The organism is Enterobacter sp. BNK-18, from assembly GCF_047456135.1.
Classification (GTDB): Bacteria; Pseudomonadota; Gammaproteobacteria; order Enterobacterales; family Enterobacteriaceae; genus Enterobacter; species Enterobacter ludwigii.
In genome coordinates this window covers 1,371,630-1,427,814 of the sequence record NZ_CP179899.1, presented here as the reverse complement: position 1 = coordinate 1,427,814, position 56,185 = coordinate 1,371,630, and the positions used below count along the sequence as shown (strand labels likewise).

Below are 56,185 nucleotides of genomic sequence, written 5' to 3'. Positions count from 1 at the left end.
TTGTCGATCCGCTCACGGCAACCGGCCCTGCGGTGCTTGAGATGTTCGATAACCCCGAACACTACAACGGCATGACGTTACCCGTTGTCGGTGAGTGTCTTTCGCCGCGTGAGATGGTGGAAACCTTCACGGAGGTCACCGGCATAAAAGCCCGGTATCGCTCAGCCTACACGCGAGAAGCACTCCTTCACCACTTCCCCGATTTCGCAGACAACGCGGCACTGGTCAGTGAAATTACCGGCATGACGGAATATGCCGTAAACTACGGCTATTACGGAAAAGACCGGGATCTTACCTGGAGCAGAACCATAAACCCTGCCACCTTAACGTGGCGTGAATTTCTGATTGCGTCTGGCTGGCAGGGGGAAAAACGAACGTTTGATTAACGCAAGCCACCGTCATTCCCGATGATGAAATGACGGTGGCCCATTCCTGGCTTACATCGCCTGGCGTAAATAGATATGCCCTTTCAGATACAGGGTGGCCTGACCGCCGATTAACACCCGGTCCCCCGCCAGCTCACAGCGTAAATCCCCGCCCCGTCGCGAGACCTGGCGCGCGTTCAGCACGGTTTTGCCCAACTTTTCGCTCCAGTAGGGAATCAACATGCTGTGAGTGGACCCCGTAACCGGATCTTCCGGTACCCCTTCTCCCGGACAGAAGAAGCGGCTGACGAAGTCATATTCATCGCCCGGTGCCGTGACGCAGACCATCTTATCCAGTGGAATCATTGCCGAGATATCCGGCGTAAGGGCCTCTACCTGCTGCTGGTTCTCCAGCACCACCATGTAGTCGCGCCCGACACGCACCTCTTTTGCCCGCTCAATGCCCAGCGCGCTCAACAGCAGCGCTGGCGGATTGTCGACGACCGCCGTCGGCCAGGCCGGGAAGTTGAGCGTCAGCCAGTCACCGCTGCGTTTTACCGTCAGCTCGCCGACGAAACGGGTGGTGAAGGTGATTTCCGTGTGTGGATAATCAAGGTATTCGAAAATGACATGCGATGCCGCCAGTGTGGCATGTCCACACAGGTTAATTTCGTCAAGGGTAGTGAACCAGCGCAGCTCGAATCCGCCGTCAGTGCGTACGAAAAAGGCCGTCTCAGACTGATTGTGCTGTTGCGCCATGTTGAGCAGCGTCTCGTCCGGCAGCCACTCTTCCAGGGGGCAAACCGCCGCTGCGTTGCCGCCAAACGCCCTGTCGCTGAAGGCATCGACCAAATAGAAATCAATTTCCTGCATTGTCTCTTCCTCTTTTGTTATGGTTATTTAGCGCAGAAAGACGGTGCCTTTCAGATAAAGCGAGGCCTGCCCGCTCATCAGCACGCGTGAACCTTTCAGTTCGCAGCGCAGATCACCGCCACGAGCCGACACCTGGCGGGCAAACATCGCTGTTTTACCCAGTTTTTCACTCCAGTAGGGAATAAGCATTGTATGCGCGGATCCGGTGACCGGATCTTCCCAGACGGCAACTCCCGGTGAGAAAAAGCGACTCACAAAATCATAATCCCCCTCTCCCCGCGCCGTCACGCTGACCTTATGTTCGCCAGGCGTCATTGCCGAGATATTCGGTGCAAGCGCCTCAACCTGCTGGCGGTTTTCCAGAACCACCACCCAGGCTCGCCCCTTACGGGCCTCAACGTAATGGCCGATCCCCAGCGCCGCAAGCATCGCCGGCGGGGGCGTCTCTTCCTGCGTCGGGCATGCCGGGAAGTCCAGCGTCATCCAGTCCCCTTCCCGGCTAACCGTCAGCTGGCCAGAGGCGGTATCAAAGTGGATACGCGGGTCAGGATAGTTGAGTTCATTAAACAGGACGTACGCGGCTGCCAGTGTGGCATGTCCGCAAAGGTTGACTTCGGTAAGGGTGGTAAACCAGCGTAACTCAATTCCCGCTTTACTGCAGACGAAAAACGCGGTTTCCGACTGATTATGCTGCTGTGCCATTCTGAGCAGTGTCTCATCAGGCAACCATGCGTCTAACGGGCACACGGCCGCCGGGTTTCCACCAAAAGAGGCATTGCTGAACGCATCTACCAGATAAAAATCAATCTCCTGCATTGTCTTACCGCCTGTTTTTGTTGTGATGTTCTTTTATATTCAATGAAAACCATGCCCCCGGCTACCGCTTTTACCAGGTGAATTTTGAGATCTGCATCACATAATGGTTGAGTTTTCGCCGGTTGACGTTTTAAGATCGTCTCCTCTTCTTTTCAGTAACGAATCTCCGACATCGCTATGACAACGAACACAGTTACCCGCAGAGTCGCGTGGCTACGCGTGGTCACGCTGGCAATTGCCGCGTTTATTTTTAATACCACAGAATTTGTTCCGGTTGGGCTGTTGTCTGACATCGCTGAAAGTTTCCAGATGGAAACCGCGCAGGTGGGCTTTATGTTGACCATCTATGCCTGGGTGGTGGCACTGATGTCACTGCCGTTTATGCTGCTGACCAGCCAGATGGAACGGCGAAAGCTGCTGATCGGGCTGTTTGCCCTGTTTATCGTCAGCCACGTCCTGTCGTTTCTGGCGTGGAACTTTACGGTGCTGGTCATCAGCCGCGTCGGTATCGCCTTTGCCCATGCCGTATTCTGGTCGATCACCGCGTCACTGGCCATCCGCCTGGCACCTGCGGGAAAACGCGCGCAGGCGCTGAGCCTGATCGCCACCGGCACGGCACTGGCTATGGTACTGGGCCTGCCGATTGGCCGTATCGTTGGGCAATACTTTGGCTGGCGAACCACGTTCTTCGCTATCGGCATGGGGGCAATGATCACCCTGGTCTGCCTGATTAAACTGCTGCCGAAGCTGCCAAGCGAACACTCCGGCTCGCTGAAAAGCCTGCCGCTGTTAATGCGTCGTCCGGCATTGCTGAGTATCTATCTGCTGACGGTCATTGTGGTCACGGCGCATTACACCGCCTACAGCTATATTGAGCCGTTCGTTCAGGCCGTGGCCGGCTTTAGCGCCAACTTTGCCACCGTTCTGCTGTTGATCCTGGGGGGCGCGGGCATTATTGGCAGTATTCTGTTTGGTAAGCTCGGCAATCAGCACGCGTCGGCGCTGGTCAGCAGCGCCATTGGTTTACTGCTGGCGTGCCTGGTGTTACTCATGCCAGCGGCGGGCAGCGAGGGTCATCTGGCCGTCCTGAGCCTGTTCTGGGGAGTGGCGATCATGATTATCGGTCTGGGTATGCAGGTGAAGGTGCTGGCCCTCGCCCCGGACGCAACGGATGTGGCGATGTCACTGTTCTCGGGGATTTTCAATCTTGGTATTGGCGCGGGCGCGCTGCTGGGAAATCAGATTAGCCTTCACGTGTCGATGTCTGCGATTGGCTATCTGGGTGCCATTCCGGCACTGGTGGCGCTCATCTGGTCCCTGCTCATCTTCCGTAAATGGCCGGTCGCACTGGAAGAACAGGCCCATCACGGGTAGACGGCAGTCAACGTAAAACGGCAACCGAAGTTGCCGTTTTGCATTACCGGGCGGGTGATTAATGGTACGTCTTAATAATCTCCAGCACGCCGTTGATAATAAACTGCACGCCCATACACACCAGTAAGAAGCCCATCAGGCGGGAAATCGCCTCAATACCGCCCTTGCCGACCCAGCGCATGATCGCGCCTGAACTGCGCAAGGATGCCCATACGATGATACCAATCAGTGCAAAAATCAGCGGGGGCGCAACCGTGATGACCCAGTCCGGAAAGGTCGAGCCATCCCGCACCGTTGATGCGGAGCTGATGATCATCGCAATCGTTCCTGGCCCCGCCGTACTGGGCATCGCCAGCGGGACAAAAGCAATATTCGCGCTGGGCTCGGTTTCCAGCTCTTCGGATTTGCTTTTGGCCTCAGGTGACTCATGCGCTTTCTGCGCAGGGAACAGCATACGGAACCCGATGAAGGCGACAATCAATCCGCCGGCAATACGCAGACCCGGGATGGAGATTCCGAAGGTGTTCATCACCAGCTGTCCGGCGTAGTAAGCCACCATCATGATGGCAAACACATAGACCGAGGCCATCATCGACTGATGGTTACGCTCGGCGCTGTTCATGTTCCCTGCCAGCCCCAGGAAGAGCGCAACCGTCGTTAGCGGGTTAGCCAACGGCAGCAATACCACCAGCCCCAGACCAATTGCTTTAATCAAATCCAACATAGTGCGTCGTTGTCCTTATCCATGTTTATCACCGCAATTATAGGGTGAAAGTGTGACGTTCAGCCATTCGCTCAACGTAACGATTATTTACGGTCATTAACGATAACCCTTCGTTATCTATTTGAATTGAAAGCATGCAAAAAAAGTTCATGAAACGTTTTAGCAATTCGTGGCATCCGCTGATCCATTCAGTTGACTTATACTTGCCTGAGCAATAATATCTGCCGTGACTAAACTACTTGCCAGGGCAACCATTGTGAAAAGCACCAGTGATCTCTTTAACGACATTATTCCGCTGGGTCGTCTTATTCATATGGTTAACCAGAAAAAAGATCGCCTGCTCAATGACTATCTGTCACCGCTGGATATCACCGCCACGCAGTTCAAAGTGCTGTGCTCCATTCGCTGCGAAGTGTGTATCACGCCGGTTGAGCTGAAAAAGGTGCTCTCTGTCGATCTGGGTGCGCTAACCCGCATGCTCGATCGTCTCGTTTGCAAAGGATGGATAGAACGAAGCCCTAACCCGAATGACAAACGCGGCGTCCTGGTGAAACTCACCAGCGATGGCGCGGCTATGTGCGAGCAATGTCATCAACTAGTAGGACAAACACTGCATCAGGAACTAACAAAAAACTTAACGGCAGATGAAGTGGCAACGCTTGAGCTTTTGCTTAAGAAAATACTGCCGTAAACAGAAAAAGAGGTATGACGATGTCCAGACGCAATACTGACGCTATTACTATTCATAGCATTTTGGACTGGATCGAAGATAACCTGGAATCGCCGCTCTCCCTTGAAAAAGTGTCAGAGCGTTCAGGTTACTCCAAATGGCACCTGCAACGGATGTTCAAAAAAGAGACCGGCCATTCATTAGGTCAATATATTCGCAGCCGCAAGCTGACGGAAATTGCCCAGAAGCTGAAAGAAAGCAATGAGCCGATCCTTTATCTGGCGGAACGTTACGGTTTTGAATCACAGCAAACCCTGACGCGTACGTTTAAGAACTACTTCGACGTGCCGCCTCACAAATACCGTATTACCAGCGTGCCGGGTGAATCCCGATACCTGTATCCACTAAAACATTGTAGTTAATCATCGCCTGTAAAGACGTAACCGAGGAAATCATGAAAGTTACAGCCTCCGCCGCCCTCGCCTTGCTGGTGCTGTTTTCCAGCCAGACCTTCGCGGAGCAAACCCCTCGTGCAACGCAGCAAAATAATCGTGACACGATGATTTTGCCGTCAGCACATGACCAGTCACCTTATGACTTCAACCACATGGGTGCTGGTAGTGACAAATCCGACGAGTTAGGCGTGCCTTATTATAATCAGCACAGCTTCTGATTCGTTTTTGCCCCGCGGATGCGGGGCTTTTTTTATGCCTATCCTCTTGCCCGCGTTACCCGACGCACGCGCAAACCAAACACGTTGATGTACAGCCCGGCCATGATCAGCACGGCCCCCAGCAGCTGCAGCGCACTCAGCTTTTCATCGAGCAACAGCGCGGCGCTGGCCAACCCTACCACCGGCACCAGCAGGGATAACGGCGCCACGCGCCAGGTTTCGTAGCGACCCAGCAGCGATCCCCAGATCCCGTAACCAATAATGGTGGCCACAAATGCCAGGTAGATCAGCGATAAAATGGTGGTGAGATCGATTTCCACCAGGCTTTTCAGCATCACGTCCGGCCCATCAAAAATGAGCGCCGCAACCATAAACGGAACAATGGGGATCAAGGCGCTCCAGACCACCAGCGACATCACCTTCGGGCGCGCCTCATGCTGCATAATCAGCTTGTTGAAGATATTCCCGCAGGCCCAGCTCAGCCCCGCTGCCAGCGTTAACATAAAGCCCAGTAACGCCACGTGCTGCCCGTTCAGGCTGGCTTCTATCAGCACCAGCACGCCGAACACCGCAAGGGTGATCCCCGCCAGCTGTTTACCCTGCAGACGCTCGCCAAAGACAAACGCCCCGAGAATGATGGTAAAGAACGCCTGAGCCTGTAACACCAGAGAAGCCAGACCGGCGGGCATCCCGAACTTAATGGCGCAGAACAGAAACGCGAACTGGCCAAAGCTGATGGTCAGGCCGTATCCCAGTAAGAGTCTGAACGGAATTTTCGGGCGCGCGACAAAGAAGAGCGCCGGGAAGGCCACCAGCAGAAAACGCAAACCGGCCAGCATGAGTGGGGGCATGTTATGCAACCCAAGCTTGATGACCACAAAATTCAGACCCCATACGATGACCACCAGCAACGCCAGCAGCCCGTCTTTTCGCGTCATACTCTGCCCCTGAATGATTAAATTTTTGTAAACACTTCAAGGTAACGAAAAAAACATGCCACGAGAAGATCATTATTTCTGGCAGTCAACTGAAGCACTTACGGATAAATTAGGTGCTATACAAGCCCCTTATGTCGTGATACTCCTGATATATACCTAAAATAATACACGTTGCAGGATGGCGGCGAGCAAGCGCGGCCAGAATCTCTGCGGCTCAAAAAAAACAAACGCAATTGTCAGGCAGGAATATGAAACCATCACTCAGGCGCTCAACCGCAGCGCTGCTGGCGTCGTCGTTATTATTAACCATTGGTCGTGGGGCAACGCTGCCGTTTATGACCATCTATCTCACGCGTGTATTTAATATGAGCGTTGAGAATATTGGTTATGCCCTGACCATTGCGCTTACCGTCGGTGTGGTATTCAGTATGGGGTTTGGCATCCTCGCCGATAAGTTTGATAAAAAGCGCTACATGCTGATTTCTATCGTCGCCTTTATTGCCGGGTTTGTTGCTATCCCGCTGGTGGATAACGTCACGCTGGTGGTGCTCTTCTTTTCCCTGATTAACTGCGCCTATTCGGTATTTTCAACGGTGCTGAAGGCCTGGTTTGCCGATGTGCTGACCTCGAGCCAAAAAGCGCGCGTTTTCTCGCTAAACTATAGCTTCCTGAACATTGGCTGGACGATCGGGCCGCCGGTGGGCACCTTACTGGTGATGTACAGCCTGCAGCTGCCGTTCTGGCTGGCCGCTTTTTGTGCCGCACTGCCGCTCGGTTTTATCCATTTCTTCGTGCAAAAAAGCGTTGCGCTCGATGCCACCGAAGAGAAAATGCCGTGGCAACCGTCAGTACTGCTTAAAGACCGCGCCCTCTTCTGGTACACCCTTTCCGGCCTGCTGGCGTCGTATGTGGGCGGGTCATTCGCCAGCTGTATTTCGCAGTACGTGCTGGCTGCGAATGCCGACAGCAACTTTGCGCAAAACGTGGTCGCCGTGGTGCTGCCGGTGAATGCTGCGGTGGTCGTCACCCTGCAATACGTTATCGGTCGCAAGATCTCCGCCACCAATATACGTCCGCTGATGACGGTGGGAACACTCTTCTTCGTCCTGGGTCTGGGCGGTTTTATGCTCTCCGGGGAAAACCTGGTCTACTGGGGTATTGCGGCAGCGGTGTTTACGCTGGGTGAGATTATCTATGCACCTGGCGAATATATGCTGATCGACAATATTGCCCCGCCGGGTATGAAAGCGAGTTACTTCTCTGCCCAGGCGCTGGGCTGGCTTGGGGCGGCGGCAAACCCGATGATCACCGGTATTATCCTTACCAACCTGCCGCACTGGTCACTGTTTGCGATCATGATGGTTGCCATCGTGATTGCCTGGCTGATGATTTTGCGTGGAATGAGCGTGAAGGCGTGGTGCGAAATGCCGAAAGTGGCTTAAGTCCTCAACGCCGGGCGGCATGACGCCCACCCGGCATCAGGCAGGCCATTAATGGTGCAGCATCTCGTCGACCACCTGCTGTTTGTACATTTCGTTCGGGTAGTACGTCGGCCAGTTATCCATCTCTTTTAGCAGCGCCTCGTGGGAGGTGTTGCCCATAAAGATATGGAAATGGGAAGAGGCTTTTGGGGCGATGGTATGGTCGCTGAACTGGACAAACTTCGGCGCCTTGCTGTCCGGATCTTTACACTCGAACAGATAGCGAACCCCTTTCTTACCTGATGCATAAGTCAGGATCTTATAGCCGCTGTAATCATACTGGCAGCGACCGATAGCCTTACCTTTGTGGAATTCCATCACGTTGTTTTCGATGCCGATAGCCTCAACGTCCGTCGCATACCCTGTGCGATAGTAGGCTTTCACCTCGTCGAAGGATTTTTTGTCCTTCTGCGCTTTCTGTTTAAAAACCGGATCCAGCGCGCCATCGAGCAAAAACGGATAGACGGATTGCCATGTCCCATCCCAGTCAGACAGCTTTCTGTCTTTGACGTCTTTATCCTCAAAGACGCCGTTCGCCGCCTTCTGTTCCGCTTCCGTCATCTGATGTCCATGCGAATGGGCAAACAGCTGACCACTTACCAGCAGCGCCCCCAGAGTCATTGCAAATTTGCCAATATGTGCAGCCAAAACAAACTCCTCACTCCGTTTTATAAGAATGAGGATGTTATAATATAACATTTCAAATCGCAACCAGTCCGCGAACGCCCTCTTGTTCCATTGTATCGCCCCGTCCACGCTGAATGATGGTCCCGCGCGACATCAGCAGATAGCTGTCGGCAAGCTCAGCGGCGAAATCGTAAAACTGCTCTACGAGCAGGATTGCCATATCCCCTCTGTCCGCCAGCTTGCGGATCACCAGGCCTATCTCTTTGATCACCGACGGCTGAATACCTTCCGTGGGTTCATCGAGGATTAACAGCTGTGGCCGGCTCGCCAGGGCGCGACCAATCGCCAGCTGTTGCTGCTGACCGCCGGAGAGATCGCCTCCACGACGATGCTTCATCTCTTTAAGCACCGGGAACAACTGCCAGATATCCTCCGGGACGCGCTTTGCGTCGCGGGCGGGGAAGCGTGACAGCCCGAGCAATAGATTCTCCTCGACCGTTAAGCGTGGAAAAATCTCACGCCCCTGCGGAACATAGGCCACACCCGACTGCACGCGCTGGTGCGGCTTGCTGTGGGTGATTTTTTTTCCCTGCCAGATAATGTCTCCTGTTTTTACCGGGATCAGGCCCATCAGACACTTGAGCAGCGTGGTTTTCCCCACCCCGTTGCGCCCCAGCAGGCAGGTCACTTCACCGGTCGCCGCTTCAAAACTGACCCCGCGCAGAATATGACTGCCGCCGTAATACTGATTCAGTTCGTTCACCTGTAACATGACGGCTCCTTAGCGTCCCAGATAGACTTCTATGACCTGCTCATTCGCCTGTACCTGGCGAAGTGACCCTTCCGCCAGCACGCGTCCCTGGTGCAGCACCGTCACGTGGTCGGCAATGGTTTCGACAAAGCCCATATCGTGCTCGACCACCATCAGGGAGTGTTTGCCCGCAAGGGTTCTGAACAGCTCAGCCGTATAGTCGGTCTCCGCGTCGGTCATTCCGGCTGCCGGTTCATCCAGCAACAGCAGATGCGGGTCCTGCACCAGCAGCATGCCAATCTCCAGAAACTGCTTTTGCCCGTGCGAAAGCAGCCCGGCGCGGCGATTGCGCTCGCCGCCAAGCCGTAGCAAGAGCAGCATCTCGTCAATACGGTCCCGCTGCTCGCCGTTGAGTCTGGCCCGCAGGCTCGCCCAGACGGATTTGTCGGTTTTCATCGCAATCTCAAGGTTTTCCCACACCGTGAGCGCTTCAAAGACCGTGGGCTTCTGGAACTTACGTCCGATGCCCTGGCGGGCAATCTCGGCGGGTTCAAGCGCCGTCAGGTCGATGGACTGATCGTACAGCGCTCTGCCGCTTTTAGGCCGCGTTTTGCCGGTAATCACGTCCATTAATGTCGTTTTTCCCGCACCGTTGGGGCCAATCACGCAGCGCAATTCACCCACGCCAATGTTCAGTGAGAGGTCCGTCAGCGCCTGAAAACCATCGAAATTCACGTTGATGGCTTCAAGCTGCAGTACCGGATCGGTCTGGTCGCGATAGCGATCCCCGGGTAACTGACGGGTAAATAATCCTTCGGCTGGCTGCATTAGTGTTCTCCCTTACGAAACAGACCGTAGACACCGCGTGGTAAAAACAGCGTCACGGCGATGAATATCAGCCCCAGAAACAGCTGCCAGTATTCCGGCAGGGCAACGGTAAAGACGCTCTTCGCACCGTTCACCAGCGCCGCGCCTATTACCGGGCCGACCAGCGTGCCGCGCCCCCCCAGCGCAACCCAGATGGCCGCTTCAATTGAGTTGGTTGGCGACATTTCACCCGGGTTGATAATGCCCACCTGCGGCACATACAGTGCGCCAGCCAGACCGCAGAGTACGGCTGAAAGTGTCCACACCAGCAGCTTGAAACCGCGGGGATCGTACCCGCAAAACGTCAGGCGGTTTTCGGCGTCACGCACCGCGGTCAGAATGCGACCGAACTTACTTTTCGCCAGTGCGAAGCCTGTGCCCAGCGCTATCAGCAACAGCATCACGGTAGCCAGAAACAGCGCGATACGGGTGGTGGTCGCGGTGATAGAAAACCCAAGCAGCGTGGTAAAACCGGTAAAACCGTTATTCCCGCCAAAGCCGGTTTCATTGCGAAAGAACAGCAACATCCCCGCGTACGTCAGCGCCTGGGTCATGATCGAAAAATAGACCCCTTTGATTTTTGAGCGAAAGGCAAACCAGCCAAACACCAGCGCCAGCAGCCCCGGCACCATCACAATTAATACCAGTGCCCAGACAAAGTGCTGCGTCCCCCACCAGAACCATGGCAGTTCGCTCCAGGAGAGAAACGACATAAACGCGGGCAGCCCGTCACCCGCTGCCTGGCGCATCAGGTACATGCCCATCGCATAGCCGCCCAGCGCGAAGAAGATACCGTGGCCCAGGGAGAGCATTCCGGCATAGCCCCACACCAGATCGAGCGCCACGGCGACAATGGCATAGCAGAGGATCTTACCCGTGAGCGTGAGCATCCAGGTCGAAATCGCCAGCGGATGCGTCGCGGGCAGTAAGGCGAAAAACGGTAAAATCAGCAGGCAGGCCACGATCAGGCTACCGGCTATCTGCGTCGTGCGTGGCGCTTTGCGCGCCAGCGTTAAGGTAAGCGGCTGGCTCATCAGTCAGTAACCCTCCCTTTCAGTGCGAATAACCCCTGCGGACGTTTCTGAATAAACAGAATAATCGCCACCAGGATCAGGATTTTGCCCAATACCGCCCCCATTTGCGGTTCGAGAATTTTATTAAAGATCCCCAGCCCAAACGCCGCGGCCACGCTACCTGCCAGTTGACCCACCCCGCCAAGCACCACCACGAGGAACGAGTCGATGATGTAACCCTGGCCCAGTTCAGGCCCAACGTTGCCTAACTGCGATAACGCCACGCCCCCCAGACCCGCAATCCCCGAGCCAAGCCCAAAGGCCAGCATATCGACACGACCTGTCGGTACCCCGCAGCAGGCCGCCATACTGCGATTTTGCGTTACTGCGCGCACGTTCAGACCAAGACGGGTTTTGTTCAGAATGAGCCACGTGAAGAACAGCACCAGCAGCACAAAACCCAGTACCACAATGCGGTTCCACGGCAGCGTCAGATTGGCAAACACCTGCACGCCACCGGACAGCCATGCCGGGTTTGCCACCTCCAGGTTCTGGGCGCCAAACGTCATGCGTACCAGCTGAATAATCATCAGGCTGATACCCCATGTCGCCAGCAGCGTTTCCAGCGGTCGGCCATACAAATGACGAATAACGGTACGCTCAAGCACCATCCCGATGCTGGCGGTCACAATAAACGCCACCGGCAGCGCAACGATCGGGTAGAGCGCCAGCCACTGTGGGGCGAAGCCGGCCATCACCTGCTGAACCATCCAGGTGGCGTACGCGCCCAGCATCAGCATCTCCCCGTGAGCCATGTTAATCACCCCCAGCAGGCCGTAGGTAATTGCCAGCCCCAGCGCGGCGAGCAACAGTACCGACCCCAGCGAGAGCCCCATAAACGCCTGACCAAGCAGATCGCCCCACATCAGGCGATGCTCAATCTGTTTCAGACTTTCGGCAGCGGCAGCACGCACGCCGGCATCCGGCTCCGATCCTGCCTGCGTATACGGCATCAGCCGGGACTGAACGTCCGGATCGTCTGATTGCCCTAACAGCGCCACAGCGTTCAGGCGTACCGCAGCCTGCGGGCTTGCCAGCTGGAGGTTCGCCAGCGCCAGCTTCAGCGACTGACGGACCACATCATCCGTTTCGCTGCTCACCCGTTTTTGCAGGAAATCGAGCATTTCAGGCTGTGCATCCCGCTGGAGTTGACGGGCTGCCGTACGCCTTTCCGCGACACTGTCACTCACGAGTTGATGGGTTGCCATTGCCGTCGCCACCAGATTGCGCAGCCGGTTGGTCAGACGCACGGCTTTGGTTTGGCCTGCTGCGGCTTTTGTTTCACCCAGGGGAACCATTGCCCCCTGGCGTTGTGCAAACGCATGTTTCTGGCTGTCGGTGTAGAGACTTTCACTCTGCAGCGCCTGGAGCAGCGGCAACCGTGCCGCCTCCGGCGCGGTTGCCCACTGCGTCAACAGTTCTGCCTGCTGGCTGCGACTGGCGGCCACGAATTGGTCGGCATCCGATGCCTGCACCATCCCTGGCAGCAGTCCGGTAAGCCACACAATAGCGATGATCGTGCGTATGGCGTTCATGACTTTTCTCCCTGCGGTGATAACTTAGTTGCTGGCGGTTTTCATCGGCTGATCGGGCTTTTTGTCATTACCGGCAATGAAGGGACTCCACGGCTGGGCGCGCACCGGCTGTTCCGTCTGCCAGACCACATTAAACTGGCCGTTACCTTCAATTTCGCCAATCATGACCGGCTTATGCAGATGGTGGTTGGTGGCATCCATGGTGAGCGTAAAGCCTGAAGGTGCCTTGAAGGACTGACCGGCCATTGCCGCCCGAACTTTATCGACGTCGGTGGTACCTGCTTTTTCAACCGCCTGCGCCCACATGTGGATCCCGACGTAGGTGGCTTCCATCGGGTCGTTGGTGACCACGGTGTCGGCGTTCGGCAATTTGTGTGCCCTGGCATACACTTTGTAATCCGCCACAAACGCCTGGTTGGTCGGGTTATCAACGGACTCAAAGTAGTTCCACGCCGCCAGGTTGCCCACCAGCGGTTTGGTGTCGATCCCGCGCAGCTCCTCTTCTCCCACGGAGAAGGCCACAACCGGAACATCGGTAGCTTTCAGGCCCTGGTTAGCCAGCTCTTTATAGAACGGAACGTTGGAGTCGCCGTTGATGGTGGAGACCACCGCGGTTTTCCCCCCGGCAGAGAATTTTTTGATACTGGAAACGATTGTCTGGTAATCGCTGTGACCAAACGGGGTGTATACCTCTTCAATGTCTTTGTCTTCCACCCCTTTCGAATGCAGGAAAGCACGCAAGATTTTGTTCGTGGTGCGGGGATAAACGTAGTCGGTGCCTAACAGGAAGAAGCGTTTCGCGCTGCCTCCGTCTTCACTCATCAGGTACTCCACCGCCGGGATAGCCTGCTGGTTTGGCGCGGCACCGGTATAGAAGACGTTAGGTGACATCTCTTCACCCTCATACTGCACCGGGTAGAACAGCAGTCCGTTCAGCTCCTCAAACACCGGCAGCACCGATTTACGCGACACCGACGTCCAGCAACCAAACACCACTGCCACTTTGTCCTGGCTCAGCAGCTGGCGCGCTTTTTCAGCAAACAGCGGCCAGTTCGAGGCCGGGTCAACCACTACCGGTTCCAGCTTCTTACCCAGCACGCCCCCTTTGGCGTTGATCTCATCGATGGTCATCAGCGCAACATCTTTAAGCGGCGTTTCAGAAATCGCCATCGTGCCGGAAAGGGAATGCATGATCCCCACCTTGATGGTATCGGCCGCCTGAACGCCAAAACTCATCCCCATAGCTACGACAGACGCGGACAATGCGAAGGCTTTTAATAAGGTACGACGGTGCATATTTTCACTCCTGAAAAAGAAAGCTGTGCAAAGGCGTCCGTTACGGCGTGGACGCAGAAAATAAAAACGTCAGCTTAGAGAGAGCAAAAAGAATGCCAGGATGGATAAAGCGCTATGACAGGAGAGGTAACGAAGGATGTAAAAAGAACGACTCAGAATGGTACAGCGCTGCACTTTTATAATGCAGCGCTGTGGCGGAAGGTTTACCAGACTTCGCTGGCGATCTGCGTCACCAGGCGGACTTTGTCCCACTGCTGGGTTTCACTCAGGCTGTTGCCCTCTTCGGTAGAGGCAAATCCGCACTGCGGGCTCAGGCAAATCTGCTCTTTAGCCACGTATTTCGCCGCCTCCTCCAGACGCGCCTTCACCCCTTCAGGGTTCTCCAGCTCGCCATTTTTAGTGGTGATAAGACCGAGCACCACCTGCTGCTTGCCCGGGCGAACAAAACGCAGTGGTGCAAAATCACCGCTCCGGTCATTGTCGTACTCAAGGAAAAAGGCATCCACGTTGACCGTCCCGAACAGCACTTCAGCCACCGGCTCATAGCCCCCTTCGGAAATCCAGGTTGAACGGAAGTTGCCGCGACAGACATGCAGCCCGATGGTGAGATCGTCCGGCTTGCCCTCCAGAGCCTTATTCAGAACGCGGGCATATATACGCGCCAGCTCGTCGGCATCGTCACCACGTTCCTGGATCTGACGACGTTGTTCGTCCGAACAGAGATAGGCCCAGACGGTGTCATCCAGTTGCAGATAACGGCAGCCCGCGTCGTAAAACGCCCGGATCGCGTCCCGCCAGGTGTTCGCCAGATCGTCAAAATAGTCCTTCAGATCCGGGTAGACCGTCGCATCAATGTCTTTGCGCCCACCGCGGAAATGCAGCACGCTCGGGCTGGGAATGGTCATCTTCGGCTGAGCATTGCCGCTAATGCTTTTCAGGTAGCGGAAATCCTCCAGCATCGGGTGATCGCCAAAGCCCAGTTTGCCGGTCACGCGCACGCCGTGCGCTTTGGTCTGTACACCGTTGAACTGAATACCCTGCTGAGAATCGTAACGCTCAACACCCTGCAGACCGTCGAAGAAATCAAAGTGCCACCAGGCACGACGAAATTCACCGTCGGTCACCACATGCAAGCCACAGGCGCACTGCTGCTCGACAACATGGCGGATCGCCTCATCCTCAACCGCACGAAGCTGCCCGGCATCAATTTCGCCGCTGGCGAATTTCAGGCGAGCCTGTTTGATGGCATCCGGACGTAAAAAGCTGCCAACTACATCGGCGCGGTATGGGGCATGGTGTCGTTGCATGGAAATCTCCTCTATCTGCCGACAATAATTGCCTGCAGTGATAATTCATTAGTTGAATCTTTAGACTTCTGGATGTCTAAATGTCCAAAAAAGATGTCATACCTGCCGCCAGCCGGCAAACGAGAAAATTTCACGGGTGTTGAAAAAAATTCATCTTCACAGTGCGGACAGCGATTCCTGGCTCGCAAACTCAAACTTTTCATCTTCCCAGCCGGTGATCCCACCGAGCATAATTTTCACCGGCAGCCCCAGACGCGCCAGCTTCAGCGCGGCTCTGTCCGCACCGTTGCAGTGAGGCCCGGCGCAATAGACCACAAACAGCGTGCCGTCAGGCCACTGGGCCATGCGTTCGGCGGTGATCTGACGCCACGGCATATGTAGCGCACCGGGAACGTGACGGCGGGCGAACTGCTGCGGGCTCCCGACGACGTGCAGCAGGACGAAATCCTGTTCATGATTCGTGATGGCATGATGCACATCGGCGCAATCGGTCTCGACGCTCAGGCGGCGCAGAAAATGGGTAACGGCTTCCTGGGGTTCAGCAGCCGGAAATTCAGTAACATAACTCATGATCCTTCCTCATCTTTGGCGTTTGTGTTAACACTACTCTATCCACAAATTCAGCCCGTGAATGCGCTCGCTTATGCCAGAAAACAGCAAAAAGATGACAAACTTAAGACAGATTTCCCGCCCTCAGGTCATTGTGCTGGCGTATGACGGTTTGTGTACCTTTGAGTTTGGCGTCGCAGTAGAAATCTTTGGTCTGCCGCGTCCGGAGCTGGGAGACGGATGGTATCGTTTTGCCGTGGCGGGCGTAGACAGCGGTGAACTTCGGGCGACCGGCGGGATTCGCCTCATCACCGACGGCGATTTAACCCTGCTTGAGACGGCCGACCTGATCGTTGTGCCCGGCTGGCGAGGACTGGATTCACCGGTTCCGCCCGCGCTCTGCGCGGCATTACGTAAGGCCAATGCGCGGGGATGCCAGCTTTTGTCGATCTGTTCCGGCGTGTTTGTTCTTGCCGCTGCCGGGCTGCTGGATGGGCGTAAAGCCACAACGCACTGGCGCTATATTGAGGCGCTTAAGGCCCGTTACCCGGCCATCGAGGTGGTTGAAGATGTACTTTATCAGGACGACGGCGACATTCTTACCTCGGCGGGCAGCGCGGCAGGTATCGATTTATGCCTGCACGTAGTCCGGCGGGATTATGGGATGGAAATCGCCAACACCGTAGCGCGTCGTCTGGTCATTCCCCCGCACCGGGATGGCTCGCAGCCGCAGCAGCTAAGCCGCCCGGTGGCGCAACTGCGCGAAAGTCAACGTCTCGGTCAGCTGTTTGATTTTCTGCACACCCATCTTGCCGTATCGCACAGCGTTGATTCACTGGCGCGTCGGGTCGGCATGAGTCAACGCACCTTTCTGCGCCGCTTTCAGGATGCGACAGGCACCACGCCCGCGCGCTGGCTGCTCAATGAGCGCCTGCTGAGGGCAAAAGATTATCTGGAAAGCAGTCGTTTAAGTATCGACAGCATCGCGGAGCAGACCGGATTCGGTCAGGCATCGACCCTGCGTCACCATTTTCGGCAGCAGTTCGCCCTTTCACCGGCCCAGTATCGCAAACACTATTCGCGTCCTGCCCGCTAGTGGCCGGATTGCAGACAAAAAAAACCGCCATAATATGGCGGTAAATGCTTGCATGGATAGATTTGTATTTTGGTCTCTACGTCCCGACACTCCATGGCCGGGCAGCGGATCTCTTACAAACTAACATCCATAGTCTCAATGAAAGGTAAACAGCCTGATTAACCCGCTTTGGTATTGATTTGCAAATAACGCATCAGACCCTGCTCCGCGCTCTGTTTTGCATCATCATTGATGGCTTCCAGATAAAACGAACGCGACACACCATACGGTGCTTTTTCAGACGGATAAACCGCGAACTCGAATGTTTTACCTCTTGCCTGATTGGTGCAGCCTAATTGCCAGCGCTGGTCATCAATTCTGGTGCTATTACAGGCCACGCGTCCGTAATCGCTGGTTAAATATGACCCAACACGCGCTTTCGCGGACTGAATATATTCTGGTTCGTCATTACTAATAGAGTAAATACCTGCACCCGCCCCAACAGCAACCACCAGCAGCGCAAGCGCTATCATTTTTTTCATTTAACAAGACCCATTCCTTAGCCAGAGTTTAACCATTATATAGGATTTATCCTTAAAGCTAGTGGCTAATTACGTACCAGAATTGGCGGTTAACAAACTTGATGCTAATTTTAGGAAAAGTCTCATCACAGCTGTCGCCGCACAGAATTTGACACTCTCTTTGCGCTAATTTGAATTTTTGAATAATTTCCCGAAGAAATTATTGGCATGATAGTCCCGCGATGGCATTCAACGGTGAAATAATGATGAGAAAAGGGTTAACGCTGATATTGCTGGTGTGTGGATTATTTTCAGGTCAGCTCATGGCAGGACATAAAGGCCATGAATATGTGTGGGTAAAGAATGTGGAACATCAGCTCCGCCATGAAGCGGATAGCGATGAATTACGCAGCGTTGCAGAAGAGTCAGCGGAAGGTTTGCGCGAACACCACCTGTGGCAGAAATCGCGCAAACCAGACACGCACTTTCGGTAATTAATTACCCTTACGCTTCGGCAGGGTTTTCATTAAATCGTCCGGGCTCACGGAGGCCACAACGCTACCCGGTGACGGCATTTTGAAAATATGATTTTTCATCTTGCCAATCACATGCATTTCGCACGGACGGCAGTCAAATTTCAGGGTCAGCACTTCGTCGCCATTCACCAGCTGCATCGGTGTGGCCTTCCAGCTTTTAATATTCCCTTTCGCCTGTTTCGGGCAGAGGTTGAAGGCGAAGCGCAGACAGTGCTTGGTGATCATCACCGGCACATCGCCCTTCTCTTCATGCGCTTCATAGGCTGCGTCAATCAGCTGTACGCCGTGACGGTGATAGAATTCACGCGCTTTGTGGTTATATACGTTCGCCAGGAAGGACAAGTGCGTGTCAGGGTAAACCGGCGCAGGAACGGTTTCGGCCTTGCGGCTGCCGCGTGGATAGTTAGCCAGGCGGGCGGCATCCAGCATTTCTGCCGTCTCGCGGCGGAACTGATTCAGCTGGCTGTTCGGAACAAACAGGGCATCCGGCAGGTTAACGTCGATATGACGCGCGTAGTAAAGGGTCTGCCCCAGCTTCGCCACGCCATCCTTCAGGTTATTAAGGGCTTTTTCCGCGTTGTTTGCCACCTCGAACAGACCATCAAGCGTATGCGTCACGCTGATACCGTCTTCACAGGTCATGGTCAGGATCAGCTGCTCTTCCCAGCCGCCCAGTTCAATGTCCACCGCGATACGACGTTCGCTCGAGGTTTTCAGTAGCGCCTGCTGCCAGTTGTGGTCAAGGTTACGGTTCAGTGCCGCGTTAGGGCGCGCTTTGTAGAGATCCGCAGGCATCTCGTTTGGCCATACGCGATAGCGATTTTCACCGGTTTTTTCCACCGTATTCGCACGGAAGCCCACCACTTCACGCTTGATCATTACGTTCAGGCCATCGCCGTTGGCCAGCGGCTCGGTCACTTCCACGTCGAGGTGATCTTTTGCCACTTTCAGCACTTCACCCACCGGTAAACCGATAAACTTCGGTGAATCAAACGCACCGATATCCCCTTTACGGGCATTCACAAAGTAGTCAGTGCTGCCGCGGTGGAAAGTTTTGTCCGTTGACGGAATAAAGAAATGCTCGGTACGACCGGCCGACGCACGCGCCAGGTCACCGCGATCTTCAATGATGGCATCCAGCATCTGACGATAGTGAGCGGTGATGTTCTTCACGTAGCTCATGTCTTTATAACGCCCTTCAATCTTGAAGGAGCGCACGCCAGCGTCAATCAGCGCACCCAGGTTGGCGGTCTGATCGTTATCTTTCATCGAGAGCAGGTGTTTTTCGAACGCCACAACGCGGCCCTGATCGTCTTTCAGGGTATACGGCAGACGACATGCCTGAGAGCAGTCGCCGCGGTTGGCGCTGCGCCCCGTCTGGGCGTGGGAAATATTGCACTGACCAGAATAGGCGACGCACAGCGCGCCGTGGATAAAGAATTCAATGGTTGCGTCGGTCGCCTGGTGAATATCGCGGATCTGGTTCAGGTTCAGCTCACGCGCCAGCACGATCTGGGAAAAACCCACATCAGAAAGAAACTTCGCCTTCTCTACCGTGCGGATATCGCACTGGGTACTGGCGTGCAGTTCAATGGGGGGAATATCCAGCTCCAGCACGCCCATATCCTGCACAATCAGGGCATCGACGCCGGTCTGGTAGAGATCGGTAATTAAACGTTGCGCAGGCTCCAGCTCATCATCATGCAGAATGGTGTTCAGGGTCACGAACACTTTCGCCCCAAAGCGATGGGCGAACGGCACCAGTTCAGCAATATCGCTCAGGCTGTTGCTGGCGTTATGGCGGGCACCAAAGCCAGGTCCACCAATGTAGACGGCATCAGCACCATGAAGGATCGCTTCACGGGCGATGGAGGCGTCGCGGGCCGGGCTTAAGAGTTCGAGATGATGGGATTGCAGGCGCATACTTCGTCGTTATCCGTTATGGTCAAAATGGCGGCTATTGTAGTCAGAAGTATGCGGCAGCGAAACAGTTTTGCGTCGCTTCAGCGGGGATAATGGATCAGGGAGTGAAAATGCGCCGGCCGGTCGCTGCTGTTGCGATAGGCGTGCGGTTTATCCCCGGCAAAACGCACCCCCGAATCGGCAGTAATGGTCTGCCACTCGCCATCAATGTTCATCTCCAGTTCGCCGCTGATCACCACCACGTGTTCAATCACGCCCGCCTCGTGGGGCGTGGATTCGCTCAGGGCACCGGCAGCGAGGGTTATCGAAAAGTGGTCGAATTTTAGCGTCTCATCCCACGGGAATAACGGTTTCACCACCATCGCCTGCTGTTCCGGGTCGAATACCGCCTGCCTGTCAGCTGCCGGCGTGATGAAGGCAGAAAAAGGGATGTTCAGCCCCGTGGCGATTTTCCACAACGTGGATACCGTCGGGCTGGATTCATTGCGCTCGATTTGCCCGAGCATGGCCTTTGAAACGCCGGTCTCTTCCGCCAGTCTGGCGAGGCTCCAGCCACGCGCCTGACGCTCGGTTTTCAGTGTGTAAGCAAGATGTTGTGTGATGTCCATGTTCCCTCCTGATGCGACCGATCATACCACTTGTACGCTATAACGCACAGTGTTACCTTAGGGCGGACGTTATAACGCACAACGGAGTTTTTATGCGCCCTTCATCCTCACTCTTTCCTGCCGTTCTCGCCGGTTTTGTCGCCGTTCTGGTGGGATATGCCAGTTCCGCCGCCATTATTTGGCAAGCCGCTGCTGCCGCAGGCGCAAACGCGCAGCAGATCGCCGGCTGGATGACGGCCCTGGGGATAGGTATGGGGGTCAGCACGCTGGCGCTTTCCTGGTGGTATAAAGCCCCGGTGCTTACCGCCTGGTCCACCCCCGGCGCGGCGCTGTTAGCCACCAGTCTGCATGGGGTAACGCTTGCCGAGACCATCGGGATTTTCATCTTTGCCAACGCGCTCATTCTGCTGTGCGGCGTAACCGGGTTGTTTGCTCGCCTGATGAAGCTTATCCCGCATTCCCTTGCCGCTGCTATGCTCGCCGGGGTGCTGCTCAGGTTTGGACTGCAGGCGTTCAGCAATCTTGAGGGACATTTTTTACTGTGCGGCAGCATGCTGGCGGCATGGCTGTTCGCCAAAGCGCTGGCCCCTCGCTACGCCATTGTCGCCACGTTGCTGGTGGGCAGTATGGTGGCCTGGGCGGGAGGTGACGTTGTCACAAAAGAGTTAACCCTTTTCGTGGTGATGCCCACGTTTATCGCACCGACCTTTACGTTAACCAGTCTGATAAGCATTGGCGTGCCCTTTTTCCTGGTCACCATGGCGTCCCAGAATGCGCCGGGCTTCGCCACGATGCAGGCTTCTGGCTATCCTCTGGCCGTATCACAGCTGATGATCGTCACCGGAGGGCTGGCCCTGGTGTTATCCCCGCTCGGCGTCTTTTCCATCTGTATCGCCGCGATCACCGCTGCGATTTGCCAGAGCCCGGATGCGCACCCGGATGCCAGCAAACGCTGGCTTGCCGCCGTGGCCGCAGGCGGGTTTTATCTGCTGGCGGGCATTTTTGGCGGATCCATTTCCGGGCTGATGGCCTCCCTTCCCCTGAGCTGGATCCAGATGCTCGCCGGCCTGGCGCTACTGGGCACCATCAGCGGGAGCTTGTATCAGGCACTGAACAACGAAACGGAGCGCGACGCGGCAATTGTCACCTTTCTGATGACCGCCAGCGGCGTCACGATCCTGGGTATTGGCTCTGCGTTCTGGGGGCTGGTGCTGGGCGGCGTATGTTATACGGTTTTTTCACACCTTCGCCGCGCGTAGCTGCGAGGGCGTTACGCCCATCATGCTGCGAAAGCGGTTACTGAAATGGCTGGCGGAGTTAAACCCGCAGGCCAGCGCGATATCCGTGAGCGGTGTGGTTGTGTGCTGCACCAGCGCTTTGGCTTTCTCCATCCGACGCTGCATCACGTACTGATGCGGTGCCAGCCCCATGGACTGACGGAACATCCTGGCGAAATGATACTCGCTCAGCGCGGCCTGTTCGGCCAGTTCCGCCAGCGTTAGCGGCTGGGAAAGGTTCTCTTCGATAAACGCCAGCACGTTACGCAGCACAAACGGTGACAACCCGCCGGTCACCACCGGCAGTTTCCACTGCACGCTGGAGTAATTCTGTAACAGATGAGTCATCAACAGCGTAGACGCGGTACTCAGGGTGAGCTGGTTAGCTTTTTGCTGCCAGTCGCAGCCGAGCAAAAACTGACGGTAAAGCGCGGTAATTTTCGGGTCGCTGCCGAAAATCTTTTCATCCAGCGTCAGGGACAGCGGACGCTTGTCCCAGATTTTTTCCCCGACATCACGCAGATGCTCATCGGTGCAGTAGAGATGGACAAACGACAGGTCATCGCGAATATCCCACGTCGATTCACTCTCTTTTGGCATCAGACAGAAACGGTCCGGGCCGCCGCCGTTTTTCCAGCCGCCCGGCGTTTTTTGATAGCTCTCATAACCGTCCGCCACGTACAGGCTGAGGGTATGGTGATTACTTTTTACGGTTATCGTGTCGTGCTTGTTGTACCAGGCTGCCAGTTGAATACCGGAATTCAGCGCAACGGTTTCCCGCAGCACGGCGTTCTGCTGGCGTAGCGTTTCAAAGGTATCGTAAGCGCGAGACATAGCTATTAACGGGTGAGTAATCAGACTCTCAGTCTATGAAGTGTTGCGCCACGATGCCAGATCTGCAGCCACAAAAAAGCGCAAGAATATGCAAGTCCACCGCAAATCGGTGAAAGCAATGTCATGCCACTCGCGCCAGACTGCACTTTTCAGTATGTGAGAAGAGAGCAACAATGAACGCATTACTCTATGGACTGGTGGTGGTGATATGGGGAACAACCTGGATTGCCATTTTCCTGCAACAGGGGCCAGTCGCAGCCCCGGTGTCAATTTTCTGGCGCTTTGCCGTGGCCTGCGCCACGATCATGATCGTCTTAATTGCCCTGCGTCGGCTTCGTAAGCTGGCCTTGCGGGATCATCTCTTTTGCATGCTGCAGGGATGCTGCGTTTTTTGCTTCAACTTCTGGTGTTTTTATACCGCCGCCGCGCACATTAATACCGGGCTGGAGTCGGTGATTTTCTCGATGGCCGTACTGTATAACGCCATCAACAGCTTTATTTTCTTCGGTCAACGCCCACCCGCACGCTTCTGGACGGCGGCGGCCCTGGGGCTTATCGGGATCATCACCCTCTTCTGGGACGACCTGCTGGCGAGCGGCTGGAGTGCCTCCCTGCTGACGGGGATTGGCCTTTCAGCACTGGGGACCTACGGGTTCTCGCTGGGCAATATGATCAGCATGCGCCACCAGCGAAAAGGGCTGGAGACCATGACCACCAACGCCTGGGCGATGTTTTACGGTACGGTCATTATGGGCTGCATTGCCCTGTTCCGGGGTGACAGTTTCATCCCCGAATGGACGGTGAGTTACATTGGCGCGCTGCTTTATCTCGCCATTTTTGGTTCGGTCATCGCTTTTGGTGCCTACTTCACGCTGGTGGGACGCATTGGCCCGGGCAAAGCGGCATACAGTACGCTGCTCTTCCCGCTGGTGGCGCTGTCTATCTCCACGGTATATGAAGGTTACGTGTGGCATCTCAATGGCATCATTGGATTACTGCTGATTCTGGGCGGGAATATGGTGATGTTTACGAAACCGGAAACCTGGTTCAGACGTTTGCGTATGGCATAAAAAAAGGCCTGCATTGCTGCAGGCCGTTTTGATTATTTCGCGGTTTTCTTAACATCAAACATGGTGGCATCCGTCGCCATGTCATCCACAACCTGTTTTAACGTTGCGAAGCCCATTGGCGTGTTTTCGTTCGCCAGCTCTTTACCTTCGCCTTTACGCACGACCTTCATGACCGGCTTATTCGTCGCCGAATCAATCAGCTCGCCTTCGAAGAAGAGATGGGTATCCATGGTGCGGTGCCCCGTTGCCATCTGCGTACCTGCAACCACTAACGCGACGGGCACTACTTCATAGAACTGCAGACCTTCTTTCTGTGAACTCACACCGGTAATCGCACCGCGGAAAATCAGGCTGTGTTTACCTGGCGTCGTAACAACAGGTTTACGCTGGCTGATTGCCGCTTTCATTTTGGTGTTGGTATAAGCCAGAAGCTCATCAAGCGTTTTTTGACCAATTTGGGTCGTTGGTTTTGGCGCTGGATAATAGGTGATTGGCGTCCATAAAATACTGTCGTAATTTGCCTCGTTATACGACGGGTCGACCCAACGCAGCGTCGGTTTACCCGTTGCGGACGTTGTTTGCTGCAATCCAGAATAATCTTTTAAAAAGCCTGAATATTGTTCGGGGGCGGCGACTTTAGACGAACAGCCCGCTAACGCCAACAGACCAGAAAGCACTGCAACTTTAAAAAAAGTGTGAGTACGCATGATGGTATTCCATGTTATCTGCAAGTATGCATTTGAAGTTATAGCAAAAGTCTGGCGGGTTTGTTGTGACAAAAAATGATGTAAGCAGCACAAATTGCGAAAAGATTGCCCGACTGAACGCCGGGCAGAGAAAAACTACTGATTAATATCAACCTGCCAGAACAAATGCTTGCCAAACGGATCGATTTCATAGCCCGTGACTTCCTTGCGCACCGGTTCAAAAATCGTCGAATGGGCAATCATTACTGCCGGCATCTGGTCATGCATCATCTGCTGGGCCTCTTTATACAGCGCCACGCGTTTATCATGATCGGTTATCGATTTCGCTTCAGCGATAATTTTATCAAATGGTTTGTAGCACCATTTGGCGGAATTAGATCCACCGTTAGCCGAAGTACAGGTAAATAACGGACCAAAGAAGTTATCCGGGTCGCCGGTTGCGGTGGTCCAGCCCATCAGCGCGGCCTGATGTTCACCGCCCTTCACCCGCTTAAGATACTCGCCCCATTCATAGGTGACGATTTTGGTCTGGACGCCAACCTTCGCCCAGTCGGCCTGAATCATCTCCGCCATCCGTTTTGCGTTCGGATTGTAGGGGCGCTGAACCGGCATCGCCCATAAATCGATGCTGATGCCGTTTGCAAAACCAGCCTCCTTCAACAACGCTTTCGCTTTCTCCGGATCGTAGTCGTAATCCTTCAGTTCGCTGTCGGCGCTCCAGACGCCCGGTGGCAGCAGGTTTTTCGCCGCCGTACCGGTGCCATGGAATACCGCGTCAATGATGGCCGGCTTATTGATGGCCATTGCCAGCGCCTGGCGGACCTTCACGTTATCCAGCGGAGGTTTTTGCGTATTGAAGGCCAGAAAGCCGGTATTCAGCCCGGCTTTACTCATCAGATTAATGTCTTTGTTAGCCTTCATGCGCGGCAGGTCCGCCGGGTTTGGAAACGGCATCACCTGACATTCGTTCTTCTCGATTTTGGCAAAACGCACCGAGGCATCGGGCGTGATGCTAAACACCAGCCGATCCAGCTTCGATTTGCCCTGCCAGTACTCCGGAAACGCAGTGAACAGGATGCGCGAATCTTTCTGGTACTGCGCCAGCTTAAACGGCCCGGTGCCAATCGGGTCCATATCCACCTTCTCCGGCGTGCCGGCTTTCAGCATCGCGTCGGCATACTCCGCCGACAGGATCGAGGCGAAATACCACGCCAGATCGGCGACAAACGGCGCTTCCGGATGGGCGAGCGTAAAGCGCACGGTGTGCTCATCGACTTTATCAATGGCCGTGATCAGGCTACCGAACTCAAGGCTCTCGAAGTTGGAATAGCTGCCGTTAGAGACGTTGTGATAGGGATGATTTACATCCTTCTGGCGCATAAACGAGAAAATCACGTCGTCGGCGTTAAAGTCGCGCGTCGGCCTGAACGATTTATTACTCTGGAATTTCACCCCTTTACGCAGATGGAAGGTATAAACCTTGCCGTCCTCGCTCACCTCCCAGCGTTCCGCCAGGCTCGGGACCAGTTCCGTTGTACCCGCCCTGAAATCGACCAGCCGGTTATAGACCGGCACGGCACTGGCATCCACGCTGGTTCCCGACGTGTATAACTGAGGATTAAAATTTTCCGGCGATCCTTCAGAGCAATACACCAGCGTTTTTGCCGCGACGGTGGAACTGACCGTGAGCGCAGCAAATGCCAGCGTTAACATTGTGAGTTTGCTTTTCATCATTTATTCCTGTCTTTTTAATTCGACGGCTAATTAATTCTTTTGCCATTTCATAAATATCATTAAAGTGATGTAGCAAACACCTGAAAAATAAATACAGAAGGAATCACTATGGGCTCGGCACTCTCCAGACAATTAACGCACCGCTTCTTCCGCTATCTCGCCATCACCAGCCAGAGCGATCCCAGAGTGAACACCCTTCCCTCTACGCCGGGTCAGCACGACATGGCGCGTGAGCTAGCCCAGGAGCTGGCGCAGCTGGGTTTAGACGATATTGTGATTGATGAATACGCGACGGTTACTGCGGTTAAAAAAGGTAATGTTGCCGGAGCGCCACGCATCGGTTTTATTACCCACATTGATACCGTCGATGTCGGTTTATCACCGGATATTCATCCACAGATATTAAAATTTACGGGTGAAGACCTCTGTTTGAATAAAGAGAAATCAATCTGGTTACGCGTAAAAGAGCATCCGGAAATTCTGGCTTACCCGGGTGAAGAGATTATTTTCAGCGACGGGACCAGCGTATTAGGCGCAGATAATAAAGCCGCCGTCACCGTGGTCATGACGCTGCTGGAAAACCTGACGCCAGAACACCAGCATGGCGACATTGTGGTCGCGTTTGTGCCGGATGAGGAGATCGGCCTGTGTGGCGCGAAGGCGCTGGATCTAAACCGTTTTGACGTTGATTTTGCCTGGACCATCGACTGCTGTGAGCTGGGTGAGATTGTTTACGAGAACTTCAACGCCGCGGCGGCAGAGATTCGCTTTACCGGCGTAACGGCTCACCCCATGTCCGCCAAAGGCGTGCTGGTTAACCCACTGCTGATGGCGACAGACTTCATCAGCCATTTTGACCGCCAGCAAACCCCGGAATGCACCGAGGGGCGTGAAGGCTATATCTGGTTTAACGGCATTCAGGCGGGGCAAAACGAGGCCGTCTTAAAAGCGAATATCCGTGATTTCGATAAAGCACAGTTTGCCGCCCGCAAGCAGCAGATTGCCGATGTCGCGGCGTTGATTGCCGGGCAGCATCCTACGGCAAAGGTGGAATATCGCATTGAAGATACCTACAGCAATATCAGCAATGCGATTGGTGAGGATCGTCGCGCTATCGACCTGATGTTTGAGGCCATGGAATCCCTTGGGATCACGCCCAAACCGACGCCAATGCGCGGCGGTACTGACGGCGCAGCGCTCTCGGCAAAAGGCCTGCTCACGCCAAACTTCTTCACCGGCGCGCATAACTTCCACTCGAAGTTTGAGTTTTTGCCGCTGTCGTCGTTCGAGGCCTCATACAACACGGCCCTGCAGCTCTGCCTGCTGGCCGCCCGTTAAGCGGGCTTGCGCGCCAGCAGCGTGGCAAAACGCAGTTTGATGCGGTTACCGTTCTCGTCGGTGCGGTGCAGTTCGCCCACCTCTTCGTTGTACTTGAGCAACGCCCAGCCCTCGTAGTAGTTGCTCAGTTCACCGCTTTTGAACGCAAACGGGAAGCCGACGGTGCACGGGTAATCCGCCGTGTCCATCGCGGCAACAATCAGGTTATAACCGCCGGGTCTGGTGCAGCGCTGCATATTGCCGATCAGGCCCGGAATGGTTTTCGCTTCCAGGAACATCAGCACCACGGTAGAGAGAATAAAATCGTATTCGCCCTCAAAGCTCAGCTTGTTCAGATCTTTGATTGCCGTCTGCAGGTTTACGATGCCTTCTTCCGCTTTGATACGCTCAATATTATCGATACTCAGGGGATTTTTATCCCACGCGGTCACGTCGTAACCGTTGGCTGCCAGATAGAGGCTGTTACGCCCGTTACCACAGCCCAGATCCAGCGTTTTACCCGGTTTCACAATGCCCGCACTGTACAGCACTTCTGAGTGCGTACGGGTTAAGCCATATTTATCTGTGAAGTAATTTTCATCAACAGCCATTATTTTTCCTCAGATTGCATAAGCAGCGCTTTATCAGTGCGCACCAGAAGTTTGCCCTGTATCAGCAAGATAAACGTTCGTACCAGCAGCATCCCGATGATGACATTGGTAAAGATAAACAGTGGGACGGCAATGGCGTGAAAAAAGCCCGACGGACTGCTCTGCCCAAGATGAAGCCCCGTGGTGGCCAGGGCCGACACGCCAAACGAGAAGCTCCAGAACGAGGCGTTAAACGGCTGGGATAAATACCATGGCATCAGCCGTAACATAAACAGCAGTTGCAACAGGCCGTAGCCGAACAGCATTTTGGCGAATGTATCCGCCTCACCACCATTGACGCTAAACCAGGCGCTGCAGGCCACCAGCGCGGGGGCCAGCTGAATACCCAGCGAGGTTCGCAGCGCGGAAGGCAACTCCCCGGCGCTACGAAGTCGTTGCAAAATCACCGGCTCAAGGCTGAGCCAGGAAAAAACGCCCGCCCCGAGAAACACCAGCCCGGCATCGTTAAACCCCAGCGCGCCGCACGCCATGGCGCTGATAAAGTTGTTTGCCACCGTGGGCAGGTATAACCCCGGCGTGGTGGCCTCTTGCGGATGGTTACCGCGCCATAATCCGGCGCTTTGCCAGGCAGCATAAGCCAGCTGTATCACCACCCCGACGCTAAATAACACCAGTGACACCGGACGCAGCCAGGGCACAAAACCGATGGCGACCAGCATCGTTGTGGCGGGAAAAAGGCTGACAAAACTGCTCATCACCGGGTGGCGCATCTCGGCCAGCACACTTCGCGGGAAACGGATCGCCCGGGCGATAAACGCCACCGTCAGCAAAAACCAAATCACAATTGCAAGGGCCACCAGGCTCTCACCCGGCCAGCGCGTTACGGGCCAGAGCGTGCTGGCGTATCGCCAGGCGAACCCCATCCCAATGATGCCAAGCACCATACCGAAGTAACCCGCGGGCAGGTTAAGCACTTGTTGAGCGTTGTTATTTTTATTCATTAATTTGAATTTTTAAAATGTATTTTAAATGCCATTTTAAGGGGTTTCCGCGACGGATGCCAGCACTACGAAACACCGAAAGTTTGCTACGTTTAGTGGAGACGCTTACCCGAGGCTCCATGATGAAAAAGTACAGGCTCAGCGAGGACACCCGCCTCTGGCAATGGAAAAACGGCGAGACAACGCACACGACGTCGTTACGACAGATTATTGCCACGGCGAATTTTAACGACATCGTGAGCGGCACGAAAGGCGGCTGGGTTGAAGATGAGAGCGCCCTCGCGCACGAAGGCGACTGCTGGATCTACGATGAAAACAGCGTCGTCTTTGCCGGTGCGACGGTGTCCGGCAACGCGCGCCTTACCCTGCCTTGCATCGTCAGTCATGACGCGCAGATTGGCGACAACTGCTGGCTGGACGGCGCAGAGGTCAGTCACGGCGCGCGCATAAGTGACAACGTCACGATACAGCAATCCTGCGTACGCGGCGAATGCCATATTTTCGGCGAGGCGCGGGTGCTTCATAACAGCGTGGTGATTGCTGCCAAAGGGCTTACGCCGGACCATGAGCAGATCCTGAAAATTTATGACAAGGCGACGGTGAGCCAGTCACGCATTGTGCATCAGGCGCAAATCTACGGCGAGGCAATGGTTAATTATGCCTTCGTTGAACACCGGGCGGAAGTTTTCGACAGCGCCATCCTCGAAGGCAACGATCTCAATAACGTCTGGGTATGTGACTGCGCAAAAGTGTACGGTAACGCCCGCGTCATTGCCGGTTTTGACGACGATGCCATCCCTACCGTCCGCTACAGCTCTCAGGTGGCTGAAAACGCGGTGGTGGAAGGAAATTGTGTCATTAAACACCACGTCCTGATTGGCGGTCAGGCCTGGCTGCGCGGCGGCCCTATCCTGCTTGACGATAAGGTCGTGATCCAGGGACGGGCGCGCATCAGCGGCGATGTGCTTATTGAGCATCGGGTTGAAATCACCGACGATGCGGTGATTGAGGCTTTTGCCGGTGAGAACATCCACCTGCGCGGAGAAAAGGTGATTAACGGCGACCAGCGCATCACCCGTACGCCTCTGTTGGGGGCGTTATAGCGGATAAATTTTGCCGTAGAGATTCACATCATCAAAATTGCCATTCAGGAACTCTGCTTCCCGCAGGCACCCCTCCAGCGTAAAACCGTTGCGCAGGGCAACGTTGTTGCTGGGTTTATTCGCCACCCGACACTTAATGACAAAACGGCGGATCTCGCCTCGCTCGACGTAATAGCGCATAAATGCCTGCAGCGCCTGCGACAGAATGCCCTGTCCCTGATGCGCCTCGTCCAGCCAGTAACCGATGTATCCGGCTTTGTTGGCGGGTTCAATCGCATTAAACGACAGCACGCCGACCATGTCCTCATCCTTGAAAATCAGAAACATTTTGGCGTAGCCGCGCTGGTGCAGCATCTGATTACTCAGCACATTACGACGGGTGTCATCTTCGGTGCCCACATGCTGCGCCCAGTCAAAGGCGGTTTGCAGCCAGGCTTTGTTTCTGATGACCATGTTGTGCAGATCGGCGGTATAGCGCTCTTCGACGGCGCGAAGCTCGAGATGGTCAGTCACCGGGATTATTTCAGATTCAGTGGCGGTCATGGTCCCTTCCCGTCACCCTCTCCCCGCCGGGGAGAGGGAATAAATGGTCAACGCATGATGCGATCGTCAACGTAGTTACGTTTGTCCGGCGCAGGCGGGAAATACTGATACAGCCAGGTCTCACTGATCGCATCCCCCTGACAGCGCAGGAACAGGCGCATATCCACCGGTTCGGTCGAATCCGAGGTAGGATACCAGTCGAACAGAATGCGATAGCCGTCAAACGGCTCAACGTAGAGGATCTCAACCTGCTTCGCTTCACCGCTGGAGAGGGTAATGACCGGCTCAATGCCTTTTGGCGCGGCAGCTTTCAGATCGCCCCCGACGAAGTCGATAGCAAAGCGACGGGCCCACACTTTCGGGTAGTTTTCGCCCGGCGCCCAGCCTTCCGGGAACCCACCCATACCGGTGCGGGTCGCGAAGACATTCGCCAGTGGGGAACGGACCGGCGGCATGGCGCTCCAGTAAAGACGGTATTTAAAGTCCAGCTCATCGCCCGCTTTCACCGGTTTTTCTGGCTGCCAGAAGCAGACCACGTTATCCAGTGTTTCACCCGTTGTCGGGATCTCCATCAGGCCAACCGCACCTTTACCCCAGTCGTTACGCGGCTCCACCCAGAGGCCTGGGCGTTTGTTATACCAGCCCATGACGTCCTGATAATGCGAGAAATCGCGATCGAGCTGGAGCAAGCCGAACCCTTTCGGGTTTTTGTCCACAAACGCATTGAACTGCAGCTTCTGCGGGTTGTTCAGCGGACGGCAAATCCACTCCCCGTTACCGCGCCACATGGCGAGACGGTCGGAGTCATGAATTTGCGGGTGGATGGTATCGCACATGCGGCGTTCGTTTGTACCGCAGCTGAACATACTGGTCATCGGCGCAATGCCGAGCTGTTTAATGTCTTTACGCGCATAGAGATGGTTTTCCACCTCCATGATCACCTGGCTCTTCTCGCAGTGGATCACGAACTTATATGCACCGGTGATGCTTGGGCTGTCCAGCAGCGTATAGACGGTGAAGGTAGTGTCGCCCGGTTTGACGGTTTCAAACCAGAACGCGGTGAAGTCTGGGAACTCTTCCGGCGTGTCGGTAAAGGTATCCACCGCCAGACCCCGCGCGGAAAGACCATACTGATAGGTATCATCAACCGCACGGAAATAGCTCGCCCCCAGGAATGAGACGATATCGCGACGCGCCAGTTCCGGTGCCTTGAAGGCACGGAAACCGGCAAACCCAAGATCGCTTTGCCCTTCCAGCTGCTTCGTATCAACACCGGTTTCACCGTAGCTGAACAGCTCAGGACGGAAGTGGATTTCGCGCGCCTGTGACGTTGACTGATCCAGCGAGAACATGCGCACGCGGCGACGGAAACCCATGCCCATATGGAAGAACTGCACGTCCAGCTGACGGCCTTCAATGTTATTCCACAGTGACTGTTTTTCATCGTAACGGATGGCGTTATAGGCCTGCGGCGTCATGGTCGCCAGCGTGTCCGGTAACGGTCGCGGTGCTCCGCCCCACGGGGTTTTCGCCAGGTCATGGGCCATGGATTGCAGTACGGAGAAGTCAAAACGACGGCTCTGACCGTCAGCAATGTCAGAGTCAGCAGCGTAAGCCGCTTTGGAAAACAGGGAAGCAAGGCCAGTTGTGCCGCTCAGGGCTGCCATTGCCAGCGAGCCTTTTAGAAAACGTCTGCGATTCATGCCTGGAAAAACGTCCTTATGGTCGTGTGAATGTGTTTCGCACTCGGCGAAATGACGGCAAGAAAGAACGCACAGCCTAAACAAAAATGGTTAAGAATCCAATTGTTGGGCGGCGATTATCTGTACAAAGTGCGAAATATTTTCTGTCGACCAGAACGACCCGAAAAAGGTGTAAAGAAAGGTATAAAGACGTGTATAAAAATGCCCCGGCTGGACATCGTCAGTCGGGGCAAATGAGGCGGTTATTTTACGCTGACATCGATACCTGGGAAGTACTTATCAGCGAGTTTAGCGATCGTGCCATCGGCACGCACTTTATCAATTGCGGCATCAAGTTGCTTTTTGGTGGCCTCGTCCCCTTTACGCAACCCAAAGCCGATCCCACTGCCGAGGATAGTGTCGTCCGACACCGGTTTGCCGATAAAGCCAAACCCTTTCCCCTGCGGCTTGCTGAGGAAACCTGCCTGCCCGGCCGCGGACATGACCAGCGAGGCGTCGATACGGCCATTCAGCAGATCGCCCCAGGCCATATTCTGATCTTTATAAGACACCACGGTGACACCCTGCTTTTCCCAGTGCTCTTTCGCGTAGGTTTCCTGAATAGAGCCCTGCAGGACACCGATGGTTTTGCCCTTAAGCCCCGCGGGCGTTGCCTCTACCGCGGTACCGGCCTTGCCAACGAGCTGCGACGGGATGCGGTAAATCGGTTGGGTAAAATCAATACTTTTACGTCGCTGTTCGGTGATGTTCATCGCCGAGTTAATGGCATCAAATTTCTTCGCCACCAGGCCCGGTATTAACGCATCAAAAGAGGTTTCAACCCAGGTGCATTTCAGCGCTGCGGCTTTGCAGATGGCATTGCCCAGCTCAACGTCAAACCCTTCCAGTTCGCCGGCAGCATTTCGGCTTTCAAACGGCGGATATTCCGCCTCCAGCCCGTACCGCAGTTCGGTAGCCGCGAATGACGAAAACGTACACAGCAATCCCATGCCGACAACTAACGCGCGTAATTTCATCTCCAACTCCTTAGCGTGGTTTAACCCGACACAGGGCCTGGGCACCTGCCCGTAACGTCGCCTCATCTTTCGCAAAAGAGAGACGAATCAATTTATTATCCGTACCATCCGCATAAAACGCCGACAGCGGAATGGTGGCCACTCCATACTCAACGATCAGCCGTTTCACCAGTTCACTGTCGCGCTCATCGCTGAACTGGCTGTAGTCGGCCAGCAGGAAAAACGAACCGGCGCTCGGCAAGAGTCTGAACGGTGATGCTTCCAGCAAACTTTGCAGCAGATCGCGTTTGCGCTGATAAAACGCCGCCAGCGACAGCCAGGTTTGCGGGTCAATCATGTGCTCTGCAAACGCATGCTGCATTGGCGTATCAGCAGAAAACATCAGAAATTGATGGACTTTACAAATCTCATCCATCAGTACCGCCGGAGCAACACAGTAACCCACGCGCCAGCCGGTCACGTGATAGGTTTTTCCGAAGGAAGAGATAATGACGCTACGCTCCGCCAGCTGCGGATGTGTCGCCATACCGTGGTGCGGTTCACCATCAAAGACGACGTGTTCGTACACTTCGTCAGACAAAATAATGATATCGGTATTGCGGGTCACCGCCACCAGCTGCTGAAGGTCCTCTGCCGAGAAGACCTGCCCGCTCGGGTTGTGCGGGGTATTGATGATAATCATGCGTGTACGCGGGGTGATCGTCGCACGGACTTCATCCCAGTTGACGGCAAAATCCGGCACCGTCAGTTTAATGGCAACCGGCGTGGCCCCCTGCAGGCGAACAATCGGGGCGTAACTGTCAAACGACGGTTCAAAGTAGATCACTTCGTCGCCCGGGTGCACCAGCCCGCTGATCGCCGAATAGAGTCCTTCACTGGCACTGGCGGTGACCAGCACTTCGCTGGCCGGGTCATAGTGCGTGCCGTAGAGGGTGGCAATTTTATCCGCAATACGCTCTTTAAGCGGCTGCAGGCCGGTCATTGCCGCGTACTGGTTGTGCCCTGCCTCCATCGCCCGGGTCACCCCGGCGACCAGTTTAGGATCGCAGGAAAAATTGGGTGCACCCTGAGAAAGATTGATGGCGTTATGCCGGGCGGAGAGCTGGCCGATAACGGTAAAAATCGTGGTCCCCACATCGGGTAATTTGGAACGGGTGTGCACCGGAGTGTGTAACGTCATCCTCTTTCCTTTCTCATGATGAATACATAACTATTCAAACAACAAGTCGGTTGTCGGGACAATCGAATTGTTGTCATAATAGCCATGAGAAAAACGCATACCTGAGGTGTTTAATGTCGCGCCGTTCGCTCCCGCTTAATGCCATCGACGCCTTTTTAGTCACCGCGCGTCATCTGAATCTGACCCATGCCGCAACAGAGCTCTGTCTGACGCAGGGAGCCGTAAGTCGCAAAATCGCCACCCTTGAAGCGTGGTTCGGCTTTCCGCTGTTCGAGCGCCATGCGCGCGGCCTGCGCCTCTCCCCACAGGGCAGCGCCCTGCTTCCGGAATTGCAATCCACTTTTGAAACGCTGCTGACCCTGGCCGATCGGGCCCGTACCCAGCAAACCGTGATCCGACTCAAAGCACCCACCTGCGCCATGCGCTGGCTGGTGCCTCGTCTGCTGGAGGTGGAGCGTGAGCAGCCGGATCTGCAGATCGCATTGACCACTACCACCGACCATAACGTCAATTTCAAAACGGAATCTTACGACGCGGCCATTGTATTTGGCACCCATATGAGCGCGGGCGATCTGCTGTTTGAAGAGGCGTTAACCCCGGTAATGAGCCCCCTGCGAGCAGGTTGCGAACTGGGCGCGTTAACCTTCCTTCACCCGACACGGGATAAGACAGACTGGTCATTGTGGCTGGCGAAGCAGGAAGGCCCGGGGGTAGTTATGCACAAAAATCAACACTTCGACACGATGGACCTTGCCATCACGGCCGCCATTCAGGGGCTGGGGGTGGCCATTGCTGACGAAACGCTGGTGGAAGAAGATGTCCGCGCCGGAAGGCTGGCGCGGCCTTTTGAGAGCAGCATTAAAACGGGAGCGAGCTACAGACTGGTTCTGCGCGAATCGCCTGGCCAGGAAAATGGGCTGGCGGCGTTTCGCGCCTGCCTGCTCAGTCGAGGCTCACATGGTGTTTCATGACGCGCTTAAAGAGGCTCATGCGCGCGCGCATAAAGCGGTTTTCAAGCCTGAAACCTGCATGTTTATTCACGCCGATACGTAGCAGCACGTCCCTTCCTTTTCGACAGGCCGGCCAGTGCGTCGGGCCAGGAAGACTTTCCCGGTGACCGGCGTCACGCGCAAAGCTCACCCAATAATCTGCAACCTGCGCAGCGAATTGCCGGTCTCGCGCATTAACGTAGTGGCAGGAAGGCTCAATCTCACCAAGGGTGTCAAACACGTACGGCACCTCATTACCGTGCCAGGCACCGTTGATATAGGTTGCGTGCTCTGCTTCCGCCACATAGTCGAACCAGTAACGCCAGCACAAGCCGCCCACGCGCTGCTGGGCCTGCATCACCACATATCCCATGCTGGTAAAAGCCATATCCCGGCACACCTGCCTGCCAAGCTCCACATCCCCTTTCACCCCCGGATAGAGCAGTTTGATCAGCCCCAGTCCAAAGCGACGTTCACGGCGAAGCTTCTGGATCTGACCGGCGAGATCGATACCAAATACCGCCATCACGCTGGCTTCGTCACTGTTCGACCCGATCATCACCGGAACAGGATGCTGACGCGCGGCAAAGAACACATCGAGCATTGATTCCGGCAGAACACAGTCTCCGACGATGGGGGCCGGGGCGATGTTCAGCGGCGCGGCCAGCGGCCAGAACGCTTCGGGTGGAATGGCACGTAACTGTTCTGCTGACGCCTCCTCAAGGCCGAAATGCGCCGCCAGCGCTTCCCCTTTTTGCAGGGCCTGTTCCCGCGGCGTATCCGGCAGGGTGTATCCGCTTTGCACAATCGCCTTGTGGAAGAGTCCCTTCGCCAGCGGAGACGCCAGCAGCGACAGCACGCTGCGCGCGCCGGCGGATTCGCCAAACAGGGTGACGTTGTCAGGATCGCTACCGAAAGCGGCAATATTCTCCCGAACCCATTCAAGGGCAGCGATCTGATCCAGCAGCGCAAAGTTATGCACCACCCGGTCTTCTTCTCCCTCCAGCGCAGGATGGGCAAAAAAGCCAAGGTGACCAAGACGGTAATTGATCGTCACAACCACCACGCCGCGCGTTGCCAGCGCCTTACCGTTATAGGGCGGCAGGCCACCCGCGCCAATGGTAAACCCCCCGCCGTGTAGCCAGACCATGACGGGAAGCGGCGTCGGGCGCTCGACGGGTGACCAGACGTTAAGATACAGACAATCTTCTGAAAACCTGCCGGGGTCGCCACCGCCTAACGCCTGGCAATACTCACTGTTCTGCCAGCTTGAGGGCGAAAAAGCGGTGGCCAGACGCAGCCCCTCCCAGCGTTCAGGCGGCCGTGGCGAACGCCAGCGCCAGTTGCCAACGGGAGGCGCCGCATAGGGAATACCACACCAGAGATGAACGTTTTCATCCGTTAAACCAGACAGTGCGCCCTGGCGCGTTTCAATCACAGGGGCGGAGGGATTTTGCATAACAACCTTCTGTTTCCATCACACCCCAGAAGAGTAACGATTTCAGAGCAAACCGCAACGCTGTTTGCTGCGGATTTCAGCCTCCTGATAGAGCATGAACTCATCGTACACTGGGCAACCCAGCGCCGCTTCGAACGCGTCGCGACTGGCGTTACCGTGGCTACGCGCCTGGGTTTCATTGCCCAGATTCGACTGGAAAATCCCTGCGGCACTGACCGGGAGGAAATCTTCATAGGTGATCGGCTGAGCGACAACCCACCCGCGCTCAATTAACGGCTGTGGATCGTCTCCCGGACGAAACGCATGTCGATGCGCTTCCCCGGATGGCGTCAGGCGATAGCGGAAATAGGCGAGTTCCTGACGGCGCATCAACAATTCGCTGTCCGGGAAGGCGCTGAAGATCTCGCGCAAATGGAGCTGGTGCGTCATGTTGTCTTTACCGGTACCGGCCTCTGCAAGCAGGCTGTCATAAAGCGCACGACCTTTTGGCGTCAGCGCCACGCCGCGCTGTTCAATTTCGCCAAAGCGCGCGGTATGCGTTCCTGTATGCTCCCCGGCAAACAGCACCGGCTCTTCAAGCGCTTTAAAGCTGGTCTGGCGCAGTAATACAGGAACCTCGCGGCGCGGTGGTCCTTCAATCAGAATTTTGGGTTCAATCCCGTACTTCGGCATCAGCTCCTGCACCCGGTCAATATCCAGCGTACGTGGCGTGAGGTGGTTGATATGGCACCCCGGAAAACAGACCACATCCGCAATCAGTCGGTGCTCGTTATGCAATGCCAGATAGGTCTCCTGGTCGACCGTCGCATGACGATGCCAGCGGAAGGTTTCTAACGCCTCCTGTACAAACGCCTGCGCCTGCGCATCCGTAAAGTGCCCTTCTGCCTCATGCAGCGCGATAAGCTCCAGACAACGCGGGGTAAAGATATTGCGGTGAGACAGGATCTTCGCGGCACGCTCACGCAGGACGACGTTGTCAATCAATTCGAGGCGCAGCAGCGAGGTAAAGATACGAAACGGATTTCGGCACAGCGCCGCATCATCGACCGGGCGAAACGCCGTGGAGTGGACGGGCACGCCCGCCTGAGAGAGGTCGTAATAGCTGACCGGGTACATGCCCATAATGGCAAACATACGACGCAAGGTCGAAAGCTCTTGCGCGGTACCCACGCGGATCGCCCCGTGACGCTCCACATTCAGGCGCGCCAGTTCATCCGCGTTCGCCAGTTGTTCATGTAATAGTGGGTTATTTTCCAGAACCGCCAGGTTTACGTCCGCAACCAGGTCGAGCAAGGTGCCGTACTGCGGAACTTCCTGCTGGTACATCGCCGACATAGCCTGCGAAAAGTGTTCCCGAATATCATCAGCCGTGATGGTGTTCGCCATGATGTCATGCCTCCAGTGAATATTACCTGGAGTGTAGAGAAACCCTTTCCCTCTGGGGGGAAGAATTTCCGATTTGTGATCTTAAGACAGGAGTGGTTAAAGCGTGTGCTGGCCTGCCCTGACACCCATATGACCTGGCAGATTCACCTTCTCTAAATGTAGATTCACCTTCTCTAAATAAAGCGCTTTCTGATTAAATTGTATTATTAATAACCTCATCGCTTAACCATTAAGAGGTAATTAATAGCATTATCTTAAGAGGTAATATCTCATTAAAAACAAATATCAGCGGCATATATCTTATTTCGTTAATGCAACAAGCGTACTCCCATTTTTTTCCTTGAGATTAATCTGTAATTTTTAGACTGCCGCACGCGCTTCAGGCATAAACAATGCAAGAAAAACAGTTATCCTCTGCGGCTCGCGGATTAACTCCATGAAGACAGACAGTTAACCGCAAGCCGTCCAGGATATATTCATATTAAACGAAGCGTTAACCATCAGAAATAAACCAGCAACGAAGCGATGGTTTACAAAACATATTTGACGAATATGAAACACCGACTAAAGTTATTACTCGAACGACGAGTGATACGGAATATTTTCGTATCTTAACTGACATAACCAATATATGAGGTTTAATATGGCAGAGCATCGTGGTGGTTCCGGTAATTTCTCACAAGACCGTGAAAAAGCATCAGAAGCTGGACGTAAAGGTGGCCAGCACAGCGGCGGTAATTTTAAAAACGATCCGCAACGCGCATCTGAAGCAGGTAAGAAAGGAGGAGAAAACAGCCACGGTGGTGGCCGTAAAAACTCCTGACCTGATGTAAATCTCTTTTATTTAAAACAGAGAGCATGCTGCGGGCCTCCAGGCTCGCAGTACCCCTTCTTTATTTTACCGGAGCGTAATGATGAATATGAAAAGTGTCGAAGATGTGTTTATTCACCTCCTGTCCGATACCTACAGCGCTGAGAAGCAGCTGACCCGCGCGCTCGGCAAACTGGCTCGTGCTGCCTCCAGTGAAAAACTGAGCGCAGCCTTTAGTGCACACCTTGAAGAGACGCAGGGACAGATTGAGCGTATCGACCAGATTATCGAGCAAGAATCTGGTCTTAAGCTCAAGCGTATGAAGTGCGTAGCAATGGAAGGCCTGATTGAAGAGGCCAATGAGGTCATCGAGAGCACCGATAAAAATGAGGTGCGTGACGCCGCATTAATTGCCGCAGCACAAAAAGTGGAGCATTACGAAATTGCCAGTTACGGTACCCTCGCCACATTAGCAGAACAACTGGGCTATAAAAAAGCCGTTAAACTTCTGGCCGAAACGCTGGAAGAAGAGAAAGAAACCGATCTTAAACTTACCGACCTGGCCGTAGGCAATATTAACCAAAAAGCGCAAAAATGACGCTATAGCAAAGGTTAAATAAAATGAGCATCAGTCCCAGGACTATTAAACGGTGCCATTTAACGGCAGCAATAATATGGTTCCTACTCGCTATCCCTTCCGTTTTATGGTGGAAGAGCAGCGTGCTATGGGTCATTATCATCAGTATCTACGCCAATATTGTCGGCCATTTATCTGGCTACAGTGCTGCGCGTGCCGATCAGGCCGCTGAGAGTGAGACCAAATAAGCGACATCATAATGAGGACATTATAATGAATCACGTAGAACACTACCATGACTGGCTACGCGATGCCCATGCGATGGAAAAGCAAGCCGAATCTATGCTGGAATCCATGGCCAGCCGTATCGATAATTATCCCGATGTTCGCGCCAGAATTGAGCAGCATATTAGTGAAACAAAGCGACAAATTACCTTACTGGAAGAGATCCTCGACCGTAATGATATTTCTCGTTCGGTTTTAAAAGATTCGATGAGTAAAATGGCGGCGCTCGGACAATCCATTGGCGGGATGTTCCCCTCTGATGAGATCGTCAAAGGGTCTATCAGCGGCTATGTTTTCGAACAGTTTGAAATAGCCTGCTACACCTCCCTGCTGGCCGCGGCCAAAAAAGCGGGCGACATGGCTTCCGTGCCCGCCATCGAAAGTATCCTGGCGGAAGAGCGCGAGATGGCCGACTGGCTGATTCGCCACATTCCACAGACCACCGAACAGTTCCTGCTGCGTTCAGACGCATCCGGTGTCGAAGCAAAAAAATAACCTCAGGAGAGAAGACATGTTTCGACACGTCAAACAATTACAATATACGGTTCGGGTTGCCGAACCGAATCCCGGCCTTGCCAATTTATTACTGGAACAATTCGGCGGTCCTCAGGGCGAGCTGGCCGCCGCCTGCCGTTACTTTACTCAGGGGTTGAGTGATGACGACCCGGGTCGTAAAGATATGCTGATGGATATCGCGACCGAAGAGTTAAGCCACCTTGAAATTATCGGTACCCTGGTGGGTATGCTTAATAAAGGGGCTAAAGGCGCACTGGCGGAGGGGGTAGAAAATGAAGCCGAGCTGTATCGGTCCATGACCGAAAACGGCAACGACAGCCATATCACCTCCCTGCTTTACGGTGGCGGTACTCCGTTGACCAACTCCGCCGGGGTGCCGTGGACGGCGGCTTATGTCGACACCATTGGCGAGCCGACCGCCGATCTGCGCTCAAATGTGGCTGCCGAGGCCCGAGCGAAGATCATTTATGAACGGCTGATTAACGTCACGGACGATCCGGGCGTGAAGGATGCGCTGGCGTTTCTGATGACGCGTGAGGCGGCGCATCAGCTCTCCTTTGAGAAGGCGCTTCAGTCCATTCGTAATAATTTCCCTCCGGGAAAACTGCCGCCAATCGAGGAATACACCAACAAGTACTACAATATGTCTGAAGGTGGAGAGGTTCGCGGAAGCTGGAACAGCGATAAACATTTCGACTACGTTGAATCCCCCCAACCTGCCGTTGACGGCGGTGACGGGAGTGCAAGCGTGACGCTGACGACCGAACAGGCCACGCTGGTCAAAGCGATGTCGGCCCGCACGAAGTCCGATCCACATTCCGACCCGCTGACCGGTGCCGAACTGGGTGCCGGGAAGAAAAAACCGTAACCGATTTTGCCAGGCAGCCCCGGACTGCCTGGCAATCCTCGTGCGCAACAGTTCCAGAGGTACGGACCATGTTCGAACTCGACGCATTTCACCTCGCCAGAATCCAGTTCGCTTTTACCGTCTCGTTTCATATTCTTTTCCCGGCGATCACCATCGGTCTTGCCAGCTATCTGGTGGTGCTCGAAGGGATGTGGCTTCGCACCAAAAATGAGGTGTGGCGCTCGCTGTACCATTTCTGGCTAAAGATATTTGCCGTTAACTTCGGTATGGGGGTCGTTTCCGGTCTGGTCATGGCCTATCAGTTCGGCACTAACTGGAGCGGATTCTCACAGTTTGCCGGCAGTATCACCGGCCCTCTCCTGACCTATGAAGTCTTAACCGCCTTCTTCCTCGAAGCCGGATTTCTTGGCGTGATGCTGTTCGGCTGGAACAAGGTCGGCCCGGGCCTGCACTTCTTCTCGACCTGTATGGTCGCGCTGGGTACGCTGATGTCCACCTTCTGGATCCTCGCCTCCAACAGCTGGATGCACACGCCCCAGGGGTTCAGTATTCAGAACGGTCAGGTCATTCCAGAGGACTGGCTGTCCATCATTTTTAACCCCTCCTTCCCTTACCGTCTCATTCACATGGCTATCGCCGCGTTCCTGAGCAGTGCGCTGTTTGTGGGGGCGTCGGGCGCATGGCATCTGCTGCGCGGCAACGACACGCCCGCGATACGCACCATGTTTTCCATGGCAATGTGGATGGCCCTGCTGGTCGCGCCCATTCAGGCCATCGTCGGTGATATGCATGGCCTGAATACCCTCGAACACCAGCCGGCCAAAATTGCCGCCATCGAAGGTCACTGGGAGAACCCGCCAGGCGAAGCGACACCGCTGCTGCTCTTTGGCCTGCCGGATATGGAGCAGGAGCGCACCCGCTACGCGCTGGAAATTCCTGCCCTTGGCAGTCTGATTCTGACCCACAGCCTGGATAAACAGGTCCCGGCACTGAAAGACTTCCCGAAAGAAGATCGCCCGAACTCACCGATTGTTTTCTGGTCATTCCGCATTATGGTCGGCATGGGTCTGCTGATGATCACGCTGGGTCTGGTCAGCGTCTGGCTACGCTATCGCCATCGACTCTACCAGTCGCGGCCCTTCCACTGGTTCGCGCTGTGCATGGGACCGGCGGGGCTACTGGCGCTGCTGGCCGGCTGGGTCACCACCGAAGTGGGGCGTCAGCCGTGGGTGGTGTATGGCTATCTGCGCACGATCGACGCGGTCTCGCTGCACAGCACGCTGCAGATGAGCATTAGCCTGCTGGCCTTCTTTGTGGTCTATTCGTCGGTGTTTGGCGTGGGCTACGTCTACCTGATTCGGCTTATCAAGAAAGGTCCGCAGCCCGTTGATACCTTGACGTCAAATACCTCGGGCACCCCTGCCCGTCCGCTGTCTGCCGCTGAGTCTGTTCCGGAACAGGAGAGAAACTGATGGGCGTCGATATCTCAGTTATCTGGTTTGCCATCATCGTGTTCGCCACGCTGATGTATATCATCATGGATGGCTTTGATTTGGGCATCGGGCTGCTTTTTAACTTCGTGGGCGATGCCAGAGAGCGTGACGTAATGGTCAACAGCGTAGCGCCGGTGTGGGACGGCAACGAGACCTGGCTGGTGCTCGGCGGTGCGGGGTTATTCGGCGCGTTTCCGCTGGCCTATGCGGTGATTATCGATGCGCTGACCATCCCTCTTACCGCCATGTTAATTGGCCTTATCTTTCGCGGCGTGGCCTTTGAGTTCCGCTTTAAGGCAACGCCTTCGCACCGCAAATTCTGGGACTACGCCTTCGCCGGCGGCTCTTTGCTTGCCACCTTCAGCCAGGGGGTGGTGGTGGGAGCAGTGATTAACGGCTTTGACGTTGAGGGCCGGCGTTTTGTCGGCTCCGCCCTTGACTGGTTAACGCCCTTCAATCTTTTCTGCGGCATCGGGCTGGTAGTGGCCTACACCCTGCTCGGTACCACGTGGCTTATCATGAAAAGTGAAGGCGCGTTGCAAAACCGCATGCGTGAACTGACCCGGCACGTGCTGCTGGCGCTGGTGGTGGTGATCGCGGTGGTGAGTATCTGGACGCCGCTCGGCTGGCAGTACGTTGCCGACCGCTGGTTTACCTTCCCCAACTTCATCTGGTTCCTGCCGGTTCCCCTGCTGGTAGGCGTATTTAGCCTGTGGATCTGGCGACTGACGCGCAACCCGGCCAGCCACTCGCGTCCCTTCCTGCTGACCCTTGGGCTGATCTTCCTCGGATTTAGCGGTCTGGGAATTAGCCTGTGGCCTAACATTATTCCGCCGCGCATTACCCTGTGGGAGGCTGCGGCACCACCGGCCAGCCAGCTGTTTATGCTGGTCGGAACGTTACTGATTATTCCGGTGATTCTGGTGTACACCGCCTGGAGCTACTACGTTTTCCGGGGCAAAGTTTCCGACACGGAAGGTTATCACTGAGGTGAACTATGGCAGACTGGCATACCCGAGCCATTATTTATCAGATTGATACTGCACTCTTTTATGATTTAAACGGCGATGGCTGCGGGGACATCGCCGGGATTGGCGCAAAATTGCGCTACATTCGCCGCATGGGGGCGACGGTTATCTGGATCACCCCTTTCTACCTCACCCCGTTTCTGGATGAAGGCTACGACGTCAGCGACCATCTGCAGGTTGATCCTCGCTTCGGAAAGCTGGCCGACATTATCGCCTTTATTGAACAGGCCCGGGAGCTGGGTATGCAGGTCATTATTGAGCTGTTGATTCAGCACACCTCGGACGCCCATCCCTGGTTTCAGCAGGCTCGCCGCAACCCAACTTCACCTTTTCGTGACTATTACATCTGGTCGGATAATAACGAGGACGATACCTCCCCGATGTTTCCCGGCGTGGAAGAGAGCGTCTGGACATGGGATGACGAGGCCGGGCAATACTACCGACATATGTTCTATCACCACGAGCCCGACCTGAATCTGAGCTGCCCCGCGCTGCTCAACGAGATCGAAAATATTATCCTCTTCTGGCTCAAGCTCGGGGTGTCGGGATTTCGCCTCGATGCCGCAACGCACCTGACCGCGCAGGCAGGCGGCGGTGACGAGAAAAAGGGGTTATGGATCCTGGAGCATATGCGCCGCCTTATTGAAGCACGTAATCCGGAAGCGATCCTGCTCGGTGAGGTGGACGTCGACGTGGAGGCGTATAAAGACTATTTCGGCGAAAATAACCGTCTGAATCTGGTGCTGAATTTCTGGCTCAATAAGTATTTCTACGTCAGCCTTGCCAGGAAAAGCGCCCGACCGCTGCGCAATGCTATAAAGAAGATGATTGTCCCGCCTGACTCGTGCTGCTTTGCCAACTGGCTGCGCAACCACGATGAGTTAGATCTGGAAGGGATTGGTAAAAAAGAGAAACAGATTGTGGTCGACACCTTCGCCCCTGACGAAGAGATGAACGTCTACCAGCGCGGGATACGACGCCGTCTGGCACCGATGTTAAAGGGCGATCAAAAACGGCTGGCGTTCTGCCACGCGGTGCTCTTCTCACTCCCGGGCGTGCCGGTCATGCGCTACGGCGATGAGATTGGCATGGGTGATGATCTGACGCTGGAAGAGCGCTATGCCGTGCGTACGCCAATGCAGTGGGCGGGGTCAGAAGGCGGTGGCTTTTCAGCAGCGGATCCTGAGCGGTTTATCGCCCCGATCATCGATTGCGGTCCCTGGCGTTATCAGAAAATCAACGTGGCCGATTCCCTGCTGCACCGCAATTCCCTGCTGCACCGGATCATCGACATGGCCAATACGCGCTCTGAATTTCCGGAGATTGCTGTCGCACCGTTTCGTCTCATCAATATTGATGATGACGCGGTGCTGGGCATTTATTACGAGGCCGAAGCGCGCAGTATCCTGACTTTCGTTAACTTTAGCGACAAGCCGGTCCAGTTTACCGCCCGCGGGATCCGTCACGCCACCTGGACCGCCTGCCTGGCGGATAAACGCTATGACGACGCGCTTATCTGTGGCAAAACCGTCCAGCTTACCCTCAGCGGCTACGGCTATCGCTGGTTCTGGACTAACCGTAGCGCGCTGCGCTGATTACCTTTTACGCCGGGTCATGAGCCGCGTCAGCACAACGCCCGCCACCGCGAGGGAGCCTAACAGGACTTTCCCGGGCATACCTGACGTGATCGCCGTGGCGCGGTTTTTCGCTTCCGGGGTAAAACGCCCATGGATTTTGTGCAGGTCGTTGACCGGCTGGTCGAGATAATCCTGGCGATCCCGGTCATTCAGATCGTCAGTCATCTGACCTTCCCAGGCCTTCTTCACCATCAGCCGGTCCAGGAAACCCGGGAAGAGGAATTGTCCGACGATCGACTGAATGGTACTGCTGCCCACCCACAGTTCGCGCACCGGTTTTTGCGCGACCTTAAAAATCGCGCTAGCGGCAACTTCAGGCTCAAACACTGGCGGAACCGGACGCATAGCCCAGGCGAATTTGTTTCTTGCCCAGTCAAACTGCGGTGTATTCAGCCCCGGCATCTGCACCATTGAAAGCTGCACCCGGCTGTTCTCATGCATCAGTTCCGTGCGCACCGCATCGGTGAATCCCCGAATCGCCGCTTTGGCGCCGCAGTAGGCCGATTGTAACGGGATCGAGCGGTAGGCCAGCGCGGACCCGACCTGAATAATCACGCCGCGATCGCGTGGCACCATCAATTCTAGCGCGGCGCGGGTTCCGTTTACGAAGCCAAGATAGGTCACGTCAGTGACGCGGCGAAATTCATCCGGCGTCAGGGTACGAAACGGTGCCAGCACAGCACCCATCGCATTGTTAACCCACACATCAATCGCACCGAGGCGATATTCAATCTCGTTTGCCGCGTCCACCACCGCCTGGCTGTCGGCGACATCCGCCTGTACCGCACAGGCTTTGACGCCAAATCGCGTTAACTCCTCCTGGGTCGAGTGCAGGCTTGTCTCATCGCGGGCAATAATGCCCACATCGTAGCCTGCCTTTGCGAAGTGCAGCGCCGTTGCCTTTCCCACACCCGCCGTACCGCCGGTAATGACAATCACAGCCATAGAACCTCCGCGTAAATTTACTCGTTATCCCAGCCGGATAATCTGGTCACTAATTCAGACAATGAATACTGCACCGCCTTCTCAACCACATCCTGGCAGTCGCCGGAAAACAGGACGGTACGGGTTTCCGTGTGTCCGCGAAGGTTCCAGGCGAAGCAAACGGTCCCTGCCGCCGTGCCATCGTCGCCCCCTTCTGGCCCGGCATAACCGCTGATGGCAATACTGACATCCGCCTGGGCAATCTCCAGAATCCGGGCGGCCATTTCGGTTACCGTCTGTTCACTCACGGCCGTATACCGTTCAAGGGTCTCAGGACGCACGCCCAGAATGCGCTCTTTCGCGCCGTCACTGAACACGACCAGGCCGACATCATAAAATTCGGCCGTGTTCTCTTCAGCACAAAGGGCGACGGAGAGTTTTCCGCCGGTGCAGGATTCTGCCGTGGTTAAGCGAAGCCCTAGATCTGTCAATTTGCTCGCCACTTTTTTGGTCAGTTCGGCGACGGTATAATTGTTATCATGGTGAAGGTTGCTCATTTCGTGGCCTCTTACTTCTCAAAAGGAATGATTGAAATATGACCATTGCGCTCAAGAATGGCATATTTAATTTCACTCAGCTGCGTAACACCATTATTCTGGCGTGCCGATACCAGAATATCATCACAGGAAACGTCGACTTTTTTGAGTTTATCTGCTAACGGCACGCCGTTCTCAACCAATATCACCGGAGTACCATCAAGAATATTTTCTACCGGTGAGAAATATTTTTTCATTACCCCAAAGATAATATCCACTACCACCAGCGTGGTAATGGTAATCATTGCGCCGGTGACCGAAAAATCTTCCCCGAGCAGCGCCTGTTGCGTCGCCTCACTGATAATTAACAGGAGAATCAGATCAAAGCTGGTCATCTGCAGCAAAGCGCGCCGCCCGGCAACTTTAAATACCACGACGAGGAACAGATAAATAGCCAGCGCACGAAAGACCATATCCATATCAGCCTCCTACGGGTAAATTAATTGCCAGAAAGGGATTTCCGGCTCGTTGTTTATGCGAACGACATTGTCCCATTTACCTGCGCGTGCAGGGGTCGTGAAAAGTAAGACAGAGAAGTTGTCGGACATTTTCAGGTTGTTATAAACAAAAAAGAGCGTATTCCCGCGACTGAACATGCTGTCCGGTTGCGGCCAAACGCTTCCTGGCTCGTAAACATCGTTGCTCTCGCTGGTCACACTCAGGGTGTATTTCCCTTCTGTTCTGACCGGGAATGAAAGGTGGATCTTCGACTCCGTCTGGCGTCGGCCAAAGCGCTCGTAGTTGATGGTCAGCGACTTTGCCGAGTTTGTTCTTTGCGTATCACTCACCACTCCGCTTGAAAAGAAGCCCGCTATCGCCGCAACGATAATGGCCAGCAGGACAATAAAACCCACCTGACGAAATCCATATTCAAACGTCAGCAATCGGTAATTCTCATCTATCCCAGGTAGCTTATCACTTTGACGCTTCATGGCGGCTATCACCGTTTCGCTTATTAACCGATATTTTTGATTTCAAAAGCGAATGTTTTTAAGACTTATCACATTTGCCACATAAAGGAATAGCAACAATACTTAATAAGTCAAGACACACAAAATGAAGGATATCAGATGAAATTATCGCTTATTTCCGCTTTTTTGATATTTCTGGTACCGACCGCATGGGCAGATAATAACGGCGGGTTACAAAAAGGTGAAGCACCGCCACCGCCGCACGCACTGGATAGCGGTTATCGTGGAACCGATGATGCACGAATTATGACCATCGATCATGCAAAAGAAATGCATGATGGTGCGACTATTTCATTACGCGGAAACCTTATTGACGGTAGCGGCGATAAGTTTGTATTCCAGGATAAAACCGGAAAAATAGACGTTATTATTCCCCAGGCAGTATTCGACGGCAGAACAGTAAAACCCGATCAGATGATCAGTATCAACGGATCGCTTGATAAGAAATCATCGCCGCCTGTCGTGCGCGTCGATCATTTGCAGAAATAATTCAGCGAAGCGTTAACGCTGCAACTATCCATCAAATCTCACCCCTTGGCTTAAGGAGTCAGCTATGAGTGATACTACACAACGTCAGAACGCTTACCCGCAACCCCCTTTCCCGGAGCAACCGCAAACGCCGCCGGGACTGGCATCAGAAATGCAACCCGTACCCGACCACGGGGAAACGAGCTATAAAGGGCATGGCCGCCTTGCCGGCAAGAAAGCATTGATCACCGGAGGCGACTCCGGTATTGGTCGCGCAGTCGCGATCGCTTACGCCCGTGAAGGGGCTGACGTCGCAATCAATTATCTGCCTGAAGAAGAGAAAGACGCGGTTGACGTCATTGAGCTTATCAAAGCGGAAGGACGCATTGCCGTCGCGCTGCCGGGTGACATCCGTGATGAGACGTTCTGCCAGAAGCTGGTAGAAGAGGCGGTGGCCAAACTGGGGGGACTGGACATTCTGGTGAATAACGCCGGTCGTCAGCAATACCGTGAATCCCTTGAAGAGCTTACCACGGAAGATTTTGACGCGACCTTCAAAACCAATGTCTATGCGCCTTTCTGGATAACCAAAGCGGCGCTGCGCCATCTGAAACCGTCGGCCTCTATCATTAATACCTCCTCGGTCCAGGCGGTTAAGCCCAGCCCTGTGCTGCTGGATTATGCCCAGACAAAAGCCTGTCTGGCGGTATTCACCAAATCCTTAGCGAAACAGCTTGGTCCAAAAGGAATACGCGTCAACGCGGTTGCCCCGGGTCCTTACTGGACGGTGCTGCAATCCAGCGGCGGCCAGCCGATGGAAAAAGTGAAAGAGTTTGGCGGTGATACCCCGCTGGGGCGTCCGGGTCAACCTGTTGAAATCGCACCGCTCTATGTCACGCTGGCCTCGGATGAATGTTCATTTACCTCCGGTCAGGTATGGTGCTCTGACGGCGGTGATGGCGTGATTTAACCCGGCTATATACTGACGTAACGCTCTCAATATGCTCGAAAAGAACAAGGACGTTCTTCCTCTCCCCCCTGCCAAAAAACATGTTGTAACTCAAACAGATCAAATGTTAAAAATATTTTGCTATCAAGTTATCAAAATTAAACAACTTAGCTTGTCACCCGCATCGCTCTGTTTTTAACATCGCCTATGGAAAAAAATGGTCTGTTCAGTCAGCGCATACGCTTGCGCCATTTGCATACATTTGTGGCCGTCGCTCAACAGGGAACGCTGGGGCGAGCGGCTGAAACTCTCAACCTAAGCCAGCCTGCGCTCTCCAAAACGCTGAACGAGCTGGAACAACTCACCGGAACCCGTCTCTTCGACCGCGGTCGGCTGGGGGCACAACTCACCCTCGTGGGTGAACAATTCCTAACGCACGCCGTCAAGGTTCTCGATGCGCTGAATACTGCCGGACAGTCGCTCAACCGCAAAGAGGAGCACGCCACGGAGATTGTGCGCGTGGGTGCCCTGCCAACGGCGGCACTCGGCATTCTGCCTCCGGTCATTGGGCAGTTCCACAAACATCAGCGGCATACCACTATTCAGGTTGCCACCATGAATAACACCATGCTGCTCGCCGGGCTAAAATCCGGCGAACTGGATCTCGGTATCGGGCGCATGTCCGACCCCGAGCTTATGGGCGGGCTTAACTACGAGCTGTTATTCCTGGAATCCCTGAAGCTGGTCGTGCGTCCCGGTCACCCCCTGCTGCAGGATACGGTGACGTTAAGCCGCGTAATGGAGTGGCCGGTGGTAGTATCCCCAAAAGGCACCGTTCCGCGTCAGAACGCCGAGACACTGCTGCAGATGCAGGGCTGCTCACTGCCTTCAGGTTGCATCGAAACGCTGTCGGCCTCGCTTTCGCGCCAGCTTACGGTGGATTATGACTACGTCTGGTTCGTTCCCTCCGGCGCGGTGAAAGATGATCTCCGCCAGGGCTCGCTTACCGCACTGCCGGTGACGTCGCCAGGTGCGGGCGAACCTATCGGTATATTAACCCGCGTGGATACCCCGCTCTCCCCGGGTGCGCAGACGCTGCTCAGCGCCATCCGCAAATCCATGCCTGCCTGAGACGCCTTTACAACCTCAACCACTAACCCGTCCTGTCGACGGGTTTTTTGTTTCTGTGGTCAAAAAATGCGAAATCATCCATTAACAATTGCGTAAAACAATTTAACAGTTTTATCATAGCCGCGAATTCACCAAATGGTTCGCATGCTATTTGTTAAACAGGAATTCAACCGCACATGATGCGGATAAACCGTATAAAACCTCATCCCCCTCCGCGATTATTACCCAATTGGTACATATTCGGCACCGTTCCGCAACGCGGGGGATTTAAAGGAGACAGAAATGGCATTTGGCAGCGCGCCACGTGGGATACCCCGTATCCTGCAGTGGCTCCTTGCCGGACTGATGACGCTCATCGGTCTGGCTGTTGGCGGCTTAGGTTTAAAGCTTGTTACCGTAGGCGGAAGTGGGTACTTCCTGATCATGGGCGTGGCGATGGTGATTGCCGCCGTCCTGATTTTCATCAACCGCGCCAGCGGGATCGTCCTCTATGGCATCGCGTTTATCGCCTCGCTGTTCTGGGCCGTCAGCGATGCCGGATGGGATTTCTGGCCGCTCTTCTCGCGCCTCTTTACGTTTGCCGTGCTGGCCTTCCTCTGTGCCATCGTCTGGCCGTTTATGCGCGCAGCAAACCACAACGCCCCGAACAAAGCACCGGCGTTTGGCGTCGCGGCCGTTCTGGCGGTCGTGATGCTGGTGAGCCTCGGCTGGATGTTCAAGCCGCAAACGCTGGTGGCGGCGAATGAGCCGGTACCGGTAAAACCGGTCGCACCGGGTCAGGAGCAGAAAAACTGGGCGCACTGGGGCAATACCACCCACGGTGACCGCTTCGCCGCCCTCGATCAAATTAACAAACAAAACGTGAACGATCTGAAGGTGGCCTGGGTTGCCCACACGGGGGATATTCCTCAGAGCAACGGCTCCGGTGCGGAAGATCAGAACACACCATTGCAAATTGGCGACACGCTGTATGTCTGTACGCCGTACAGTAAACTCCTGGCGCTGGACGTCGACTCCGGTAAAGAAAAATGGCGTTACGACGCGAAAGCCTCGGCACCGAACTGGCAGCGTTGCCGCGGTCTGGGCTATTTTGAAGATCACAGCAGCGTGACAACGTCACAGACAGATGCACAGCCTGCGGCATGCCCTCGTCGTCTGTTCCTGCCGACCACCGATGCGCGACTGATAGCCATCAATGCAGATAACGGCAAGGTCTGTGAAGACTTTGGCGATCGTGGCACCGTTGACCTGAGCATCGGGATGGGGGAAATCAAACCGGGTTACTATCAGCAGACCTCCACGCCACTGGTCGCGGGGAATGTGGTGGTGGTCGGCGGTCGTATCGCGGATAACTTCTCCACTGGCGAACCGCCGGGCGTCGTGCGTGCATATGACGTTCATACCGGTAAGCTGGCATGGGCATGGGATCCGGGTAATCCGCAACTGACCGGCCTTCCACCGGAAGGACAGACCTATACACGCGGCACGCCGAACGTCTGGTCTGCCATGTCTTACGATGCAAAACTGAACCTGATCTATCTGCCAACCGGCAACGCCACGCCAGATTTCTGGGCGGGTGAGCGTACGGCGCTGGATGACAAGTACAGCTCCTCCATCGTGGCGGTGGACGCCGCCACCGGTCAGGTGCGCTGGCATTTCCAGACCACCCACCACGACCTGTGGGACTTTGATCTCCCTTCCCAGCCGCTGCTGTACGATTTACCCGACGGTAAAGGTGGCACCACGCCGGTGCTGGTGCAGACCAGCAAGCAGGGCATGATCTTTATGCTCAACCGCGAAACCGGCAAGCCCGTGGCGAAAGTGGAAGAGCGCCCGGTACCGGCCGGTAACGTTGAAGGTGAACGTTACTCCCCGACCCAACCGTACTCTGTTGGCATGCCGATGATTGGCAACCAGACGCTGACCGAATCGGATATGTGGGGGGCGACACCAGTCGACCTGCTGCTGTGCCGCATTCAGTTTAAAGAGATGCGTCACCAGGGCGTCTTCACCCCACCGGGTCTCGACCGTTCCCTGCAGTTCCCGGGCTCCCTCGGCGGGATGAACTGGGGCAGCGTCTCAATCGACCCGAACAACAGCCTGATGTTCGTTAACGATATGCGCCTGGGACTGGCAAACTACATGGTACCGCGTGCCAACGTGGCGAAAAACGCCAGCGGCATCGAGATGGGTATTGTGCCTATGGACGGTACACCGTTCGGAGCTATGCGTGAACGCTTCCTGTCGCCGTTGGGCATTCCGTGTCAGAAGCCACCGTTTGGCACTATGTCAGCCGTTGACCTGAAATCAGGCAAGCTGGTGTGGCAGGTTCCGGTCGGTACGGTGGAAGATACTGGCCCGCTTGGCATTCGTATGCATATGCCGATCCCAATCGGTATGCCGACCCTGGGCGCGTCCCTCGCTACCCAGTCCGGTTTGCTGTTCTTTGCCGGCACCCAGGATTTCTACCTGCGCGCGTTTGATACCGCCACCGGGAAAGAGATCTGGAAAGACCGTCTGCCGGTCGGTAGCCAGTCCGGACCGATGACTTATGTTTCACCGAAAACCGGTAAACAGTACATCATCATCAACGCGGGGGGTGCCCGTCAGTCGCCGGATCGCGGTGATTACGTGATTGCCTACGCGCTACCGGACAAGCAGTAACGCCATAAAAAAGGGACCTGACGGTCCCTTTTTTTCACCCGTTTACCCCGGACGACTCAGAACGTTTCCCAGTTATCACCCGACACCGCAGGCGCAGGACGTAAAGGTGCGTTTTTCACCGCTGGCGCAGACGAGACTGAACGGCCAGGCTTTGCGCCACTCAGACGAAATGCCCCGACTGCCTCGGTCAGACGCGCGCCCTGTTCTTCCAGGGAGGCCGCCGCCGCAGAGGCTTCTTCCACCAGCGAGGCGTTCTGCTGCGTCACTTTGTCCATCTCCGAAATCGCCTGGCTGACCTGCTCGATACCGCGGCTCTGTTCGTCGGAGGCGGCGGCAATTTCCAGCATAATATCGGTAACGCGTTTCACCGCATCGACGATGTCGTTCATGGTGTTGCCCGCGGCGACCACTTCACCGGAACCCTGATCGATCAGGGAAACCGACTCGTTGATCAGGCTTTCAATCTCTTTCGCGGCATTTGCACTTCGGCTCGCCAGGGTACGCACTTCGCTCGCCACCACCGCAAAGCCGCGTCCTTGTTCACCCGCACGCGCTGCTTCTACTGCCGCATTGAGCGCCAGGATATTGGTCTGGAACGCAATGCTGTTAATTACCGCAGTAATCTCAGAGATCTTCTTCGAACTGGTGGAGATATTGCTCATCGTTTTCACCACGCCGGAGACCATCTGGCCGCCACGGCTGGCTTTACCGGAGGCATCTTCCGCCAGCTTGCTGGCATGGTGCGCGTTATCGGCATTTTGTTTCACCGTCGCGGTCAGCTGTTCCATACTTGCGGCAGTCTGCTCAATGGCGGCCGCCTGCTGTTCGGTACGGGATGAGAGATCGGTGTTGCCAGCCGAGATTTCACTGGTTCCGCGATAGATCTCTTCCGCCCCCTGGCGTACGGTGCCAACCGTGGTCTCCAGCGAGTGCTGCATGGTTTGCAGGTCGCGCGTCAGTCGGCCAATTTCGCTGCGCCCGGCGACATCATCCGGCATCGTCAGGTCGCCTTTCGCAATGTTCTCGATTCGCGTGGCAGCACGCTGAAGCGGATTGATGACCGTGCGGCGCAGCACGATAAAGGTCAGCGCGGTCAACACCAGCGCCAGGGCAAACGCCCCGACCATAAACATCAGGCCCAGCTGCGTGCGGCTGTGCGCCTGCGCCGTCAGGGCATTGGCCCGGTCGGTACGGATCTTAATCGCCTTCAGCAGGACGGCGTTATAGGCGTCATCCAGCGGGCGGGCGGATTCGTTTTCATGGTTAATGATCGCTTCAAACATGCCGTTTTTGGCAAATTTAACCATCGGCTGAAGGCCCGCGATATAGGCGTCAAAGCGTGTTTTCAGTTCGGCATCCAGCGCTTCATCCTCCGCCGTACGAACGGGGCGGTTCATGTACGCGTTAAAGCCATCCTGAGACTGCTTAATACGTTTTTCCGCCTCGCTGATGTTCTGCTTCATTGCATCCATCTCGGCGATACGGCTGGCCGCGCCAGCGTGGATCATATTGATACGCGCGGTGCGAAGATGGTTAGAACTGTTCGACAGCCCCATACGCACCTGAATTTCTGATGTGACATCCTGCTGATCGGCGTCTGCCTGCAGCAGGAAATAGCCCGCCAGACCTGAGCTCAAGGCGAACAGCAAAATAATGCCACCGAGAATGGAGGAAAACAGCGGAACCAGCCTGATATGATGCAAAAAGCTCAGCGTGCGCTGCGCCTGCATCGTTGTTGTGTTGTCCATGACCGTCGACTCTCTTGTAGGTAAGATGCGTAAAAACACGCCTGTAAAATAGTCATCGGCACGGCTGGAGATTAGCTTACGGCTAAAAGCGCAAGTCAGGTCACACTTTAGAGAAGATTATGCAGGAAACGCCAGCGGCAAAAAAACCGCTGGCAGAAGAGTTACTTGTCGCCGAAGTGAATCACGGTACGGATGGACTTACCTTCGTGCATCAAATCGAACGCGTCGTTGATTTGCTCCAGCGGCAGGCGATGGGTAATGAACGGGTCGAGCTGAATTTTCCCGACCATTGCATCTTCCACCATGCCCGGAAGCTGGGTGCGCCCTTTCACGCCGCCAAACGCTGAACCACGCCACACACGGCCGGTCACCAGCTGGAATGGACGGGTTTTGATCTCCTGGCCCGCACCGGCAACGCCAATGATGATGCTCTCACCCCAGCCTTTGTGGCAGCATTCAAGCGCGGAGCGCATCACGTTAACGTTACCGATACATTCGAAGCTGAAGTCAACGCCGCCATCGGTCATCTCAACGATCACATCCTGAACCGGCTTATCGTAGTCTTTCGGGTTCACGAAATCAGTGGCACCCATTTCGCCTGCCAGTGTGAATTTCTCCGGGTTAGTATCGACAGCGATAATACGACCCGCCTTCGCCTGCACCGCCCCCTGGATTACCGCCAGACCGATACCGCCCAGACCGAACACCGCAACGGTGTCGCCCTCTTTCACTTTTGCGGTGTTATGCACCGCGCCAATCCCGGTGGTCACGCCGCAGCCCAGCAGGCAAACCTTATCCAGCGGCGCCTGTGGGTTCACTTTCGCCAGCGAAATTTCCGCGCACACGGTGTATTCGCTGAAGGTACTGGTGCCCATGTAGTGATAGATCGGCTCACCGTTATAGGAGAAGCGAGTGGTACCGTCTGGCATCAGACCTTTACCCTGAGTAGCGCGAACCGCCTGGCAGAGGTTAGTTTTGCCGGATTTACAGAACTTACACTCACCACA

The 56,185-nt window shown here is 55.1% G+C and carries 57 protein-coding genes (2 of these 57 only partly in view); 25 read left to right on the top strand and 32 right to left on the bottom strand.

The features are described 5' to 3' along the window. A protein-coding gene (locus tag ACMGG3_RS06815) for an NmrA/HSCARG family protein (RefSeq protein ID WP_063858452.1) crosses the window boundary here: on the top strand, positions 1-386 show its 3' portion. It extends 577 nt beyond the left edge of the window; 386 of the gene's 963 nt are visible here — the last part of the coding sequence; the start codon falls outside the window, past its left edge; its stop codon occupies positions 384-386. Positions 387-437: 51 nt separating this feature from the next. Here ACMGG3_RS06815 and ACMGG3_RS06810 read toward each other — a convergent pair whose 3' ends face one another. Further along, entirely contained in the window at positions 438-1,238 is an 801-nt protein-coding gene (locus ACMGG3_RS06810; RefSeq protein WP_032681016.1) for a PhzF family phenazine biosynthesis protein, read from the bottom strand. A 27-nt stretch (positions 1,239-1,265) separates the two neighbouring features. Beyond that, entirely contained in the window at positions 1,266-2,054 is a 789-nt protein-coding gene (locus ACMGG3_RS06805) for a PhzF family phenazine biosynthesis protein (protein ID WP_025204207.1), read from the bottom strand. Between the two features lie 177 nt (positions 2,055-2,231). On the opposite strand from ACMGG3_RS06805, the gene ACMGG3_RS06800 reads away from it, so the two are divergent. Next, a complete protein-coding gene (locus ACMGG3_RS06800) occupies positions 2,232-3,428 on the top strand; it encodes a sugar transporter (RefSeq protein ID WP_414149720.1) in 1,197 nt (398 codons plus the stop codon). 58 nt (positions 3,429-3,486) lie between these two features. Here the strand turns inward: ACMGG3_RS06800 and ACMGG3_RS06795 are convergent, their stop codons facing one another. Then, on the bottom strand, positions 3,487-4,152 hold the full coding sequence (locus ACMGG3_RS06795) for a MarC family NAAT transporter (RefSeq protein ID WP_014170045.1): 666 nt from the start codon (positions 4,150-4,152) through the stop codon (positions 3,487-3,489). 256 nt (positions 4,153-4,408) lie between these two features. Here ACMGG3_RS06795 and marR point away from each other — a divergent pair, with 256 nt between their 5' ends. From marR to marB, 3 genes are read left to right on the top strand one after another with little or no spacing between them, the layout of a single operon-like run. Next, positions 4,409-4,843: a multiple antibiotic resistance transcriptional regulator MarR gene (gene marR / locus ACMGG3_RS06790; protein ID WP_020884159.1), complete on the top strand. Its 435-nt coding sequence runs from the start codon at positions 4,409-4,411 to the stop codon at positions 4,841-4,843. Positions 4,844-4,863: 20 nt separating this feature from the next. Next, positions 4,864-5,244, top strand: coding sequence for an MDR efflux pump AcrAB transcriptional activator MarA (gene marA / locus ACMGG3_RS06785; RefSeq protein ID WP_008502237.1), 381 nt, complete (start codon positions 4,864-4,866; stop codon positions 5,242-5,244). A 32-nt stretch (positions 5,245-5,276) separates the two neighbouring features. Beyond that, complete coding sequence (gene marB / locus ACMGG3_RS06780; protein WP_014170042.1) at positions 5,277-5,495, top strand: multiple antibiotic resistance protein MarB; 219 nt, start codon at positions 5,277-5,279, stop codon at positions 5,493-5,495. 38 nt (positions 5,496-5,533) lie between these two features. Here marB and eamA read toward each other — a convergent pair whose 3' ends face one another. Then, complete coding sequence (eamA, locus tag ACMGG3_RS06775) at positions 5,534-6,433, bottom strand: O-acetylserine/cysteine exporter (RefSeq protein WP_020884160.1); 900 nt, start codon at positions 6,431-6,433, stop codon at positions 5,534-5,536. Positions 6,434-6,636: 203 nt separating this feature from the next. Here eamA and ydeE point away from each other — a divergent pair, with 203 nt between their 5' ends. After that, positions 6,637-7,875 (top strand): efflux MFS transporter YdeE, encoded by a 1,239-nt coding sequence (gene ydeE / locus ACMGG3_RS06770; protein ID WP_162269664.1) that lies wholly within the window; start codon positions 6,637-6,639, stop codon positions 7,873-7,875. Positions 7,876-7,923: 48 nt separating this feature from the next. Here ydeE and zinT read toward each other — a convergent pair whose 3' ends face one another. The 8 genes from zinT to ACMGG3_RS06730 form a co-directional block, all read right to left on the bottom strand. Continuing rightward, positions 7,924-8,562 carry a metal-binding protein ZinT gene (gene zinT / locus ACMGG3_RS06765; protein WP_025204211.1) on the bottom strand — a complete coding sequence of 213 codons (639 nt, stop codon included), beginning with the start codon at positions 8,560-8,562 and terminating at the stop codon, positions 7,924-7,926. Positions 8,563-8,614: 52 nt separating this feature from the next. Further along, positions 8,615-9,313, bottom strand: a complete 699-nt coding sequence (urtE, locus tag ACMGG3_RS06760) for an urea ABC transporter ATP-binding subunit UrtE (protein ID WP_014170038.1) — start codon at positions 9,311-9,313, stop codon at positions 8,615-8,617. 9 nt (positions 9,314-9,322) lie between these two features. After that, positions 9,323-10,120, bottom strand: a complete 798-nt coding sequence (urtD, locus tag ACMGG3_RS06755) for an urea ABC transporter ATP-binding protein UrtD (RefSeq protein ID WP_014170037.1) — start codon at positions 10,118-10,120, stop codon at positions 9,323-9,325. Then, positions 10,120-11,193, bottom strand: coding sequence for an urea ABC transporter permease subunit UrtC (gene urtC, locus ACMGG3_RS06750; protein ID WP_044858652.1), 1,074 nt, complete (start codon positions 11,191-11,193; stop codon positions 10,120-10,122). The genes urtD and urtC overlap by 1 nt, the downstream gene beginning before the upstream one ends. Next, complete coding sequence (gene urtB / locus ACMGG3_RS06745) at positions 11,193-12,767, bottom strand: urea ABC transporter permease subunit UrtB (protein ID WP_196355596.1); 1,575 nt, start codon at positions 12,765-12,767, stop codon at positions 11,193-11,195. The genes urtC and urtB overlap by 1 nt, the downstream gene beginning before the upstream one ends. Before the next feature lie 24 nt (positions 12,768-12,791). Next, positions 12,792-14,063 (bottom strand): urea ABC transporter substrate-binding protein, encoded by a 1,272-nt coding sequence (gene urtA / locus ACMGG3_RS06740; RefSeq protein ID WP_394245704.1) that lies wholly within the window; start codon positions 14,061-14,063, stop codon positions 12,792-12,794. A gap of 203 nt (positions 14,064-14,266) precedes the next feature. Continuing rightward, positions 14,267-15,370 carry a cobalamin-independent methionine synthase II family protein gene (locus ACMGG3_RS06735; RefSeq protein ID WP_047955600.1) on the bottom strand — a complete coding sequence of 368 codons (1,104 nt, stop codon included), beginning with the start codon at positions 15,368-15,370 and terminating at the stop codon, positions 14,267-14,269. Between the two features lie 156 nt (positions 15,371-15,526). Continuing rightward, positions 15,527-15,940 carry a rhodanese-like domain-containing protein gene (locus ACMGG3_RS06730; protein ID WP_025204217.1) on the bottom strand — a complete coding sequence of 138 codons (414 nt, stop codon included), beginning with the start codon at positions 15,938-15,940 and terminating at the stop codon, positions 15,527-15,529. Between the two features lie 73 nt (positions 15,941-16,013). Here ACMGG3_RS06730 and ftrA point away from each other — a divergent pair, with 73 nt between their 5' ends. Continuing rightward, complete coding sequence (gene ftrA, locus ACMGG3_RS06725) at positions 16,014-17,015, top strand: transcriptional regulator FtrA (protein WP_047356508.1); 1,002 nt, start codon at positions 16,014-16,016, stop codon at positions 17,013-17,015. A 158-nt stretch (positions 17,016-17,173) separates the two neighbouring features. Here the strand turns inward: ftrA and ACMGG3_RS06720 are convergent, their stop codons facing one another. Continuing rightward, positions 17,174-17,536 carry a hypothetical protein gene (locus ACMGG3_RS06720; protein ID WP_014170029.1) on the bottom strand — a complete coding sequence of 121 codons (363 nt, stop codon included), beginning with the start codon at positions 17,534-17,536 and terminating at the stop codon, positions 17,174-17,176. Positions 17,537-17,778: 242 nt separating this feature from the next. Here ACMGG3_RS06720 and ACMGG3_RS06715 point away from each other — a divergent pair, with 242 nt between their 5' ends. After that, positions 17,779-18,009 carry a DUF2554 family protein gene (locus tag ACMGG3_RS06715; protein ID WP_025204219.1) on the top strand — a complete coding sequence of 77 codons (231 nt, stop codon included), beginning with the start codon at positions 17,779-17,781 and terminating at the stop codon, positions 18,007-18,009. On the opposite strand, the gene ACMGG3_RS06710 is transcribed toward ACMGG3_RS06715, so the two are convergent. Beyond that, positions 18,010-19,974 carry a peptidase U32 family protein gene (locus tag ACMGG3_RS06710; protein ID WP_040017455.1) on the bottom strand — a complete coding sequence of 655 codons (1,965 nt, stop codon included), beginning with the start codon at positions 19,972-19,974 and terminating at the stop codon, positions 18,010-18,012. It lies immediately after the preceding gene. A gap of 80 nt (positions 19,975-20,054) precedes the next feature. Further along, the gene (locus ACMGG3_RS06705; protein WP_410386288.1) at positions 20,055-20,582 is read right to left on the bottom strand and encodes a helix-turn-helix domain-containing protein; all 528 of its coding nucleotides are present in this window, start codon (positions 20,580-20,582) and stop codon (positions 20,055-20,057) included. Between the two features lie 92 nt (positions 20,583-20,674). Between ACMGG3_RS06705 and ACMGG3_RS06700 the strand changes: the two genes are divergently transcribed. Continuing rightward, complete coding sequence (locus ACMGG3_RS06700) at positions 20,675-21,841, top strand: benzoate/H(+) symporter BenE family transporter (protein ID WP_414149719.1); 1,167 nt, start codon at positions 20,675-20,677, stop codon at positions 21,839-21,841. On the opposite strand, the gene ACMGG3_RS06695 is transcribed toward ACMGG3_RS06700, so the two are convergent. Next, positions 21,821-22,693 carry an AraC family transcriptional regulator gene (locus ACMGG3_RS06695; protein WP_333176638.1) on the bottom strand — a complete coding sequence of 291 codons (873 nt, stop codon included), beginning with the start codon at positions 22,691-22,693 and terminating at the stop codon, positions 21,821-21,823. The genes ACMGG3_RS06700 and ACMGG3_RS06695 overlap by 21 nt on opposite strands. 173 nt (positions 22,694-22,866) lie before the next feature. On the opposite strand from ACMGG3_RS06695, the gene ACMGG3_RS06690 reads away from it, so the two are divergent. After that, on the top strand, positions 22,867-23,763 hold the full coding sequence (locus ACMGG3_RS06690) for a DMT family transporter (protein WP_014170023.1): 897 nt from the start codon (positions 22,867-22,869) through the stop codon (positions 23,761-23,763). A 32-nt stretch (positions 23,764-23,795) separates the two neighbouring features. On the opposite strand, the gene ACMGG3_RS06685 is transcribed toward ACMGG3_RS06690, so the two are convergent. Both ACMGG3_RS06685 and ACMGG3_RS06680 read right to left on the bottom strand, forming a co-directional pair. After that, positions 23,796-24,470: a DUF3313 domain-containing protein gene (locus tag ACMGG3_RS06685; RefSeq protein ID WP_020884175.1), complete on the bottom strand. Its 675-nt coding sequence runs from the start codon at positions 24,468-24,470 to the stop codon at positions 23,796-23,798. 135 nt (positions 24,471-24,605) lie between these two features. Beyond that, on the bottom strand, positions 24,606-26,201 hold the full coding sequence (locus ACMGG3_RS06680) for an ABC transporter substrate-binding protein (protein WP_279256949.1): 1,596 nt from the start codon (positions 26,199-26,201) through the stop codon (positions 24,606-24,608). A 111-nt stretch (positions 26,202-26,312) separates the two neighbouring features. On the opposite strand from ACMGG3_RS06680, the gene pepT reads away from it, so the two are divergent. Further along, positions 26,313-27,542 carry a peptidase T gene (gene pepT, locus ACMGG3_RS06675; RefSeq protein WP_020884177.1) on the top strand — a complete coding sequence of 410 codons (1,230 nt, stop codon included), beginning with the start codon at positions 26,313-26,315 and terminating at the stop codon, positions 27,540-27,542. Here pepT and tehB read toward each other — a convergent pair. Both tehB and tehA read right to left on the bottom strand, forming a co-directional pair. Then, positions 27,539-28,132: a tellurite resistance methyltransferase TehB gene (gene tehB, locus ACMGG3_RS06670; protein WP_151712276.1), complete on the bottom strand. Its 594-nt coding sequence runs from the start codon at positions 28,130-28,132 to the stop codon at positions 27,539-27,541. The genes pepT and tehB overlap by 4 nt on opposite strands. Beyond that, a complete protein-coding gene (tehA, locus tag ACMGG3_RS06665; protein WP_044867108.1) occupies positions 28,132-29,133 on the bottom strand; it encodes a dicarboxylate transporter/tellurite-resistance protein TehA in 1,002 nt (333 codons plus the stop codon). Before tehA ends, tehB begins: the two co-directional genes overlap by 1 nt. A gap of 122 nt (positions 29,134-29,255) precedes the next feature. On the opposite strand from tehA, the gene ydcK reads away from it, so the two are divergent. Further along, positions 29,256-30,236 carry a YdcK family protein gene (gene ydcK, locus ACMGG3_RS06660; RefSeq protein ID WP_025204226.1) on the top strand — a complete coding sequence of 327 codons (981 nt, stop codon included), beginning with the start codon at positions 29,256-29,258 and terminating at the stop codon, positions 30,234-30,236. Here the strand turns inward: ydcK and rimL are convergent. From rimL to ACMGG3_RS06640, 4 genes are all read right to left on the bottom strand, one after another. Beyond that, entirely contained in the window at positions 30,231-30,779 is a 549-nt protein-coding gene (gene rimL, locus ACMGG3_RS06655; RefSeq protein ID WP_414149718.1) for a 50S ribosomal protein L7/L12-serine acetyltransferase, read from the bottom strand. The two genes, ydcK and rimL, sit on opposite strands and share 6 nt — an antisense overlap. A gap of 47 nt (positions 30,780-30,826) precedes the next feature. Continuing rightward, on the bottom strand, positions 30,827-32,482 hold the full coding sequence (locus ACMGG3_RS06650) for a glucan biosynthesis protein D (protein WP_025204228.1): 1,656 nt from the start codon (positions 32,480-32,482) through the stop codon (positions 30,827-30,829). 242 nt (positions 32,483-32,724) lie between these two features. After that, positions 32,725-33,498 carry a transporter substrate-binding domain-containing protein gene (locus ACMGG3_RS06645; RefSeq protein ID WP_025204230.1) on the bottom strand — a complete coding sequence of 258 codons (774 nt, stop codon included), beginning with the start codon at positions 33,496-33,498 and terminating at the stop codon, positions 32,725-32,727. A 10-nt stretch (positions 33,499-33,508) separates the two neighbouring features. Beyond that, complete coding sequence (locus ACMGG3_RS06640; protein WP_414149717.1) at positions 33,509-34,678, bottom strand: pyridoxal phosphate-dependent aminotransferase; 1,170 nt, start codon at positions 34,676-34,678, stop codon at positions 33,509-33,511. 113 nt (positions 34,679-34,791) lie between these two features. On the opposite strand from ACMGG3_RS06640, the gene ACMGG3_RS06635 reads away from it, so the two are divergent. Further along, a complete protein-coding gene (locus ACMGG3_RS06635; RefSeq protein WP_020884185.1) occupies positions 34,792-35,649 on the top strand; it encodes a LysR family transcriptional regulator in 858 nt (285 codons plus the stop codon). Here the strand turns inward: ACMGG3_RS06635 and ACMGG3_RS06630 are convergent. Both ACMGG3_RS06630 and ACMGG3_RS06625 read right to left on the bottom strand, forming a co-directional pair. After that, positions 35,621-37,126, bottom strand: coding sequence for a carboxylesterase/lipase family protein (locus ACMGG3_RS06630; protein WP_414149716.1), 1,506 nt, complete (start codon positions 37,124-37,126; stop codon positions 35,621-35,623). The genes ACMGG3_RS06635 and ACMGG3_RS06630 overlap by 29 nt on opposite strands. Before the next feature lie 42 nt (positions 37,127-37,168). Continuing rightward, positions 37,169-38,512: a VOC family protein gene (locus ACMGG3_RS06625; RefSeq protein ID WP_394245709.1), complete on the bottom strand. Its 1,344-nt coding sequence runs from the start codon at positions 38,510-38,512 to the stop codon at positions 37,169-37,171. A 643-nt stretch (positions 38,513-39,155) separates the two neighbouring features. On the opposite strand from ACMGG3_RS06625, the gene ACMGG3_RS06620 reads away from it, so the two are divergent. From ACMGG3_RS06620 to ACMGG3_RS06585, 8 genes are all read left to right on the top strand, one after another. Next, positions 39,156-39,335, top strand: coding sequence for a general stress protein (locus ACMGG3_RS06620; protein WP_032681041.1), 180 nt, complete (start codon positions 39,156-39,158; stop codon positions 39,333-39,335). Between the two features lie 91 nt (positions 39,336-39,426). Continuing rightward, complete coding sequence (locus ACMGG3_RS06615; RefSeq protein ID WP_044860041.1) at positions 39,427-39,921, top strand: ferritin-like domain-containing protein; 495 nt, start codon at positions 39,427-39,429, stop codon at positions 39,919-39,921. 23 nt (positions 39,922-39,944) lie between these two features. Then, positions 39,945-40,148, top strand: coding sequence for a hypothetical protein (locus ACMGG3_RS06610; protein WP_148575680.1), 204 nt, complete (start codon positions 39,945-39,947; stop codon positions 40,146-40,148). 25 nt (positions 40,149-40,173) lie between these two features. Further along, complete coding sequence (locus tag ACMGG3_RS06605) at positions 40,174-40,680, top strand: ferritin-like domain-containing protein (protein ID WP_014170004.1); 507 nt, start codon at positions 40,174-40,176, stop codon at positions 40,678-40,680. 16 nt (positions 40,681-40,696) lie between these two features. Then, a complete protein-coding gene (locus tag ACMGG3_RS06600; protein WP_020884190.1) occupies positions 40,697-41,569 on the top strand; it encodes a manganese catalase family protein in 873 nt (290 codons plus the stop codon). Between the two features lie 68 nt (positions 41,570-41,637). Next, positions 41,638-43,041, top strand: a complete 1,404-nt coding sequence (locus ACMGG3_RS06595) for a cytochrome ubiquinol oxidase subunit I (RefSeq protein ID WP_394245710.1) — start codon at positions 41,638-41,640, stop codon at positions 43,039-43,041. Then, entirely contained in the window at positions 43,041-44,051 is a 1,011-nt protein-coding gene (cydB, locus tag ACMGG3_RS06590) for a cytochrome d ubiquinol oxidase subunit II (protein WP_047955589.1), read from the top strand. The genes ACMGG3_RS06595 and cydB overlap by 1 nt, the downstream gene beginning before the upstream one ends. Positions 44,052-44,059: 8 nt before the next feature. Further along, positions 44,060-45,685 carry an alpha-amylase family protein gene (locus ACMGG3_RS06585; protein ID WP_414149715.1) on the top strand — a complete coding sequence of 542 codons (1,626 nt, stop codon included), beginning with the start codon at positions 44,060-44,062 and terminating at the stop codon, positions 45,683-45,685. Here the strand turns inward: ACMGG3_RS06585 and ACMGG3_RS06580 are convergent, their stop codons facing one another. The 4 genes from ACMGG3_RS06580 to ACMGG3_RS06565 are packed head-to-tail and all read right to left on the bottom strand — an operon-like array spanning position 45,686 to position 48,179. Continuing rightward, a complete protein-coding gene (locus ACMGG3_RS06580) occupies positions 45,686-46,672 on the bottom strand; it encodes an SDR family oxidoreductase (protein ID WP_078774028.1) in 987 nt (328 codons plus the stop codon). 17 nt (positions 46,673-46,689) lie between these two features. Next, positions 46,690-47,208, bottom strand: coding sequence for a 2-oxo-tetronate isomerase (locus ACMGG3_RS06575; protein ID WP_014169998.1), 519 nt, complete (start codon positions 47,206-47,208; stop codon positions 46,690-46,692). A gap of 11 nt (positions 47,209-47,219) precedes the next feature. Further along, complete coding sequence (locus ACMGG3_RS06570; RefSeq protein WP_244047973.1) at positions 47,220-47,666, bottom strand: DUF421 domain-containing protein; 447 nt, start codon at positions 47,664-47,666, stop codon at positions 47,220-47,222. A 9-nt stretch (positions 47,667-47,675) separates the two neighbouring features. Beyond that, the gene (locus ACMGG3_RS06565; RefSeq protein ID WP_032681048.1) at positions 47,676-48,179 is read right to left on the bottom strand and encodes a hypothetical protein; all 504 of its coding nucleotides are present in this window, start codon (positions 48,177-48,179) and stop codon (positions 47,676-47,678) included. 138 nt (positions 48,180-48,317) lie between these two features. On the opposite strand from ACMGG3_RS06565, the gene ACMGG3_RS06560 reads away from it, so the two are divergent. The 4 genes from ACMGG3_RS06560 to ACMGG3_RS06545 all read left to right on the top strand — a co-directional run bounded on the left by ACMGG3_RS06560 (position 48,318) and on the right by ACMGG3_RS06545 (position 53,430). Continuing rightward, positions 48,318-48,707, top strand: a complete 390-nt coding sequence (locus tag ACMGG3_RS06560) for a YdeI family stress tolerance OB fold protein (protein ID WP_014169995.1) — start codon at positions 48,318-48,320, stop codon at positions 48,705-48,707. A gap of 64 nt (positions 48,708-48,771) precedes the next feature. Further along, the gene (locus tag ACMGG3_RS06555) at positions 48,772-49,656 is read left to right on the top strand and encodes an SDR family oxidoreductase (RefSeq protein ID WP_032678123.1); all 885 of its coding nucleotides are present in this window, start codon (positions 48,772-48,774) and stop codon (positions 49,654-49,656) included. 186 nt (positions 49,657-49,842) lie between these two features. Then, complete coding sequence (locus ACMGG3_RS06550) at positions 49,843-50,766, top strand: LysR substrate-binding domain-containing protein (protein ID WP_262105022.1); 924 nt, start codon at positions 49,843-49,845, stop codon at positions 50,764-50,766. 282 nt (positions 50,767-51,048) lie between these two features. Next, positions 51,049-53,430, top strand: a complete 2,382-nt coding sequence (locus ACMGG3_RS06545) for a glucose/quinate/shikimate family membrane-bound PQQ-dependent dehydrogenase (protein ID WP_414149714.1) — start codon at positions 51,049-51,051, stop codon at positions 53,428-53,430. A 56-nt stretch (positions 53,431-53,486) separates the two neighbouring features. On the opposite strand, the gene ACMGG3_RS06540 is transcribed toward ACMGG3_RS06545, so the two are convergent. Both ACMGG3_RS06540 and ACMGG3_RS06535 read right to left on the bottom strand, forming a co-directional pair. Further along, a complete protein-coding gene (locus tag ACMGG3_RS06540; RefSeq protein ID WP_025204238.1) occupies positions 53,487-55,178 on the bottom strand; it encodes a methyl-accepting chemotaxis protein in 1,692 nt (563 codons plus the stop codon). Positions 55,179-55,339: 161 nt separating this feature from the next. Continuing rightward, positions 55,340-56,185, bottom strand: the 3' portion of a protein-coding gene (locus ACMGG3_RS06535; RefSeq protein WP_014169990.1) for an S-(hydroxymethyl)glutathione dehydrogenase/class III alcohol dehydrogenase. 273 nt of this gene lie beyond the right edge of the window; only the last 846 of its 1,119 coding nucleotides appear in the window; its start codon lies beyond the right edge, outside the window — the gene reads right to left on this strand; its stop codon occupies positions 55,340-55,342.

Excerpts from the sequence above, each read along its gene's own strand:
- tehA (WP_044867108.1), bottom strand. The coding sequence starts at position 29,133 with ATGAATAAAAATAACAACGCTCAACAAGTGCTTAACCTGCCCGCGGGT.
- ACMGG3_RS06640 (WP_414149717.1), bottom strand. The coding sequence starts at position 34,678 with ATGACGTTACACACTCCGGTGCACACCCGTTCCAAATTACCCGATGTG.
- ACMGG3_RS06800 (WP_414149720.1), top strand. The coding sequence starts at position 2,232 with ATGACAACGAACACAGTTACCCGCAGAGTCGCGTGGCTACGCGTGGTC.
- ACMGG3_RS06730 (WP_025204217.1), bottom strand. The coding sequence starts at position 15,940 with ATGAGTTATGTTACTGAATTTCCGGCTGCTGAACCCCAGGAAGCCGTT.
- ydcK (WP_025204226.1), top strand. The coding sequence starts at position 29,256 with ATGAAAAAGTACAGGCTCAGCGAGGACACCCGCCTCTGGCAATGGAAA.
- ACMGG3_RS06710 (WP_040017455.1), bottom strand. The coding sequence starts at position 19,974 with ATGCGCCTGCAATCCCATCATCTCGAACTCTTAAGCCCGGCCCGCGAC.
- ACMGG3_RS06610 (WP_148575680.1), top strand. The coding sequence starts at position 39,945 with ATGAGCATCAGTCCCAGGACTATTAAACGGTGCCATTTAACGGCAGCA.
- ACMGG3_RS06550 (WP_262105022.1), top strand. The coding sequence starts at position 49,843 with ATGGAAAAAAATGGTCTGTTCAGTCAGCGCATACGCTTGCGCCATTTG.
- ACMGG3_RS06795 (WP_014170045.1), bottom strand. The coding sequence starts at position 4,152 with ATGTTGGATTTGATTAAAGCAATTGGTCTGGGGCTGGTGGTATTGCTG.
- ACMGG3_RS06575 (WP_014169998.1), bottom strand. The coding sequence starts at position 47,208 with ATGAGCAACCTTCACCATGATAACAATTATACCGTCGCCGAACTGACC.
- urtE (WP_014170038.1), bottom strand. The coding sequence starts at position 9,313 with ATGTTACAGGTGAACGAACTGAATCAGTATTACGGCGGCAGTCATATT.
- urtA (WP_394245704.1), bottom strand. The coding sequence starts at position 14,063 with ATGCACCGTCGTACCTTATTAAAAGCCTTCGCATTGTCCGCGTCTGTC.
- ACMGG3_RS06635 (WP_020884185.1), top strand. The coding sequence starts at position 34,792 with ATGTCGCGCCGTTCGCTCCCGCTTAATGCCATCGACGCCTTTTTAGTC.
- ACMGG3_RS06695 (WP_333176638.1), bottom strand. The coding sequence starts at position 22,693 with ATGTCTCGCGCTTACGATACCTTTGAAACGCTACGCCAGCAGAACGCC.
- ACMGG3_RS06805 (WP_025204207.1), bottom strand. The coding sequence starts at position 2,054 with ATGCAGGAGATTGATTTTTATCTGGTAGATGCGTTCAGCAATGCCTCT.
- marB (WP_014170042.1), top strand. The coding sequence starts at position 5,277 with ATGAAAGTTACAGCCTCCGCCGCCCTCGCCTTGCTGGTGCTGTTTTCC.
- tehB (WP_151712276.1), bottom strand. The coding sequence starts at position 28,132 with ATGGCTGTTGATGAAAATTACTTCACAGATAAATATGGCTTAACCCGT.
- ACMGG3_RS06715 (WP_025204219.1), top strand. The coding sequence starts at position 17,779 with ATGATGAGAAAAGGGTTAACGCTGATATTGCTGGTGTGTGGATTATTT.
- cydB (WP_047955589.1), top strand. The coding sequence starts at position 43,041 with ATGGGCGTCGATATCTCAGTTATCTGGTTTGCCATCATCGTGTTCGCC.
- ACMGG3_RS06600 (WP_020884190.1), top strand. The coding sequence starts at position 40,697 with ATGTTTCGACACGTCAAACAATTACAATATACGGTTCGGGTTGCCGAA.
- ACMGG3_RS06540 (WP_025204238.1), bottom strand. The coding sequence starts at position 55,178 with ATGGACAACACAACAACGATGCAGGCGCAGCGCACGCTGAGCTTTTTG.
- ACMGG3_RS06700 (WP_414149719.1), top strand. The coding sequence starts at position 20,675 with ATGCGCCCTTCATCCTCACTCTTTCCTGCCGTTCTCGCCGGTTTTGTC.
- ACMGG3_RS06580 (WP_078774028.1), bottom strand. The coding sequence starts at position 46,672 with ATGGCTGTGATTGTCATTACCGGCGGTACGGCGGGTGTGGGAAAGGCA.
- ACMGG3_RS06615 (WP_044860041.1), top strand. The coding sequence starts at position 39,427 with ATGAATATGAAAAGTGTCGAAGATGTGTTTATTCACCTCCTGTCCGAT.
- ACMGG3_RS06630 (WP_414149716.1), bottom strand. The coding sequence starts at position 37,126 with ATGCAAAATCCCTCCGCCCCTGTGATTGAAACGCGCCAGGGCGCACTG.
- urtC (WP_044858652.1), bottom strand. The coding sequence starts at position 11,193 with ATGAGCCAGCCGCTTACCTTAACGCTGGCGCGCAAAGCGCCACGCACG.
- ACMGG3_RS06560 (WP_014169995.1), top strand. The coding sequence starts at position 48,318 with ATGAAATTATCGCTTATTTCCGCTTTTTTGATATTTCTGGTACCGACC.
- ACMGG3_RS06685 (WP_020884175.1), bottom strand. The coding sequence starts at position 24,470 with ATGCGTACTCACACTTTTTTTAAAGTTGCAGTGCTTTCTGGTCTGTTG.
- ACMGG3_RS06810 (WP_032681016.1), bottom strand. The coding sequence starts at position 1,238 with ATGCAGGAAATTGATTTCTATTTGGTCGATGCCTTCAGCGACAGGGCG.
- ACMGG3_RS06585 (WP_414149715.1), top strand. The coding sequence starts at position 44,060 with ATGGCAGACTGGCATACCCGAGCCATTATTTATCAGATTGATACTGCA.
- ACMGG3_RS06625 (WP_394245709.1), bottom strand. The coding sequence starts at position 38,512 with ATGGCGAACACCATCACGGCTGATGATATTCGGGAACACTTTTCGCAG.
- ACMGG3_RS06620 (WP_032681041.1), top strand. The coding sequence starts at position 39,156 with ATGGCAGAGCATCGTGGTGGTTCCGGTAATTTCTCACAAGACCGTGAA.
- ACMGG3_RS06565 (WP_032681048.1), bottom strand. The coding sequence starts at position 48,179 with ATGAAGCGTCAAAGTGATAAGCTACCTGGGATAGATGAGAATTACCGA.
- ACMGG3_RS06690 (WP_014170023.1), top strand. The coding sequence starts at position 22,867 with ATGAACGCATTACTCTATGGACTGGTGGTGGTGATATGGGGAACAACC.
- eamA (WP_020884160.1), bottom strand. The coding sequence starts at position 6,433 with ATGACGCGAAAAGACGGGCTGCTGGCGTTGCTGGTGGTCATCGTATGG.
- urtD (WP_014170037.1), bottom strand. The coding sequence starts at position 10,120 with ATGCAGCCAGCCGAAGGATTATTTACCCGTCAGTTACCCGGGGATCGC.
- urtB (WP_196355596.1), bottom strand. The coding sequence starts at position 12,767 with ATGAACGCCATACGCACGATCATCGCTATTGTGTGGCTTACCGGACTG.
- ACMGG3_RS06595 (WP_394245710.1), top strand. The coding sequence starts at position 41,638 with ATGTTCGAACTCGACGCATTTCACCTCGCCAGAATCCAGTTCGCTTTT.
- ACMGG3_RS06650 (WP_025204228.1), bottom strand. The coding sequence starts at position 32,482 with ATGAATCGCAGACGTTTTCTAAAAGGCTCGCTGGCAATGGCAGCCCTG.
- ACMGG3_RS06570 (WP_244047973.1), bottom strand. The coding sequence starts at position 47,666 with ATGGATATGGTCTTTCGTGCGCTGGCTATTTATCTGTTCCTCGTCGTG.
- ACMGG3_RS06705 (WP_410386288.1), bottom strand. The coding sequence starts at position 20,582 with ATGGACATCACACAACATCTTGCTTACACACTGAAAACCGAGCGTCAG.
- ACMGG3_RS06645 (WP_025204230.1), bottom strand. The coding sequence starts at position 33,498 with ATGAAATTACGCGCGTTAGTTGTCGGCATGGGATTGCTGTGTACGTTT.
- ACMGG3_RS06680 (WP_279256949.1), bottom strand. The coding sequence starts at position 26,201 with ATGAAAAGCAAACTCACAATGTTAACGCTGGCATTTGCTGCGCTCACG.
- ACMGG3_RS06555 (WP_032678123.1), top strand. The coding sequence starts at position 48,772 with ATGAGTGATACTACACAACGTCAGAACGCTTACCCGCAACCCCCTTTC.
- marA (WP_008502237.1), top strand. The coding sequence starts at position 4,864 with ATGTCCAGACGCAATACTGACGCTATTACTATTCATAGCATTTTGGAC.
- rimL (WP_414149718.1), bottom strand. The coding sequence starts at position 30,779 with ATGACCGCCACTGAATCTGAAATAATCCCGGTGACTGACCATCTCGAG.
- ACMGG3_RS06720 (WP_014170029.1), bottom strand. The coding sequence starts at position 17,536 with ATGAAAAAAATGATAGCGCTTGCGCTGCTGGTGGTTGCTGTTGGGGCG.
- ftrA (WP_047356508.1), top strand. The coding sequence starts at position 16,014 with ATGCCAGAAAACAGCAAAAAGATGACAAACTTAAGACAGATTTCCCGC.
- ACMGG3_RS06545 (WP_414149714.1), top strand. The coding sequence starts at position 51,049 with ATGGCATTTGGCAGCGCGCCACGTGGGATACCCCGTATCCTGCAGTGG.
- pepT (WP_020884177.1), top strand. The coding sequence starts at position 26,313 with ATGGGCTCGGCACTCTCCAGACAATTAACGCACCGCTTCTTCCGCTAT.
- ACMGG3_RS06605 (WP_014170004.1), top strand. The coding sequence starts at position 40,174 with ATGAATCACGTAGAACACTACCATGACTGGCTACGCGATGCCCATGCG.
- ACMGG3_RS06735 (WP_047955600.1), bottom strand. The coding sequence starts at position 15,370 with ATGCAACGACACCATGCCCCATACCGCGCCGATGTAGTTGGCAGCTTT.